We start from the raw sequence: 53,132 nt of genomic DNA, 5'->3' as shown, positions 1-53,132 counted from the left end.
GCCCGCGGCATGGCGCTGCTCGGCAAATACACGCTGATCGGCGAGGGCGTGCGCGGCTCGCTCGCCAAGCAGCTGATTTCGAAGTTCGATCTGTCGAAAGACCGCGACGTCCAGAAGTTCGGCATCGGCCTGAAAGAGCTCTGGCAGGTTAAGCCCGAGAACCACCGTCCGGGCCTGGTGCAGCACTCGTTCGGCTGGCCGCTCGGCATGAAGACCGGTGGTGGTTCGTTCCTGTACCATCTGGAAGACAACCTCGTCGCGGTCGGCTTCGTCGTGCACCTCAACTACAAGAACCCATACCTCTTCCCTTTCGAGGAGTTCCAGCGGTTCAAGACCCATCCGGCCATCCGCGGCACCTTTGAAGGCGGCAAGCGGCTGTCCTATGGTGCTCGCGCCATCACCGAGGGCGGCTACCAGTCGGTACCGAAGCTGTCGTTCCCCGGTGGCGCGCTGATCGGCTGTTCGGCCGGCCTCGTGAACGTGCCGCGCATCAAGGGCAGCCACAATGCGGTGCTGTCTGGCATGCTGGCGGCTGACAAACTGGCAGAAGCGATCGCGTCGGGCAGGGCCAATGACGAGCCGGTCGAGATCGAGAACGAATGGCGCCAGACCGATATCGGCAAGGACCTGAAGCGGGTCAGGAACGTCAAGCCGCTGTGGTCGAAATTCGGCACGGCGATCGGCGTGGCACTCGGCGGTCTCGACATGTGGACCAACCAGTTGTTCGGTCTGTCGCTGTTCGGCACGCTGAAGCACGGCAAGAGCGATGCGCAGAGCCTCGAGCCGGCAGCAAAGCACACGAAGATCGATTACCCGAAACCCGATGGCGTGTTGACCTTCGATCGTCTGTCCTCGGTGTTCCTGTCGAACACCAACCACGAGGAGGATCAGCCGGTGCATCTGCAGGTCAAGGACATGAGCCTGCAGAAGCGCTCCGAGCACGACATCTATGCCGGCCCGTCGACGCGCTACTGTCCGGCTGGCGTCTACGAGTGGGTGGAGAAGGACGGCAAGCCGGTCTTCGTCATCAACGCGCAGAACTGCGTGCACTGCAAGACCTGCGACATCAAGGACCCGAACCAGAACATCAACTGGGTGCCGCCGCAGGGCGGCGAAGGCCCGGTCTATCCGAACATGTGAATTTTGCACAGCATCGGCTTATAAAATAGATGATGTCTTCTCCGGCAACCGTTTCGTATGTTGCCTTTAGGCAGTGCACCTCATTCTGGTGCCTCGAAAATGGAGCCCACCAGTTGCCGGCGAGCCTTTCTCCGCAGCGCGCTCCAAGCCAGCCCCTTGCCCAGATAGTCAAAAGGGGTCGGCGGCCATTTCCGCGGCGTCCGGTTGACGATCCAGAAATCGGTGAGGTCGCTGCTGACGTCGTTGAGCATGTGCGAGACGGTCTGGCCGTGCAGATGGTTGATCGCCAGCCCATGGCCCCAGCACCCGCCAACATAGATCACGCGCCGGTCGCCGAGCGTCGTCAGGTGCGGCACCAGGTCCATCGTCCCGGACATGTGCCCGCCCCAAGTATGGGCGATGCGAATATCGCTCAACTGCGGGAAAATCCGCTTTAGATGCTGCAGTGAAACTTCTCCGCCCTCCGCGCTGGCCGTCGGCTCCATTTCGCCGAACATCGAGTGCCCGCCGTAATAGATCCAGTAGAACTGGATACGACCGTCGGCGGTGGGCGCCATGTAGTGGAACAGGTCGAGCGTACTTTCGATCGCATTGCCGCGCTGCCAACCGATCGCCTGCCATTGTGCGGGCGTCAGGCGCTCCGTCACCGCGCCTCGTGCGAAGACCGGGGATTGAAACCGGCGTAACTCGCGTCCGACAGGGCCTTCAAGCATGTGGGTGAAAGCGTTGGTCGCGATCACCACCGTGCTTGCAAGAATCTCCCCGCGCGGAGTGACGATCCGGACGCCCGATGCCAGGCGCTCGATGTGAATGGCGGGGCTGTTTTCGTAGACACGCGCGCCGGCGGCCTCCGCGAGGCGTTTCAGTTCGCGCACCTGCTTGCAGGGGTTAAGCAGGCCAAGATTGGGATCGAACAATGCCGCCTTGAAATTCGGATTGCCGGCAAATTCCGCCTGCAAGCTAGGCCCGTCCATCCACTGCAGCCCCTGCATGCCGAACTCGGAGTACATCGCCTGCAGGGCGCGGGCGTCGTCTACCCAGCGTTCGTCGAAGGCCACCCGCATCAAACCCGGATGCCGGTAGTCACACTGGAGCCCGTTGCTCTCGATGATCTCGCGTGTATAGACCATCGCGCGCAGACAGTAATCGAACGCCGCCTTCGAGCGCTCGAGGCCGTATTTTCGGCGGATAGTGAACTGATCCATACCGAACTGCGGCATGATCCAGCCAGCGGCGCGGCCGCTGGCCCCGAAACCAACGATCTCGCCTTCGATCAGCACGATGCGGCCGGTACCGTCCTTCGCCGCATGCCAGGCAGTGGACATACCGGCGATCCCACCGCCAATGATGGCGACATCGCAATCGATCCGCCCATCCACGGCATGGTTCGGGGCATACATGCCGTAGTCATGCAGCCAGAAGGATTTTCCCGAATGGGGCGCTGATCCGTGAGCCTGCATGATCACAGTGCCTCGTGTCAGTTTGACTGGGGGAGATAGGCGACGGCCGTCGTCTCGACGCGGATCGCCGGGCTGGTAAAGCCGACTACTTCCATGCCCGCGACCGAGGGCCCCTCCTCGCCGTAGAAGGCCTGGCGATGCGGGAACAGCGTCTCGTTGAACTCGTCCACACTGACATTGTAGTAGATGGTTTCGCTGACCACATCGCGCGGCGCGCCGCCGGACTTTGGCAGGATGCTGCCGAGGATCTCGTAGATCCGCTTCATCTGCGCGGCCGGGTCGTCGGCATGGATTTCGTTGCCTTCGTCATCTGTGGACGTCAGGCCACCGATGAAAAGATAATCGCCGGCACGAACGGCCATTGACATACAATAGTGCTTCTCCATCTCAGGAAGCATGTGGAAAAATAGCGGTTTCTTTGGCATGTCAGTTCCTGGTCGAAAATTAAGATATGATCAAGGCAGTGTGGCTTCACTCGATGCGGCGTTAGCCAGTGAGACCGGGCGGCGCCTTAAAGCGACGTGAGGACGTTGGGTTTGAGGCAGAGCGCATTTCAGTTTCCACCTTGTCCGCAGTTAGCAGGCCGGACTCGATTGCGCCGTCCATAAAGCCTACCCAATTTCGCCCGAGATAGTCGCCGGCGAAATGGACATGGCCGTCCGGCGTCTTGAAGGCCTTTGCGATCCGCACGTTCTGTGTCGGCCGCGCCATGTGCCAGGTGCCAAGTGAGAACTCGTCGTTTGCCCAGTCGTGCCCGGTGGTCGAAACGGCCTTCAATTCGGGGTGAAGGCTGGCAAGCACCGCGTTGACTTCGTCGAGGTTCTTCGGGTCGAAAGCCGCGCCATCCGTGCCGAAGCCGACGTAGATGCGGGTTTCGCCCTCTACACGGATGGGGTTGAGGAGGCTAAGTGGTGTGCCGGGCGGAGCGATGACGGCATGGCCGGTGGCTTCGCCTTCCGTGCGGAACAGTACTTTCATGCCCTTTGCGGCATGTTCCTCGTGCGAAAGGACTAGTTTGTCCTGCGCAAGCGCCGGCGTGAACCGGATGTTTTTCAGACAGTTCATCGGGACGGCGCAGACTAGTTTCTTCGCCGTGAAGCGACGGCCGTCACGGGTCGTTGCTGTGACGCCGCGCTCGTCCTGCACCACGTCGGCGACGGGGGAGTTGAGGCGGATGTCGAGATTGGCGCGTTCCGCCATATAGGTGATGAGGGATGTAACGCCACTGTCGACCTTGTAGCGGGCGAGGCAATCGATCATCAGCCCAATATCCCAGCCGGAAATGGACCACCAGCGCAGCTGGGACAGGTATCCGGACTGGTCCAGCGGCGCGTTCGTCTGGGCACTCACCTCAGCGGCGAAGGCTGCTTTCTCGAGCGGCGATAGGCCCATCCGGTCGAGTACGTCCTGAACGCTCAGCGTGTCGAGTTCCTCAGCCTCTGCGATCGCTTCGAGACTGTAGGGCCTGTCCATGCGCGGACCATCCGGCGTATCGCCGGCGAATTTCTTCCAGGCACTTTGAAGGATCGCCCGGAACTCACGGAACTCGATGTCCTGCGGCTTGCCGTCTACCCAGATGGTGAGCGGCGGCAACCAGGGATCTTCATGCAGCTTCAGGCCGGAGCGAACGAATTCTGCCCAGACATAGGGCTGGAACCAGTGGATCCACGTACAGCCCAACTCAACCTTATGGCCGTCGAGGTCCGACGTCCAGGCGCGCCCGCCGATGCGATCTCGCGCCTCAAGCACGGCGACCTTGCGGCCGTTGTTCTTCAATTCGCGGGCCGCCGTGACGCCGGCGAAGCCGGCACCAAGCACGATGACGTCGAAATCGGTTTCTTGTTCCATGCAAATTCCCCCTCAATGACGGCATGCCGTGATCGGTGACGGGCTCGCCGATGCGGCAGTCGCGATCTTGTGAAGCCCGTAAGATCGCCTCCTCAAGCGCCCGAATTTATTATTCAAAGTTATATTACGACTGGGTATACGGCAAGCACCGTTCAATCTCTGCGCGCCATTTAGATGTCGCCGTTTCTAATAAAAGGTTAGCGCGGAAGGCGGGCGATGAGGCTGGGAAACTTGAGAAAATAACTTTTCAATCAATCTGTTGACGCAAATCGCTTTGAGGGCCACCCAAAACTCTCTCTGGCCGGATGGAATAATGAAAGCATTTGGCGTTTGGGGGCTTACCTTGTCTTGATATTTCACGGTATGAATAATTAATGTGGTGAAACCTACTCGAAACAAGGGTCCAGCAAATGAAGCGCTTTCGTATTGGTCAGATCGTTCCGAGCTCCAACATCACGATGGAAACGAAAATACCGGCACTATTGCGGGCTCGCGAACTCGTGTCGCCAGAGCGGTTCACTTTTCACTCCTCCCGCATGCGGATGAAGCATGTAACCGCCGAGGAATTGAAGGCCACAGGGACAGCGACCATTGCCCCTCGAACTTTCGGACGCGCGCGTCGATGTTATGGGTTATGCCTGTCTGGTAGCAATCATGGCAATGGGGCATGGCTACCATCGCCAGTCACGGGAGCGCCTGCACAAGGCGACGGTCGACAACGGCAATCCGGCACCAGTGGTGACGTCGGCCGGTGCGCTGGTCGAGGGCATCCAGGCGATGGGCGCGAAGAAAATCGCGCTCGTCGCGCCTTACATGAAGCCGCTCACTGAGCTCGTCGTGGACTACATCCGCAACGAAGGCATCGAGGTCAGCGTCTGGCGGGCGCTGGAGATCTCTGACAACCTCGCGGTGGCCGCCCACGATCCGATGAAGCTGCCCGGCATCGTCCGTTCGATGGACACAAGCGATGTCGATGCCATCGTGCTGTCCGCCTGCGTTCAGATGCCCTCGCTGGCGGTTGAGCGCGCCATGGATCGTCAATGCGCCGATGAACTGCCGCATCTTCGAAACATGGGTCGACACCCAGCTTGCCCCGACGTTGTCAAAAGGCGATGTCGTCATCCTCGACAATGTCGGTTTCCATAAAAGCGAGCGTGCCGAACAGTTGGTCAAGGCGAAAGGGGCGTGGCTTCTCTTCCTGCCGCCTTATTCGCCGGACCTGAACCCCATCGAAATGGCATTCTCAAAACTCAAAGCGCTTCTGCGAAAGCGAGCCGCTCGAAGCTTCGATACGATTACGCAGGCGCTCGGCGACATCATGGGCCTCTTCTCAGTCGCAGAATTCCTCCGTGAGAAGGCCGAAGGTTACATCGAACTGCGCCACTCGCTCGGCTACTCTTTTCAGCAAACACGCCGGCACGTTGCAGGCTTTCGCCCGCTGCGTTGAACGCGCTCAGTTCGATCCGCCCGCCACCCGGATGATGGCGAGGTCGCCCCACAGCAATCTTGGCTCTCTACTCACGAGGGGATGCTGCAGCGCCAATGCGATGCAAGCTATGCGTGTTTTCATGATATTTTCAAGCAGCCCCATCAGCAAAGCGGACACCACAAACGCCAGATGTATACCGGTCAATACCATGAGCTGGGAGCTCTCGTATTGGCCCGCGTTCAGAAAAATTTGAAGCAGATGTATCGACGAGATAGCAACGATGGATGAAGCGACCTTGATCTTCAAGCTCCCGGAATCAAGCTTACCCATGAACGAGACCTCGCGGTCGTAGTGTTTCTCCGCTTCATCAAATCGACTTACGAAGTTCTCGTAGCCAGAAATCATCACCATAACGATCAGCCCGCCGACCAATGCGCCATCAATCAGCCATAATATAGACAGGATCATGTCTTCTGCGCTGTCATCCAAAACAGAACCCGCTAGCTTGATGAATTTCCATCCGAATGAAACGCTATAGAGCGCCAGCGCTGCAGCTAATCCAAAGTAAAAAATAACGAGTATCCAGCGTCTATACAGAATGACGCGCTCGATGAGCATTTCCAATGACTTCATAACTATACATATCTACTCGGTTTCTGGAGAGGATGCATCGTCGATTTTATATTTGCTTCAGGAGATTAAAGGTTCGGCGCCCGTTCTCTGATTGCAAAGGGAGGCGGGAGTGCCGGTGATTCAGACACTCCCTAAAAGCTCAGCTAGGCTCTCTTTCAGGCATGGCAGAAGAATGATGCGACGAAATCAGCCATTTGCCGTTCTTGAATTCGTAGGTGAAGGTATAACGCGCAGGGACCTCGGTGCCGTCCTTCAACGTAAAGGTGTAGATGCCCGTGTCGATGGCATCGTTGCAGCCGAGTTTGATCGTCCGGCTGTCGATTTCCCCCTTGGGATGCTTTTGCAGGAATTCAGCGAAGTATTCGGCGCGTTCCTTCTGGGTCAGGCGTGGTTTGTTCGAAAGCGTAGGCAGAAGAAGGGCATCAGCTGCATAATTTTCTACGACCTTTTCGGGATCAAGCGTCGATAGAGAGGCGTTCCATCGATCAAACAGATGCTCGACCTGTGTTTTAGTGATCGGCGTGCATTCGGTGGCAAGGGCCGGCGTCGCCAGCAGAGCCGCGAAGGAAGCGGCGAGTAAGTGTCTTTTCATCTCAGTCTCCATCAACGTTTGTTTTCTATCCGCAATGCGGAGGCGCGACGTAGTTATCCCAGCCTATGCAGTCCAGATCGTTCCGAATGATTTGTGGTCGCCGGGCGCGAACAGTGCGCGATATGGATAAGTTGAGCGCAATTGGGAGCTCTTCGGCGGCGGAAGTCGGCTCGGCGGAGCGATATCCGGTTGCTTAGTCTTACTGAGTCACAAATCCTGGGATTCTCGCTGAGCAATGCTGTGCTAGCGTAAGCGATTCGTAGTCAGCAGGAGAACGCTGAGATGAATGGCCTGAGCATGGGAAGTGAAGCAGCCTTTGCGGCTTATGTCCATAAGCCGGTCGATGTGATCGGGCACGCCGATCGGGCGGAGCCGCTCAACGATTATTGCCTCGGACTAATGCTACCGGTGGACCGCAAGAGTGTCGAGGCTCTGGCGGCGGCGACGGCGCCAGCGCGGGCATCGGCCAACCGTGTCTGACGAGGCTCTCCTGGCGCGGGTTCGTGACTTGGTGCTGCCGCTGATCGAGCAGAATGGGCGTATTGAGGCTTAGATCGTGGATGACACCGGGTTCCCCAAGAAGGGCAAGCATTCGGTCGGGGTTGCGCGGCAATATTGCGGCCAGCTCGGCAAGCAGGACAACTGCCAGGTCGCGGGCAGCCTCTCGATCGCCAACGTCGCGGCGAGCTCGCCGATTGCCTATCGGCTGTATTTGTCCGAGATCTGGGCCGATGATCCCGCGCGGCGGCGCAAGGCGAAGATCCCTGACAGCGTCGCGTTCCAGACGAAGCCCGTAATCGCGCTCGACCAGATCCGCGCCGCTCAAGCGGACGGAGTTGCGCCCGGCGTGGTTTTGGCCGACGCCGGCTATGGCGCGGACGGCGCATTCCGCACCGGCCTGTCGGCGCTCGGCCTCGACTATGCCGTGGCAACCGACACTTATTAGTGTCTGGCGACCCAGCGAGGAACCATTGCAGCCCAAGCCCTGGCGTGGAAAGGGTCGGCCAACCCCGCTGATGCGTCGCAGTCCTGAACACAGCCCGATATCGGTGAAAGCGATGGCACAGGAGCTGCCGCACGAAGCCTGGCAGACCATTGGCTGGCGGGAAGGAACGAACACTGATCTCAGTTCCCGCTTTGCCGCCGTGCGCGTCAGGCCCGCCTCCAGGGGTTACAATTTGACTGCCCCCGTGCCGAGGAATGGCTGCTGATCGAATGGCCCGAGGGCGACACCGAGCCGCTCAAGTACTGGCTCTCCACTCTCGCCGCCGACGCTTCGCTCGCAACGCTCGTCAGCACCGCCAAGCTACGCTGGCGTATCGAGCGCGACTATCAGGAACTCAAAGCAGGAACTCGGGCTCGGCCATTACGAGGGGGCGCGGCTGGCGCGGCTTCCATCATCATGCAAGCCTTTGCATTGCCGCTAACGGATTCCTCATCTCCCAAAGGGAGAAGATTCCCCCCTCAGCGCCGAACAAAACCAAAAACCGCCCGGAACCTAACGTTCCCGAAGGTTACCGACCCCGCGGATCCCCCGATCCGACCCGAACGACACACGCCAAATTCGATCGCAACCGTCCGTAGGCACTTGACCGTCGCACTCAGTCGCAACCTTCAGAGATGTCCATGCTGCACCAGGATCAATGCCGCTAAAATCTACAAACTTGTGACGCAGTAAGATTAGCAGGCTGTTTAAAAAGAAGCTGGCCTGGAGGCTTTCGCCGTGATTTCACTCACGTCGAGTTTTGGAGTCATGCATGCGCGGCGGCGATGTGAGGGCGGGTGAACTCTTCAGCTATGTCGATCTGGAGGATCGAGTTCGTCGTGATCATCCACTGCGCAGAGCACCGCCCGCCTCATGTCCGTGCCCGGCGTGGGACCGCTATGGCAGTCGAGGCTTTCGCGCCCACCATGGTGACCTTCAATGACGACCAAGAACGAAGATTACAAGGATTCCGCTCTGGCTGCAGCGTAGCAGGTGATGAGCTAAAGTCAGGACGGATCGTCGGCGTGTGAGGAGGTCAGCGAACGGTAAGGACGAAAATCGGTGAGAGTAGGGCTCGTCGAGCTGACTTTGCACGAGGTCCGCGTAGCTCCATACCGGCCAGCGGTCGTATCCGTGGCACCCCTGGTCACGGTGGCTCGTTCAAGTCCGTGAGATGCTGTCCAAAGGGCGCTGATTTTCTGCAGTTATTCTGGTGCTTCCTCTAATCGACTTCTAGAAATCCCTCGAGGATCGATCTGCGAGTCATTGTTGGCGCAGCCTACCGGTCCCGCACGTCGATCTTGCAAGCCTGAAGGCTTTGGCAGGATTGTCGAAAGATGCTCTTGCGTGATCACAATCTGCGTTAATGGGCGCAGCATTGGTCTCTCACGGAACGAGTCGGAGAGATATCCAGCCCCGCCAGTCCATGACATATCAGTTCGATCTGTTTTCGGCCCGGGAAGACAGCGGGGACCCTGCATTGGCCGGAGGAAACACACCAGGCGCTGACGGCGCTCATGGTGTGCGCGTTCTTCGATCACGCAAACTGCGTGGGGGTGCCTCACACCAGAAGGAAGCCGGTCATGATGCATGAGAAGATCGGCCCGCATGAGCGGAAGGCCGTCCTATAAGTTCGGTTGTCCACGGCTCACCAGGTTCTCCACAATCGCGAAAGCGGCGCCCTCCAATATTCCACGCGCGACCGGCTGGCAGCGCCTGGATAGTCGCACATCGACACTACCAACGGGGCGGGCGTCAACCAAGTGCTCATCTGCTGCTTTTTCGGCAGCAGGGAAGAACCGTTTCATGACGCCTTCCGTCCAGTGGAGGAGTGTTACTTGCCGGGGCGGCAGCAAGTTCTTTGGACGTACGCCCGGCGGCTTCGGTTATACTGCCTCCGGCCATTAACCTCTGCTGGTGTCCAAATATGGCGGACCTCGGATTAATTATTCAATAGTATAAAAGATTTCCGCTACGAATCCCCATGTACGTGGACAATTCTTGATGAGGTTGACAATTTCAGCATTGTTAATTATTCAAGAATGGAATAAACATGGGACATGGTACGATAGAGATGTGCTTTTTATCTATTGAACAACCATGCCACCCCGACGCTGGCTCGGTTGGGCGCTCGCAGCAATCGGTGGTCCGCGCGGCAAGGCGATCGTGCCACTAGAAAGTCCAAACCTTGATCATCCGCTTGGCCGTGTTTCCGATGGCTTGAATGCCGCGCCGATTGCGGGGTCGCACGACCCCTTTCGACAGGTCAACTTCGGTCGTCACCGGCGAAGCGGCCTGGATGCGCCCGACGAATTCGGAGGCCGTGCATTACCTCGCAAGCCTCGCTGCCAAAGTTGATAATACACCTCTGGAAGAATTAGGATTTATGGGAATACCCACTTGATGATGTGTGAGATGAAATTCCGACGCCATCCCCGACACGATAGTGGCTTGGATGGACTTTCAAGATTAACAAAGAAACCTCTTACCACGCGATAAACCGATAATTTCGAGAGGTATAATAAGTATGTCAAACAAGGTTGGGGCACCTCGGGAGATCAATACGGGCGAGTCGCGTGTGGCGCTGACACCTGACAGCGCCGTGCAACTTGCGAAACTTGGCTATAGCAGCATCATCGAAACGGGTGCTGGCGTTGCGGCTGGTTTCTCCGATGATGCCTATCGCGCCGCAGGCGTTGAGGTGGCCCCGTCGGCAGAGGCGCTGTGGGCTTCGGCAGATGTGGTCGTCAAGGTACGGCCGCCCGAACCGAGCGAGGTCGCGTATCTGTCTGCGGACAAGACGCTGATCTCGTTCTTTTATCCCGGCCAGAATACCGAGCTGCTGGAGCTTGCCAAGGCGAAGGGCGCCAACGTCATCGCCATGGACATGGTTCCGCGCATTAGTCGCGCCCAGAAGATGGATGCGCTGTCGTCGATGGCCAATATCGCCGGCTATCGCGCGGTGATCGAGGCCGGCAACAATTTCGGCCGGTTCTTCACCGGCCAGGTGACGGCGGCCGGCAAGGTGCCGCCGGCAAAGGTCCTGGTGATCGGTGCGGGCGTTGCCGGTCTTGCCGCGATCGGTGTCGCCACCTCGCTTGGTGCACAGACCTATGCCTTTGACGTGCGTCCCGAGGTTGCGGAACAGATCGAGAGCATGGGAGCCGAGTTCGTCTATCTCGATTTCGCCAATGGTGAGGGGGGAGGTCAGCAGGATGGCGCTGCCACCGGCGGCTATGCGGCCCCGTCTTCGCCGGAGTTCCGCGAGAAGCAGCTTGCCAAGTTCCGCGAGCTTGCGCCTCAGATCGATATCGTCATCACCACGGCGCTGATCCCCGGTCGCGACGCGCCGAAACTCTGGCTTGCCGACATGGTGGCTGCGATGAAGCCGGGATCGGTGGTGGTCGACCTTGCCGCCGAGCGCGGCGGCAACTGCGACCTGACCGTTGCCGACCAGCGCATCGTTTCCGACAACGGCGTCGTCGTCATCGGCTACACCGATTTCCCGAGCCGGATGGCCGCGCAAGCGTCCACACTCTATGCCACCAATATCCGCCATATGCTGACCGACTTGACGCCGGGCAAGGATGGCAAGCTCGTCCACAACATGGAAGACGACGTTATCCGTGGCGCGACCGTCACCTTCGAGGGGGCGATCACCTATCCACCGCCACCGCCGAAGATCGCGGCGATCGCGGCGCAGAAGCCGAAGGAGAAGGTGAAGGAACCGACGCCGGAGGAAAAGCGCGCCGCTGAGGCCGCAGCCTTCAAGGCGCAGACGAAGAGCCAGCTGGCGCTTCTCGCCGTCGGCACTGCCCTGCTGCTCATCGTCGGCGCCTATGCGCCGTCCGCCTTCATGAGCCACTTCATCGTCTTCGTGCTGGCCTGCTTCGTCGGTTTCCAGGTCATCTGGAACGTCTCGCACTCGCTGCACACGCCGCTGATGGCCGTCACCAACGCCGTCTCCGGCATCGTCATCCTCGGCGCGCTCCTGCAGATCGGCTCGGGGAGCTGGCTGGTGGTGGTGCTGGCAGCGCTCTCGGTGCTGATCTCAACGATCAACATCGTCGGCGGCTTCCTCGTCACCCGGCGCATGCTCGCCATGTTCCAGAAGTCGTGAGCGGGAGGAAACTGTCATGACCATCGGTATCGTTTCGGCCGCTTACATCGCGGCAGCAGTTCTCTTCATCCTTTCGCTCGGCGGTCTCTCGGGCCAGGAAAGCGCCAAGCGCGCCGTCTGGTACGGCATCGTCGGCATGGCGCTCGCCGTCATTGCCACGGTGTTCGGGCCTGACGTCGGCCACTGGTTCATCGTCGTGCTGATGATCGCCGGCGGCGCGGTGCTCGGCGCCTATGTCGCCGCCCGCGTACAGATGACGGAGATGCCGCAGCTCGTCGCGGCGCTCCACTCCTTCGTGGGACTTGCCGCCGTCTTCATCGGTTTCAACGCCCATATCGAGGCGGCTCATGTCGCCGGTCTCGACGAGGCCGCCCGCTCCGCGCTGACTGGTTTTGCGGCGATCCTCGCTCACAAGGAGCCGGTCGAATTGTCGATCATGAAGGTCGAGGTCTTCCTCGGCGTCTTCATCGGCGCCGTCACCTTCACCGGGTCGATTGTCGCCTTCGGCAAGCTCGCCGGCAAGGTCGACGGCAAGGCAAAGAAATTGCCGGGCGGGCATCTGCTCAACGCCGGGGCGGCCCTTCTTTCGCTCGTGCTGCTGGTGCTCTACGTCAATGGCGCCGGAACCTGGACGCTGCTGGTCATGACGCTCGCCGCCTTCTTCATCGGCTACCACCTGATCATGGGCATCGGCGGCGCCGACATGCCGGTGGTCGTGTCGATGCTCAACTCCTACTCCGGCTGGGCGGCCGCCGCCATCGGCTTCACGCTCGGAAACGACCTGTTGATCGTCACCGGTGCGCTCGTCGGCTCCTCGGGTGCGATCCTCTCCTACATCATGTGCAAGGCGATGAACCGCTCTTTCGTGTCGGTCATTCTCGGCGGCTTCGGCGCAACCACGGGTCCGGCCATGGAAATCACCGGCGAGCAGATCGCCATCGATGCCGATGGCGTGGCCGCAGCCCTCAACGACGCCGACAGCGTCATCATCGTGCCGGGCTACGGCATGGCGGTGGCGCAGGCCCAACAGTCGGTCTCGGAACTGACCCGCAAGCTGCGGGCTGCCGGCAAGAATGTGCGTTTCGCCATTCACCCGGTTGCCGGTCGTCTGCCGGGCCACATGAACGTGCTGCTTGCCGAGGCCAAGGTTCCCTACGACATCGTGCTGGAGATGGACGAGATCAACGAGGACTTCCACGAAACGGATGTCGTCATCGTCATCGGCTCCAACGACATCGTCAATCCGGCGGCCCTGGAGGATCCGAACTCGCCGATATCAGGCATGCCGGTGCTCGAAGTCTGGAAGGCCAAGCAGGTGTTCGTCTCCAAACGCGGGCAAGGCACCGGTTACTCCGGCATCGAGAACCCGCTGTTCTACAAGGACAACACTCGCATGTTCTATGGCGACGCCAAGAAGAGTATCGACCAGCTGCTGCCGGCGCTGGCATGAGCGGGGAATTCGCGATGAAAAAAGGGATCCCCGAAAAGTTGGAGCTCGATACGACCGCCTTGTGGCAGGAAAGGCCCGCGCCAAACAATGCAAGCGCGGCACGCACCTCCAACGGGATCGCTCCCGCCACCTAGGCCATCTCGCTCGCGTCGTAGCCGCCCGCTACGGGCAGAGTCGAATATGAAGTTCAGAGGTTTTGGCAGTGAAACTTGGTGAGTGACTGAAAACTGCGCTTTGAAAGACGATGCTTCGACGAACTAGTTCGTTTGATTGGCCGTTGCAATTCCGAAAATGGGCTGTGTGTTACATTTTTGCTTTTGTGAGATCAGTTGTAGGCAAAGCAACACTGCTCAAATCACCGTCCAGTTCCATAAACTACGTTATGCGATATGATATAACATAACATGTGGATGATTGATGAAAGCAAGTATGCTTCCCCCTTTTGAAAAGGCCTGCCTTCGGTGGGTGGCTCAAGGAAAGACACTCGCCGAAATCGCCTTGCTTGAGGGCAAGAGCATCTCTGAGATCGAGCTTTCCCTTGAGCGCGCCCTCGTGTCGCTTGAGGCAAAATCAATTGCGGAAGCCCTTAGGAAAGCAAACCTTTCTGAGTCCGATTGATTTGACAGGATCGCGATGTGGGTACCGCGTGAATGTGGGGATTGCCTCAGGTCTGTAAGCGCGAAAGCCGTGCGGCGAAGGTTGGGTCCCAAACGGAAGCAAGCCAATCCCGCTCCCTTTTGATGGCGTCCTGGCCCGGTTCCGGATCTTCCACGATCAACCCACGAGGGGTCCGCTAGCAAGCTGCGGCCGCTTCCGCTTCGCGTCGCGGTGATCGCGCCCGGACCCCGTGCCTTTTGAGGAGCCATCGAGCGGGAATTGGCCCGCTCCCGAAGGAGCCTCTCACATGTCGCACGATCTCTCTCTCGCCCAGTCCCACGCCTTCCAGCTCTCCCGTGACCTGATGGTCCCGGTGACCCTCTTCGAGGTCGACGGCGAATACGGCGTCCTTCCGTCCGACGAGATCGACGCCGACGACGACCTGGCGGTCGTGCATGAGTACATGCCCTGGCCGGCCCATTGAGCCGGCTTTACGCCCTTGGCGTGCCGCTTGCGAGCGGCAGGCCGCAAGGGAAGCTCCGCCGCGGCCGAGCGCTGGCTTGCATGATCCGACAATTGCATGCCCGCGCCCTTGCGGTCTTTGCTCTTCGCGGCCTGCCGAAAGGCGTCGGTGAACCAACGGGCAGGCAAGGATTATGGAGGCCGATCGCTGGGCGATCGGAAGAAAGATGAAGAGAAGAGAGATTGAAGCGCTGCGCGAGCAGGTCAGTTGTGCGGCGGTGCTTGAGCATGCCGGGTTTGCAATAGACGCGAAGGAGAGCACGCGGCGGGCGGTCAAGTTCCGGCGCGGCGGCGAGATCATTATCGTCACCTATGAAGGGCGCGGATGGTTCGACCCTCTGTCCGAAGCGAAGGGCGATGTGTTCCGGCTCGTCGAACACCTCGATCATGTCGGTTTTCTCGAAGGCGCCGGGCGGGTTGCAGATCTCGTCGGGTTTCAGATCACGGAGCCGGAGTGGCAGCCCGGAAGGGATGGCGAAAGATGTGACCTCTCGCTTCCCGATCGTTGGCAAGCTCGCCGCCGTCCCTGGCCGGATTCATCGACATGGCGCTACCTCAACGCTGAGCGTTACCTTCCAACCTTTTTGCTCAAAGCGGCGATCAAAGCGAACCTGCTGCGGGAAGGTCCACAAGGCAGCATGTGGGCGGCGCACAGAGACCATGCCGGGGTTCTGACCGGCTGGGAGTCGCGCGGTCGGCAATACCGGGGTTTTGCCTCCGGAGGAATGAAGGTCCTTTTCCGTCTCGGTTCAGACAGCGCATTACGCCTGGCTGTCACGGAAGCCGCAATCGACGCCATGAGCCTCGCGGCGATCGAAGGTTTGCGGGAGGGCACACTTTATCTCAGCACTGGTGGCGGCTGGTCGCCGACCACGGAGGCGGCGATGCGGGAGTTGGCTGCAAGGCCTGGCGTCCAGATGGTTGCGGCGACCGACGCCAATCCTCAGGGCGACATGTTTGCCGAGCGACTGCGGGCGCTCGCCGAGGATGCAGGCTGCGACTGGGCGCGGCTTCGGCCGCCCGAGGAGGATTGGAATGAAACCCTGAAGATCAGGGAGGAGGAAAAGAGGGAAAGGAAAGAAGGAGAAGGCGTGCCGGATTCGCGCCGCCCGCGTCAAGGGAGGCTGCGCCCGGCTTAAGCCGGCCCTTGACCCCGGCAGCTGCGATGCCGGCGGCCCGGAAGTGGTCATGAAGGACTGAAGAGGATGGCAAGGTCGTAAGGACAGTGCTGCGCTTCGGTCCGCCTCCGAAGGAGCCGCAGATGAACCCCTCTCCCGCAGTCCGAAAAGTCTTCCAGGGCACCGCAAATCGTTCGCAGATGTTCCGCATGTTCGACCGTCATCACCAACGGCCCAACCGCTGGGACGACGACGCCACGCCGCTCTATGCCGGCGAGTGGTTGGAGATCGGCGAGGCCGAGCACGACTATATGTTCGAAATCCTGCCGCCGCTCTGGATCCGCGGTTCGATGTTCGCGATGCGCGAGTTCCTCACCGGCTCGGTCACGAGTGTCTTCTTTGCACTCCGGATTGACGAAGCGATCCGCTATTTCCACGGCTATTGCGACCTTGCCGATCAAGCCTCCGTCGAGGCCATGCGCGTTGCGATTATCGAGCGCGAGAGCCGCCCGGTCCGGGCCATGACGCGCGAGGAACGGCTCGAGCATATCTGGAGCAGCACGGCGGACGACTATCGCGGCTATGCCGGCGAGCGCTGGCCGGAGGCCTCGCGCGGCAAACGCACGGTGATGCTCTACGGCGGGAAAGGCGGCACGTTTCTGAAGCTGCTGGAAGACCTCAGCGACGACGAGATCGCCGCGAAGCTGCCGGTGCAACTGCGCCACCTCCCCGCGCCGATCGCGGCTTGAGAGGAGCAACCATGCTCACCTTTCCGGTTGCATCCGTGCGCGAGGTGATCGCGCGTGGCCGCGCCGATGCCGAAGCCAATGGCGGCTTTCGCAACCCCTATTATGGACTGAAGCCTGGCAAGGACGAACAGCCGGGCGTCTTTCTGGTCGGAGATCAGGGGGTCTATCTCCTCTCGAACGGCAAGCTTGCCGGCGGCCAGAAGCCCTTCGTCGTCTATGCCGAGGAATGCAATCCTGCCACCAACGACGACTGGTTCGAGGTCAAGCGCCGGACGTTCGGTGGCGACGACGGTGTCGATTTCCTCGACGCCGGCCAGCTAGAGGCGATGATTGCGGCAAGCCCCAATGCCACGCATCTCCGCATCGCTTTCGTGGCCGACACCATGCAGCTGTTCTTGATCGGGCGCGACTAGCACTCGGTCGACCATAGCCGCGCCGCCCATGCAGGCGGCGGCACCTTCCACCTCTTCGCGTTCCCTCGACCGTCCCTTGCGGCGGCTCGATGACGCTCGCTCACAAGGAGCTTTCGATGAGCAACGATCCCTTCGGTCTCGATATATCAGGCAGCAGCGCATTGTCATCAGGCCTTGGTCTTGGCGTCACCGCGTTCGGCGGTTTTGCCGCCAATGACGACGAGCCCGATCCGACGCCGCCCTCTCCTACGCCTGCGCGGGCTCTGCCGGCGGCCAACCGGCCGCTCCCGCGAAAGCAGGGCCAGCGCGCCAACTTCTATCTCGACGACGGTGATCGCAAACTTGCCGCGACCTGGAAGGAAAGGGCGCGCATCAACGTTGCCGCGATCCTCACGGCACACGAACTCGAGAACCTGGACTTGCCCGCAACTCCGGAAGCCCAAGTGAGGCTGATCCGGTTCACCGGCTTCGGCGCCGGCGAACTGGCAAACGGCATGTTCCGGCGGCCGGGGGAAACCGACTTCCGTGACGGTTGGGACGATCTTGGTACATCGCTAGAATCGGCCGTCAGCGAGGGCGAATACGCGTCGCTTGCCCGATGCACGCAATATGCCCACTTCACGCCCGAGTTCATCATTCGCGCGATCTGGGCGGGCTTGCAGCGGCTAGGCTGGCGTGGCGGCCGCGTACTGGAACCGGGGATCGGAACAGGCCTGTTTCCGGCGCTGATGCCGAAAGAGTACCGCGGGTTGAGCTACGTCACCGGTGTCGAGCTCGATCCCGTCACCGCGCGCATCGTCAAACTGCTGCAGCCGAAGGCGCGCATCATCAATGGCGATTTCGCGCGTACCGACCTCAATGCGATTTACGATCTTGCCATCGGCAATCCGCCTTTCTCCGATCGGACGGTTCGCTCCGACCGGCACTATCGTTCGCTCGGTCTACGCCTCCACGACTACTTCATCGCTCGGTCGATCGATCTCCTGAAACCGGGAGCCCTGGCCGCCTTCGTCACCAGCGCCGGCACGCTGGACAAGGTGGATAGCACCGCACGCGAGCACATCGTCAAGTCCGCTGACCTGGTCGCCGCGATCCGACTGCCCGAAGGCAGTTTTCGGCGTGAGGCCGGTACGGATGTCGTGGTCGACATCCTCTTCTTCCGCAAGCGAAAGGCAGGCGAGCCGGAAGGTGACCTCTCCTGGCTCGACCTGCAGGAGGTCCGGCCAGCGATCGAGGACGAGGATGCAATCCGCGTAAACCGATGGTTCGCCCAGCATCCGGAGTTGGTGCTCGGCGATCACGCCCTGACCTCCGGCCCATTCGGCGAGACCTATACGTGCCGGCCACGCTCCGGCGAGGTGCTCGACGCGGCGCTGACGGCAGCGATCGCTCTTCTCCCGGAAGACCTCTATGACGGCGAGCCGACCGCCATCGACATCGATCTGGAGGACGAGCTTGCCGAGATCGTCGATCTGCGCCCCGACAATGCCAAGGTGCGCGAAGGCAGCTATTTCGTCGATGTCAGGCATGGCCTCATGCAGGTCGTTGACGGCGCACCGGTCGCGACGCATGTGCGCAAGGCTCGAAGCGCCGAGGGACTTTCGGAAAAGCACGTCCGCATCATTCGCAAGCTCATCCCGATCCGCGATGCGGTGCGCGAGGTCCTGAAAGCCCAGGAACTGGATCGCCCATGGCGCGACTGCCAAGTGCGGCTGCGGATCGCCTGGTCGAACTTTGTCCGCGACTTCGGGCCGATCAACCACACGACCGTTTCGGTGACCGAGGATCCTGAAACCGGAGAGGTGCGCGAAACGCATCGCCAGCCGAACCTGCAGCCATTTCGCGATGATCCCGATTGCTGGCTGGTCGCCTCCATCGAGGACTATGACCTCGAATGCGCAGCTCCGGCTCAAGGCGTTGCATCATCTCGATGTCCCATGGCTGCCCTCTCACATCGAGCAGCGCGAGGGCCGGATCGTGCGCCAGGGCAATCAGCACGATGAAGTCGATATCTTCGCCTATGCCACGCAAGGCTCGCTCGACGCTTCGATGTGGCAAAACAACGAACGCAAGGCCCGCTTCATTGCGGCAGCACTTTCCGGCGACACCTCGATCCGGCGGCTTGAGGATCTCGGCGAAGGGGCGGCCAATCAATTCGCGATGGCCAAGGCGATTGCCTCCGGCGACGAGCGGTTGATGCTGAAGGCAGGTCTCGAGGCGGACATTGCCCGGCTCGAACGACTGCGCGCCGCCCATGACGACGATCAATATGCGGTTCGCCGGCAGATCCGTGACGCCGAACGCGATATCGAGATCTCGGAGCGACGGATTGCGGAAGTCGGCAAGGACATCGATCGCCTTGTTCCGACGGCGGCCGACGCCTTTGCCATGACTGTCATCGGTGGGCTCTTCGACGAGCGGAAGGCCGCCGGTCGCGCCTTGATGAAGGAAATCCTCACGCTGGTCCAACTTCAGCAGGAGGGCGAAATCGCCATAGCCGCGATCGGCGGCTTCGATCTGGTCTATTCCGGCGAACGCTTCGGTAAGGGCGATGGCTATCGCTACACGACCTTGCTTCAGCGGACGGGCGCCGATTACGAGATCGATCTGGCAGTCACGGTGACGCCGCTTGGCGCGATCTCCCGCCTCGAACACGCGCTCGACGGATTTGAGGAAGAGCGGCAGCGTTATCGTCATCGACTGGACGAAGCCCACAGGCGGCTGGCTTCCTATCGCTCCCGCGAGGGCGGCGTGTTCGCCTTCGCCGAAGAACTTGCCGAGAAGCGCCGGCAGCTTCGGGAGGTCGAGGCCGCGCTTGCCGCGGAAGCGCGCAGTAGCGCCGAGCAAGACGCGCAGGCTGCGTGAGGGCAACGCGACCACCAAGAAGATCGGGGATCTGGGTGCAGTGCAGCATGTGCATGGCTGCATTGCACAATAAATGTTTCCCCTCTGATCAATAATAAGGCATTGTGCATATAGCTGATGCACATGGCGGTTTTCCTCCCAGTGCCGCCGCACCAGCTGTTCCCCTCTGGAGGTTTATTGACCTTCACACTTCATGGGCCGCGGTTTCCGCTGGCCCATTTTTTTTGTCCTATCCATCCAGCGCTGACGCGCTCATTTCCGTTCGCGACGCGAGAGGAAGGGAGAAAAGAAGGGGAGGAACCCGGTCGCAGATCGGTCCACCGGTCGCCGCTTCCGCTCAACCGCCGTCTCCGCATCCCGGCCACTCGTCCTTCGCAAGGCGCTTCGCACCCCGCTTGTCCTTCGCAGCCGGGATGCTCGACCGCAGTTGCACCCGGCCGCCCGCTCCGCGGTCCGGAAGGTGTCTTCAGGAAAGAATGAAGACTGGAAGGACCGGCAGGAGCCGCGTCCCAAATCCCGGAAAAAGGAGCATCCCATGTATCTCATGAAGGTCGATCCGCGTGCGCTGAAGGACAATCCCGACAACACGCGCCAGTCGAAGTCGACGCCGCAGGCGGACGCCCTGCTGCTGGCGACGATCAGGGCCGTCGGCATCATCCAGCCGCCCGTCGTCTTCCCGGAGCGCGACGGCGGCAATGGTTTCATCATCGAGGCGGGGCATCGCCGCCGGCGTCAGGCGGTTGCCGCGGGCATCGACGAGATCGAGGTCCTGGTGGTCGAGGCCGCCAACGACAACGGCGCCATGCGTTCGATGGTCGAGAATATCGCCCGCGAGCCGCTCAACCCGGTCGACCAATGGCGGGGGATCGAGCGTCTCGTCGCGCTCGACTGGACCGAGGAGGCCATTGCGGTCGCCCTGACCCTGCCGGTGCGTCAGATCCGCAAGCTCCGGCTCCTCGCCAACGTCCTGCCGGCCATGCTGGATCATATGGCGAAGGGCGATATGCCGTCGGAACCGCAGTTGCGCACCATCGCCGCTGCCGCGCTCGATGAGCAGAAGGAAGTGTGGAAGGCGCACAAGCCGAAGAAGGGCGATACGGCGTCGTGGTGGTCGGTTGCCAACGCGCTTTCGAAGAAGCGGATGTACGCCAGGGATGCCAGCTTCGGTGACGACCTGCGAGAAGCCTACGGCATTGAGTGGGTGGAAGACCTCTTCGCCCCGGCCGACGAGGACAGCCGCTACACCACCAATGTCGAGGCTTTCCTCGGCGCGCAGCAGGAGTGGATGACGATCAATCTGCCGAAGAAGGGCGCGATTGTCGAGGTCAACAACTATGGCCAGCCCGACCTGCCCAAGAAGGCCGAACGCGTCTATGGCAAACCCGGCAAGGGCGACAGCACCGCCATGTATCTCGATCGCGAGGGCAAGGTTCAGTCGGTGCACTACCGGATGCCGGAAGCCCGGAAGCCGAATGGGCAGACCGGCTCGTCTGCCGACGGTTCGACAGGGGCCGATGATGAGGAAATCTCGGTCTTGAAGACGCGTCCTGACGTCACGCAGAAGGGCTAGGACATGATCGGCGATTTCCGCACCGATGCGCTTCACGAAGCACTCGGCCGCGCGCCGATCGAGGACGACATGCTGATGGCCTTGCTCGTGCTCGCCTTCTCCGGCCAAAACGTTCGTGTCGATTCCGGCGCCAACGATACTGTGTTCGGGGCCAAGCGCATGCAGCGCCACGCTGCCCGGCTCTTCTCCGAAGACGGCAGGCTCTCGTTCGACATGGAGACGGTTCGCGTCGCTGCCCGGTCCATCCTGGTCGAGGTCCTGTCGTGCCGGCGCAACATTTCGAACAGCGGCGTGGTCTCGCGCATCGCCGGCGAGGCGATCGGCGCCGATGGCTTCCTGCCGAACATGGGCACAGAGGATTTTCTCGTGTGCCTGTCGCGGCAGGCGCTCGAGGCGGCGGCAAAGGAGGCGAATGTGTATCCCCGTCCGCGGGTGCGCGAAACCCGTGCGGCCCTTGTCGATCATTTCAAGGACGTCCAGTTCGTGCATCCGGCGGCTCTCTTTTCGCCCGATGCGAAGGACGTTGCCGAATTGGTCAAGCATGCCGACCATCTCGACGATGATCGCGATGGTGATCCCGCGGGTGGCTCAGACACCGATGACGGTATCTCCTCGTCCAACGTTGCTGATCCGGATGCCGAGCAGTTCGAAGAGCCGGCAGACGGGTCCGAGAACACAGACGCGGACGAAACCGCCTATGGCATCGCGGCGGAATAGCCGCATTTCCACATCCAGCTTCACCGATCCCGCCGCCGGCCATCACCGGCGGCGCTTTCGTTTTCACAATCCGCAAAACCTGAAGGAGAAAGCGCATGTCTGCGTCCTTGATCTATGATCTCGCCCCAATTGGCTCCATCGTCGCCTGGTCGGACGGCACGCCGCGCCCGCCGGAACGCCACAAGAAAAAGCTGGCAGCCTGGGAGAACCGTAACAGCAAGGGTCGCTTGATCCGCAAGCAGGGCAAGCGCGGCATCGGCAATGTCAGCCTGTCGCCGGATTTTACCCTTCATGAAGGCGGCTTTGGCGCGGGCGGCGTGATTGCCATCCGCATTCACCGGACCTTCTCGCTCGACAGCGATCTCGCCTTCAAGGTGATCGAGCGGCCCGCGCTGGGATCCGTCCGTGTGTTCGACCGCGCTGGTGCAAACGCGGAACTCGTCCATCTGGCGGACAATCGGCAGGCAGCCGAGGCATGGCTGAGCCGGCATGGCTATCCCAATGCCGTGCTCGAGGAGGTGACCGCCGACGAGGTTGCCGCCGATCATGTCGAAGGGAGGGCCGCGGCATGAATACGCTCGTCTCCCAATCCTCCGAACTCTCCACCCCTGAACCTTCAGGGGTGGAGTTTGGTCGAAGTGCCGATGGCTTGCCTGTTGCGCGCATCGGCGATCTCGTCTTCGCGATGGTGCCGGCGCGTGACGGCCACTATTTCCTCGCCAGCGCCTGGCGCATGACGCGGCCTCTCTCCGACCTAAAGCGCGACGACTTCCATTCGCACCACGGCTCAGTCGAGGATGAAACCGCCTTCCGAGACCGCATGGTTGAGCAGGCGGAACATTGCCGTGAGTTTCGGGCGCTTGCTCGCCAGTCCGTCCGAATGAATTGCAGCACGCCCTGGGGCTCTTCCCAAGGGGCCACTATCTATGCCGACGGGATTGTCTCCCACACCACGGCCGGACATGGCGGCTTCAAGTTGTCCGCCCCCCACAACGCCTCGGTCCACCCGACGCTGCGGGCGGATGATGGCTGGTACGAGGAAGACGCCGCATGGGCGATCGTGGCGCTGACCTTTCCGGATTTGTTCACGCGCTATGAGCGGAAGTGCGCTGACAAGACGGTCCGGGACACCTGGCCGGACGCTTGGGAAGCGATCCATGGTCGCTCGCTCCTGCCTGGCGAATCTCACGAGAAAGACGGCCAGGCATTCGTGCAGGTGCATGCCGGGGACTGGATCGTTATCTCGGCACTTCGTTCCGACCATCATCCCGGCATGACCGAGGTAATTGCCACCATTGGCGGTAAGCGCGACGAACGGGCGGAAGAAGGCCGTTTCCTGGTGCCGAGCGACGATTACGCTGTCGGCCGGTTTGGTTTCGTCATCGATGAGACGAAGCATGCTGCCTATGATGGCCCATCCAGCTTCGCCAGCTGGCGTGGGAGGGCCGCGTAATGTTCGGTTTCGCAAAACACGCCTCACAGCTCACCCGCATGGAAGCGGCGCGGCGGCAGACGCAGCATCAACTGGAACTGATCGATCGCCAGATCACGCGCCGAATGACCGCGCTCCTTCCGCTGCTTGGCCGGCGTCACGCGGGCTACCGTCGAGGCAAGCCGCCAGAGCCAGCTGCTTTCCTCGAACGCTACCGGTCGAACCTGGCGGCGCTGACCGCCGAGCGTCAACCGGAGGTCGATGCGCTCACGCGCAAACTTGTCCGGCAGGACGCCGCCATCGCGGCCATGCGGGCGCGCCGTCGGCTGCCCTTGCATCGGGTACGGGGTGGGAGTGTCCCAAGAGGAGGTGACCGCCCATGAGCACGATTGGCGAACTCGAGCGAAGGGCCGGTATCGGCTCCTCGCCTGAAGATCGGACAGCGTTCTGGATCCGCTTCCATCATCTCGAAGGGGCTGAATGCCTGAGGGCCGGTGTGGCGGAGCTCAACAGGCTGATTGCCGAGAAGGAGGCAACGCCGGTCGCGGCAAGCAATGGCACTGCGACGCGACACAAGAGGGAGAGGCTTCCGCCCTTGACCGAAGGGGAGGAGGAGGCGCTTCAGGCTTATGCCGCCAAGCACGGCCGGCGATGGAAGAGCGTTCTCAACCATGTCTGGATGGGTGGCGCTCCATATGACGACGGGGGCACGTTGCGCCGCCTGCGCAATTCGCACGGTCCGTCCTGGCTTCACTCCTATCGTCTGCCGAAGCCGCGCCCCGGCGAAAAGGCGGGTTCAGAGCCCCAGCCGGACGTGCCGGAAACATGATTCGCCGGTCAGTGTGCAGGGCTCCGGCGTCCAGCCCAGCCCCTGCAATACTCAATGCCGCGACCGCCTCTCTGGCAGTTGTGAGCCGGGTCCGCGGGGTGGCACTCCTCGAGCGGCTGCCTGCTTCAGGTGGGATCCGAGGGCTGCGGCTCGCTGAGGGCTTCCTGTTCAACGACGTCCATCGCCGGACCAGTTCCTTGCCGGCCTCCCTTCGGTTTTGTTGCGGTCTGAACCGGCGGCCGTCCGTTTCAAGGCCGCTATCGCGCCGCGGGGCGGCCGGACCACGCCGTCTTCTTCAAAGCAGGGCCGCGCGCCGCGCGAGGTCAATTTGACCTGCTTGCGCGCAGCCCGGCTCTGCTCGTCCTGGCGGGTCCGGACCCTGAAACGCCCGTCTTCTGCCGGCTCCTTTTGACCGCACCGAAGGGCAGACCGGCAAGGGCCGGAACCGCTTCGGAGGACAGCATGAAAGGAACAGCCCATGGCAAAGCCCGCAACCCAATCCCGCCACTCCGCCCGCGTCGTGCCGCTTCGAAAGGGCGCCACACTCGAAATGGTCCGGCTCACCTGCCCTGACGCCGCCCAGGCGATGGCGATCGCCGAAAGCTTCGGCACGGCCGTGATCGACGGCGACGGGATCCGCGACCTGCACGAACGCCTGATCATCGAAACTGCCGAGAGCCTCTCGGAAGGCCTTGGCGAACGGGCGATGCAGATCCACCTCCAGCGCATCGTCGGCGCCTATGTCGGATCCGCCCATGGCGCCGGACAATTCTATTCCCGTGCCGTCAGCGAGGCACGCGACGCCACCGCCAAGGCAGCTAATGACGCACGCGACGAGGATCTCGATGGTCCGGTTGGCTACGACAGCGCCGCCCAGCGCAAGCGCGAATTCGCAGCCGACATGGGCGTCCAGGCCCATTCCCTTCGGATGGCCGCGGAAGGTGCCGTTGCCGCCTACGAGCAGATCGTTGGAGAGGTCTGGAAGCCCTTCGATCGCCCGGTTGAAAATCCCGGCGCATCGCTCGACCGCAAGGCGGCATCCGCACAGTTGGCGGCCTTCGACTGACCGCAACGGCGGGGCTTTGGCCCCGCCTCCTCTTCTCTTTCCGATCGACAGCTGGTCCGCCCGGGCCAGCCTTTCGCATGTCGAAGGCAAAGAAAGAAGATGATCAGCTTGCCCGCCATCACGGACCCGTCCGGCTTCGGTCCTGCCGGGGTCGGGGGATTGAGCCGCAAGGGCTTCGCCCTCCTCCACATACGTTCCGGCGCGTTCGCGTGCGCCCTCCCCTCGGCCCCGGCCCTTGGACCGCCGTAACGGGGCCGCGATCGGCGCGGCCCGGAAAATGGAGGTATGGAAAAATGAGCAGGGTACCAGACGCGCAACGTGTGGACATCTATGGCCGGATCACCGACCGGATTGTCGAGGACCTGGCCCATGGCGTCAAGCCGTGGATGAAGCCATGGCACGACCGCAACATGAGAGAGCGGATCACCCGTCCGCTCCGGCACAACGGGCAGCCCTACTCGGGCATGAATGTACTGCTGCTGTGGTCGGAAGGCATGGCGCGCGGCTTCTCGTCGCCGATGTGGATGACGTTCAAGCAGGCGCTTGAGCTCGGCGCGGCCGTCCGCAAAGGCGAGACCGGGTCGACCGTCGTTTTCGCCAGCCGCTTTACCAAGACCGAAGCCGATGGCAGCGGCGGTGAGATCGACCGGGAAATCCCGTTCTTGAAAGCGTACACGGTCTTCAATGTCGAACAAATCGATGGTCTGCCCGACCATTATCACCATCGACCGGCGCCTGTTGCCGATCCTGTCCAACGGATCGAAAATGCAGATCGCTTCTTTCGCAACACGGGTGCCGTTATCCGCCACGGCGGCACACAGGCATATTATTCACCGGTTACGGATCACATCCAGATGCCGCCATTCGAGAGCTTTCGGGACGCGGAATCATACGTTGCCACGGTCAGCCATGAAAGTTGCCATTGGACTGCGCATCCCGATCGTGTCGGCCGCGATCTCAGCCGTTATGCTAAGGACAAAACGGAGCGCGCCCGAGAGGAGCTGATCGCCGAGCTCGGCAGCTGCTTCCTAAGCGCCGACCTCGGCATTGTACCGGAGCTCGAGCCACGGCCCGATCACGCGTCTTACCTCGCCTCGTGGTTGACCGTGCTTTCCGAAGACAGGCGAGCGATTTTTCAGGCGGCCGCTCATGCGCAGCGGGCAGTCAACTTCCTGCACGGTCTGCAGCCGGATGCTGCCGAGGAGAAAGTCGCGGCCTAGAAATCAGAGTCGGTCGTTGTCGCCGCCAACGGCCGACATCTCTCTCGGCTCTCTATCCGTTGGCGTTCCCTGTTCTGGTGTCAGGTCCAGCTTGCCCCAGATCGAGGTTTTGCGGTCAGTCGATTTGAGCTTTCGCGATTGCTTGATTTCGATGGTAAACGGCTTTGTCTGCTGATGCATATATCCTCCAGGCGACGAATCGCGCGCACACGATACCGGGTTGTTTATTGGAGGCAACTCCCAGGCCGGCCGGTCCGTCGTCGCCGAACTAACGGCCCGGACATTGGGAGAGAGCAACGGTCTCACCACAGCAATGGTCCGCTTGGGTGGGGCGGTGGCACGTTGCCATCGCCGCGTTCCTCGGATCCATCGGCATAGGCCACGTCCTCCGCGGGCTCGATGAGGCATGTCTGATCGGAGAGCGGCTTCGCCTCGATCGTCTTACCGCAACGGCCATCCAAAACTTTCTTCCCCTGCCGGAACCCACCCCACTCGACAAATCGAGTGGGGACCCCAGGTCGCCGCCATTCCTCGCGCGGCAACAAAGTTTCTCCCGGCCGCCCTCCATTCCATTCCGGCCCTGCGGGTGCGGTCCGATCGTCCCCGATCCTTGCGACAGCCATCGAGGCCGCGAAGGGCGCGGCCCGAAACCAACGAAAGGAACACCACAATGGCAACCATCGGCACCTTCACCTCCACCGAAACCGGCTTCAACGGCTCGATCCGCACGCTCGCCCTCAACGTCAAGGCTCGCATCGCCCGCGTCGAAAACCCCTCCGACAAGGGTCCGCACTTCCGCATCTACGCCGGCAATGTCGAGCTCGGCGCGGCATGGCAGAAGCGCTCCACCGAGACGGATCGCGATTACCTCTCGGTCAAGCTGGACGATCCGAGCTTCCCCGCTCCGATCTACGCAACCCTCACCGAAGTCGAAGGCGAGGACGGCTACCAGCTGATCTGGTCCCGCCCCAACCGGGACTGAGATCCGGAACGGCCCCGCCCGCGAGGCGGGGCCAATCGGCCGAATTGAGAAACCGGAAGCGGGCGTCGAGCCCGCTTCCGGTTTTCCTGGTGCCATACGGGACCGGAAATGTCTGTTCAGATCGCTTCAGTGTGCCGTGCCGGCATGGCGGCCTCAAGGACGAGTGGTCAACCCCCAATTTTGCCTCCGCTGCGGTTCCCGCCGCTCCAACAAAATCGGCTCCCCCACCCGCCGCCGCTGGCGGTCGCGTACGCGATCCCTGACCCCGCCATCCCGTCCCGCCCCGCATCGTCGTCTTTCACGAACTCAAGGAGATGAGACGATGACGATCGAACAGCACATCGAGGAGCTGCGGCTGGAATTGAAGAACGCATGGGACGTGGCCGAGCGGCGCCAGATCGAGACGGAGCTGCGACTCGCCGAGGCTGATCTCGCCGTCATGCTTGCGGAACAGGAGGGTGCCGTCGACGTCGAGCCGCCATTCTGAGGCGGCTCATTTGTCCTCTTATCTGAGCCGGTCCGCCGGATCGACCGGCCTCCCGGCTGTCAGGGATTTCACCCCTCAACGCTCCCCTCCGGCTCCCGCCGGATACGGTCGCGGCCCCTGCGGGTCCGCGGGTCTGTTCTCTTTCTTCCGTCCTAATTTACTCCAGCAAATCCGGCGTCAAGGACGGCGCGGTCTCCCCCAATTTTTCCGCCGCTCCCGTTGCACTTCTCTTCAGAAAAATCGGCTCCCCCGCTTGCTAGTCGCGTACCACGATCCTTGACCCCTCTTTGCTACAGAGTGGCCGATCTCCGTCATCAACGAAGGAGATCACATTATGACAACCGATCAGAACCTCATGCTCTACACCAAGCTTGCCGGTTTCCGGCTCGTCGTCCTCGCAAACCGGTTCGGCTGCGACAGCGAGTTCTCGCGAGACCTTAATGACCGCCTGGTTGAAGGGCTGGAGGCAGCAATTGGCCGCGTGCGGATCATCATGTCGTTGGAGCGGAGCGTTCTCGCCGGAGAGGACGAGTTCGCCGAGTATCAGTTGGATGGGGAGACCGAAATATTCGGGCGCTTTCGCATCAGCTTGCTGGACGATCTCGAAATCGATTTCGACACGTACGAATACCGCATCAACGGCGGCGATTGGGCGATCGCTTTGACGGCGGACTATACCGGCGTCGACATCGACTATCCGGAGCTGATCGCACTCACCGACGACGAACTCGGCTCACTTGCGCCGATCATCGAGGGTATCACGTCGGAAACCGGGATCGCGGTGAATGCGTCCCGTGCCAGCTACATCAGGTGCGGGGGATCCTGATCGGTCCTTCGGTGCGGTCTCGATAATCCGAGGAGCGCGAGGGCAGCGTCTCAGTTGAGACTCTTCCTTTCGACTCGGCTGTCATCTCTCATCGGGGATGTTGCAGCCCGTCCGTCACGACGCAACCTGCCGCCGCCAGAATTTTCCCCGCCGCGGCGCGGCTCCTCGCGAAACAAAATTCAGTCGACGCCACGTCCTCCACTTCGTTGCGGCCCCTCGGGGTGCGTCCCTCCTTTCCGGTCTGCCGGCTATCCCCGCGATGACCGCAATTCGAAAGGAGAAATACCATGCAACAGCTCGCCCAATTCCTCGCCGCCACCGGCCGCCGGCTCCGCACCCTCGGCAAGGTGCTCAGCCACTTCTTCCGCAAGGGAAAGCTCGGCCTCAAGCTCGCGATCAAGATCCCGTTCCTCGTCGAGATTGAAGTATCGTTCGAGACTGACTGGAACCGGCGCCGCTGAGGCGCTTTCGAAGCCCGCTTCGGCGGGCTTCTCTCATTTCGACATCGAAGCGCGCGGACGATAGCCGCGTTTTCGCTTTTGTCGGAGCAGGTCGAGAAACAGTCGGACTGCTTCTTCTTCCCGACCGAAATGGTGGACCATCATCTGTCCCTTGGTGCCAATGCGGCCCCACTTGCGCAGCAGGCAGACGTCTCCGAAGAGGTTGGGTTCGATTGACATGGCGTAGTAGCGGGCCATGTTCTTCGAGGCGTCCGAGCGTTCGACATAGAGATGATAAGGCTGCGAGATCATGGGCGAAGAATCGCTGATCGCGGAAAGCCCGTCCAACGACACTTATGAATCAATCGCCATGGATCGATTCACATCGGTGATGATACCGGAAAAGCCGTAACAGGCTTGGGCGAGTCGCCTTCGCGCACGGCTCTACTCGCTCACGCTCCCCGAACCCGCCGGGCGGTTTCGGCCATTCGGTGACGATCCTCTCGCTGTTCTCAGCCGCACCATCCGTGTCTGGCACCGTCCCAGCGCCTGGCGAGGCCCTCGTCGACGAGACTGGCTCCGAGCGAACGCCCTGCTCGCATCACCGTGCGAAGCTTGCGGCCGTACTTATCCCCGTCACGCAGGCCGGCCGACAGCGAGAACTTGCCGTCATTGAGCAGCGCCAGCAGGCGTGCTTTCGCTGCCTCGCCTTTGATCCTTTCTGCCTCGCACCGCGGTGGGCTGAGCTCCGGCGTGTCGATATCCGCGATGCGGATTTTCTCGCCGTCAAACCAGAAGGTATCGCCGTCGACGATGCAATCCACCCGGCGATCGGCGCCACAGAACGAAAACGCGGCCGACAGGGAATCTGATGTCGTTGTCCTGGCCGCAGCCAGGAGTCCGGACAGGTTGCCGCCGCCATTGAAGGCAAGCCAGCCGCCCGCAGCAATGAGCACGACGCAGAGGATTGCAGCCAGTGGTTTGCGCGGGCGACTCGGTCCCGATCGGGGTGACCTTCCCTGCCAGCGATGTCGATCGTTCTTGCTGCCGGGCTTGCCCGGCTTTCTGAACGGAACCACGTTCGATTTCGCCACCCTCGGTCCTCTCCTGTTCGCCTCAAACTATCTCGCCGTCGGTTTCATCTGCGTTTACGGGCGGGGATTTCAGTGGGAGTGCGAGATGCGAGGCGCAGTCGATCCCGCCTCCCCTGGCGGGCCGCTATGCTGAGGCTCCTGCGGCTGCGCTTTCACCCGCTCCTCGCACGACGAGAATTCCCGAAATCCCGCCCTTTCGTGCGGCCGCTATGCTGATTTCTCCGATGCTCTTCATTGTCCCCGATCGCCCTTGCTTGCTGCGCTGCGCGCCGGCTCGACCAGGGCGTTCAGTTGTGCTTCTCGACTTGTGAACCTATTCTCTCCTACACACGCCTTCCCAGATGAGGCACAAACAGGGAGCCGCGTGGGTCGTCACGCGGCTCATTTGCATTTATGCCTGATCGAAGAATTCGACGGCGCCGGTGTCGAGATGGTAGTACGCGCCGACGATCTTGATGCGGCCTTCCGCCAGCGGTTTGAGCAGGAGGGGATCGCTCTCCTCGCGCAGATTGCGCACGACGCGGCGAACATTCTGTTTGACGGCGTTTTCGAGTGCATCACCCTGCTGGCCACGTGCCTCCAGGACCGCTGGAATGATAGGCTCGATCATATTGTCGATCTGGCCGGGGAAGCGCGCATTCGTTTCGACCACTAACATGGCGGCCTTTACCGCGCCGCAGCTTTCATGCCCCATGACGACGATCAGCGGTACGCCGAGTTCTGCCACGGCATATTCGATCGAACCCATCGCCACCGTATCAACGGTATTGCCCGCGTTGCGAATGATGAACAATTCACCGAGGCCACGCCCGAACAGCAGTTCCGGCGGGACCCGGCTGTCTGAGCAAGAGACGTAGGCGCAGAACGGCGCCTGACCCTTGGCCAGCTCAAGACGGCGCGCCTCGCTTCTATCGGGCAGGACGATCTCGTCACGCAGGAAGGCTTCGTTGCCACGCTTGAGGAGGTCGAGTGCTCCATCAGGCGTCAAGGCTGACTTGCCGTCCTTGACGGGCGCGGGTTCAAGGGGCGTTGTTTTGCCGCTCGTCGTTTGAGCGTGCGCGGCGGCAGGCAGCACAGCGACGGCGGAAGCGGCAGTCGCTGTCATAAACAGGCGGCGGGATACATTACACATCGATAGATACTCTCCGTTAGACGGCGCAGTCGCCGTCAGGGTTGAAAAATCAACGAGCATGTTCGGAGAGACGGAAGTTTAACCCCAAGACTGCACCGAGCACGCTCGATGCGGTCCGACATCAAAAAGGCAAGCCTTGATCAGAGGGGCCCGGTCCGCAACCACGATGTAGGGAGTGGGAATAGCGTTTCAATAGCCGTCAGCCGAAACGGAGCTTCCAAAAAACCGACGTCGGGCGGCATTTTAAAAAGCGGAAAATTTTGGATGCAAGGCTCTTGAAGGGGCAGGGCGGCGTTCCCAATTGTCGATCAACCCGCTGGTCCGGGCCCCTCTGGTGAGAGCCGTCGGCGCTTTCATGATGTCGGACCCTTCCGACATCATGCGCCGACAGAGGTTCTGTTTCTTGGAAACATCGTTGTTCTTCGTGGAGTGGCTGGGCAAGCCGCTCTGGATGTGGGCTGGCTTTCTCGGCCTCGTGATCGCAATTCTGTCGTTCGATCTCGGCGTGCTCCATAAGGAAAATAAGGAAATTGGTGTCGGCGAAAGCATCAAGCTTTCCGTGCTCTACATCTCGCTCGGCCTCGCCTTCGGCGGCTGGGTATGGTGGTATCTTGGAGCGGAATCCGGCCTTGCCTACATGACGGGCTTCGTCGTCGAAAAGACCTTGGCCCTCGACAACGTCTTCGTCATTGCCCTCATCTTCTCCTTCTTCGCCGTGCCGCGCCTGTATCAGCACCGCGTGCTCTTTTGGGGCATTCTGGGTGTCATTCTCTTGCGCGCCATCATGATCGGCGTCGGCGCGACGCTGGTCGCCGAGTTCTCCTGGCTGCTTTACGTCTTTGCCGCGTTCCTGATCGCGACCGGCATCAAGATGCTTGTCATGAAGGATGCCGAACCGGACGTGTCGAAAAACCCGCTCGTTCGCTTCATGCGCAGTCGCTTCAACGTCAGCGACAGCCATCACGGAGAACGATTTTTCGTGAAGCAGGCGCATCCGCAAACCGGCAAAATGGTCTGGTTCATCACGCCCCTGTTCATGGCCCTGGTCCTGATTGAAGTCGCCGACGTCATCTTCGCCGTGGACTCGGTTCCCGCGATCTTTGCGATCACGACCGACCCGTTCATCGTCTACACGTCGAATATCTTTGCGATCCTCGGTTTGCGCGCCCTCTACTTCGCGTTGGCAGCAATGATCCACCGCTTCAAATATCTGAAGCCGGCCCTTGCGATCGTCCTCGTGTTCATCGGCTCGAAGATCTTCGTCGCTGACATGCTGGGTCTGGAAAAATTCCCGGCCGCTCTCTCCCTCGGCGTCACCTTTGCGATCATCGCGAGCGGTGTCGTCTGGAGCCTGCTCAAAACCCGCGCCAAGCCACAGCCTTCCCGCTGATCTGCCCGGCACACCGCTCGGCCACCTCACAACTCAACGAACCTGAAGGAGCACATCCATGTTCTCAGAAATTGTCGCTGCGATTTTTTCAATGTTTTTCATCGAACCGCTGCAAGCCGAAATAGCGGAGCGTGTGGCGGCGGCCAAGGCGCCCACCGAGATCGTGCGCGCCTCGCAAGATTGCCTGGCGGCAGAGGCGCCCCGCCTTCTCGATCGCGCAACGAGGGACATGGGTTGGGCGGTTTCCAATGCCGTCAGCGTTTCGCTTGGCTGGAGTGATCCATTCGATCTCTTGGACAGGAGCGCGCCGGGTTGCGCAGCATTGGTGACGACTCTGAAACAGAAGGCGGAAGATAGCGCAGTATGACGGGACGGAGCGAACAGCGGCCGCAGAGCGAAGGGATTGCATCCACCCGCCTCCGCGAATTGGCCGCTATTGGCCAAGCTGAAGGCAGCATTGAAATCGGAAAGGCTTTGTCCCTCATGGGGCAAGCCGGCACTGCCCTCATCATCCTGCTTCTGACGCTGCCGGCGCTGTCGCCCATTCCAGGACCGTTCGGGATGATCTTTGGAACGGCGCTTGCGCTGGTGGCGCTTCAGATTGCTTCCGGATGCGAGACCATCTGGCTACCGATAAGCCTTAAAAGACGCCGACTGTCATCAAGCACGATCGATGTCACCCTTCGCTACGCGGGTCCTTTGATCGCTTGGGCGGAGAAAATCATGCGCCGCGACCGGCTTGCTGTTCTGACCAGCAAACCAGTCCAGATGTTGTTGGGCTTCCCCATTTTCCTGCTGGCAATCGCCATCGCCCTGCCCATACCCTTTGGAAATTTCCTGCCGGCCTTCGCCTTGATCGTCATTGCCGTTGCCCTCTTGGAACGCGATGGGCTCGTCACGCTGATCGGGCTGATCTTGTCTGTCGCAGCTTTGGCGGCAACGGCGGCTTTGGCATATGGCGTCCTTGCCGTACTTCCTTGAAGGGGAGACCTGAAACCCTGAACTGAAGACGCCAAAAAAACGAAAGTCACAAGTTTTGCTGCAACACGATCACAGCACTGGGAAGGTACTCGGAGAAAGTTCACTGTTGTTCGAGCTTATGAAACCTGTTCGTTCCGACACAGGCCTTCATGTCGTCACGCCGAAACCAGATCGCTCGCCCGCATCTGAGCGGCGCGTTCCCCGCTGTGAAGACGATCTGCTCATCGGCGCGCATGCGAAGCACCTCGTGTGGCTGGATCAACGGTCGTGCGGCCAACTGCTTCGATCGCGTCCGCGACGATCCTTTCATTTGCGAACTACGGCTGACCTGGTCGATCTCGACTGTCGTCATGCCGCAGCGGCGGGAAATGTAGTCCGCCGTTTCCGGGTCGTTGATCGCCGCGAAACTGATCCAGCTCGCGCTCTCGAACCATTTGCTTGAGGCGTCCCGCCCCCCATAGGTTTCGCGCATCTGGCCGATCGACTGATAGATCATGGTCAGCGTGATGCCATACTTCCGGCCGGCGTCGCGCGCAGTTTCCAGGATCCGCATATAGCCAAGCCGCGCGACCTCATCGAGAAGAAACAGTGCTCGGCCGGGCATCACCCCATTTCGGTTGTAGATTGCGTTGAGGAACGAGCCGATAATGACGCGCGCGAGGCCCGCATGTGTCTCCAGAGTCTTCAGATCGATGTTGATGAAGACGTCGGTGTTTCCCTCGGCAAGATCCCCCGTCGAAAACGTCTTTCCGGAAACCAGCGCGGCATAGTTCGGATAGGACAGCCAATGGGTTTCCTTGATCGCATTGGCGTAGACGCCGGAGAAGGTTTCGGGCGTCATGTTCACGAAGGCCGCGACGTTCTCCTTGACGAAATCCGAGTCCGAATTGTCGTAGATTTCCTGCAGACGTTGGCGCAACTGCGGCTCGGGCTCGGAGAGATTGGCGCGAACCTGGCGAAGCGTCTGGTTCTGTTTCTCCGTATGGCCGGACAGGCAAACGTCAGCGATCATCGCCGTCAGCAACTGCAAGGCGGAAGCACGGAAGAAGTCGTCGCGAACACCGCGCGTGCCGCCGCTATCGCTCATGATCCATGAGGCGACGGAGGCGATATCCTCTTCCTTGGTGCCGCCGAATTGTCCGATCCAATCAAGCGCATTGAAGCCAGTCTCCGGCTTCTTCGGGTCAAGGACGAACAGATCCCGGTTCGCGCTGCCTCGGTGCACTGACACCATAGGGGCAACTTCGTTCGACGGGTCCAGGACGATTAGCGAGCCGCCCCATTTCAACGCCGTCGGGATCGTCACCGACGTTGTTTTAAAGCCGCCCGAACCCGCAAACACGATGCCGTGCGACGAACCGAACGAGCCGTCGAAGCACAGCAGCGGCGACTGGCCACCGATACCCCATGTGTCGGGATCGTCAGCGCGAAACGCGCGCGTTCCTACGCTGTCTTTGTCGACGCGATATCGTTCGCCGATGACTATGCCGCCGGCGTCCGAAAACAGGTTCGCCGCCTCCTGCATGTTCATCCAGTCGGCCTCGCCGTGCAGCGCCCGTTTGCCGCGTATGCGTTTGGGTTCAGCACTGGCGAAGGCCGCGTTGCCGGCGAGCGCGACACGTAGGGCGAAGCAGGCGGACATCGCTACCGCCGCCGCGCCGATCAGCATCGCGGGATCGACATAGGAGAGGATCGACTTGCCGACCGGAACATGGCTCCCGAATGCCGACAGCCTGATCGCCTCGCGAGCGATGGCGACAATGATTGTCGCTACACCGCCGGCAACGACGCCCCATCCTGCTGTCTTGATCCTGATCGCGCCGGCGCTCGCAAAGAGGAAGACAATGCCGATTGAGGCCGCGGCGACATACGGCAGGGCAATGCCCGCGCGACCGAGCGTCTGCCGAGCAGCCTCCGTCTTGCCAAAGCCGGACAGCCAGTGTTCGACCCCGGTCAATCCGATCGTGACCAGGAACATCAGCGCGACAGGCGCGATGAAAAGAATGATCCTATTCATCGCTGTTGCCAAAGGCCTCCGCGCCGATCGCCATTAGGCGCGAGCGTTCGGTGTTGTCGGATTTGAGCCGTTGGCTCAGCTCGATCAGCGCGCCGAGCAGAAGCGCTCGCTTCTCGTAGCGAAGACCGGCTTTGACGATCAAACCGCCGAGCTCGATCTTTTCCCGCGTATCTTGTCTGCGGGCGTCGGATGTGGTCGTGCGCGCCATCCGCTCAAGCCTCAGCAGACCCGCCCGCAGCCGCGCCAAACGCGTCCTGCGTGGACGATGCGCTGCTTTCGCCGGCGTTACCTCCCCTTTTCCCTCCGGTCGTGGCGGCCTTTCCTCCACGAAACCGTTTGGCCAAATCCTCGAAGGCCGCCTGCAACACTGCCTCGTCGACCTCGATCTCGCCAAGACCGGCCTTAAGGGCGATCCGGCCGATACGCTCGGCCTCACGGGTCTCGGCGGCCTTGAGCTGCTCCTGGAGTTTGGCGATTTCGTCGCGGATTCTTGAGGACGGCTTCTTCATTTCCTGATGTCTCCTTGATGAGAATTCGCGTGATACGGAGCTCAGTCTTTCCGATCGGCGTGCGGAACGCACTAGGTGGATCATGCAATCGCCAGCGGCGATGCTTTCGTGAATGATCCCGGCCGTTCCGAAGGAGCGGATCCGAAGGGCGCAATTATACGTCGCTGATGCGACGCTCTGCTTTGGCCTTGGGCCGAGGCCTTCCGCTTCTGACGAACCTGTTGATTTCGTTCGCAACCGGGAAAGAACTCGCCGTGGCCGTCCCTCACTTCTCCGTCAGCGTTGTCGCCCGTGGCTCCGGCCGCAGCGCCGTCCTGTCGGCGGCCTATCGGCACTGCGCCAAGATGGACTACGAGCGCGAGGCCCGCACGATCGACTACACCCGCAAGCAGGGATTGCTCCACGAAGAGTTCGTTATTCCCACCGACGCTCCCGAATGGCTGCGGACGATGATCGCGGATCGTTCAGTCGCCGGCGCCTCCGAAGCCTTCTGGAACAAGGTCGAAGATTTCGAGAAGCGCTCCGATGCGCAGCTTGCCAAGGACGTCACCATTGCTCTGCCGCTCGAACTGACGGCCGAGCAGAATATCGCGCTCGTGCGGGATTTCGTCGACCAGCACATTACCTCGAAGGGCATAGTTGCCGACTGGGTCTATCATGATGCGCCGGGCAATCCGCATGTCCATCTCATGACCACCTTGCGGCCGCTGACCGAGGACGGTTTCGGCGCCAAGAAGGTCGCGGTGACAGGACCGGACGGCAATCCGATCCGCAACGATTCCGGCAAAATCGTCTATGAGCTCTGGGCCGGCAGCATCGACGATTTCAACGCGTTTCGCGACGGATGGTTTGCTTGTCAGAACCGGCATCTGATGCTGGCCGGTCTTGACCTTCGCGTCGATGGACGGTCCTTCGAAAAGCAGGGGATCGATCTCGAACCGACTATCCACCTTGGCGTCGGGACCAAAGCGATCGAACGGAAATCGGACGGGGCCTCGAAGCCGATCGAGCTTGAGCGCATCGACCTGCAGGACGCGCGGAGAGCCGAGAACGCGAAACGGATCGACCGGAGTCCGAAACTCGTCATCGACATGATCATGCGCGAGAAGAGCGTCTTCGACGAGCGTGACGTCGCCAAGATCCTCCACCGCTACATCGACGACCCGGACCTGTTCCAAAGCCTCATGGTCCGGATCATCCTGCACCCGGAGACCTTGCGTCTTGAACGCGAGCGGATCGACCTCGCCACCGGCTCCAGGCTGCCCGCCAAATACACGACACGCGAAATGATCCGGCTCGAAGCGGAGATGTCCAATCGCGCGATCTGGCTCTCTCAGCGTTCGTCGCATGGCGTTCGCGACGCAGTGCTCGCCGCGACTTTTGCCCGTCATGACCGCCTGTCGGAAGAGCAGAAAACCGCGATCGAGCATGTGGCAGGACCCGAGCGGATTGCGGCCGTGATCGGCCGCGCCGGCGCCGGCAAGACGACGATGATGAAGGCCGCGCGCGAAGCCTGGGAAGCTGCCGGCTATCGCGTTGTCGGCGGCGCACTTGCCGGCAAGGCGGCCGAGGGACTGGAGAAGGAAGCCGGGATCATCTCTCGGACACTTGCGTCGTGGGAGCTTCGCTGGAACCAAGGCCGTGATCAGCTCGATGGTAAGACGGTGTTCGTTCTCGACGAGGCCGGCATGGTGTCATCGCGGCAGATGTCGCTGTTCGTCGAAGCGGTGACGAAAACCGGCGCCAAGATCATTCTCGTCGGCGATCCCGAGCAGCTTCAACCGATCGAGGCAGGAGCCGCCTTCCGCGCCATCGCCGATCGTATCGGCTATGCCGAACTCGAAACCATCTACCGCCAGCGCCAGCAATGGATGCGGGATGCCTCGCTTGATCTTGCCCGTGGCAAGGTCGGCAAGGCGGTCGAAGCCTACCGCGCCAATGGCAGGATAATCGGGTCGGACCTGAAGGCCTACGCGGTCGACAACCTCATCGCCGCCTGGGACCGCGATTACGATCCAGCGAAGACTTCGCTGATCCTCGCTCATCTGCGCCGGGACGTGCGCATGCTCAACCAGATGGCGCGCATCAAACTCATCGAACGCGGGATTCTCGATCAGGGGTCCACGTTCAAGACCACCGACGGCGAACGTAACTTCGCCGTCAGCGACCAGATCGTGTTCCTGAAGAACGAGGGATCACTGGGCGTTAAGAACGGCATGCTGGCCAAGGTCGTCGAGGTGGGACCAGGACGGATCACCGCGCGGATCGGCGATGGGGAGAATGCCCGCCATGTGCTGGTCGAACAGCGCTTCTACAACAACCTCGATTATGGCTATGCCACGACGGTCCACAAGAGCCAGGGTGCGACAGTTGATCGGGTCAAGGTGCTGGCGTCATTGTCGCTCGATCGACATCTCACCTATGTCGCCATGACGCGTCATCGCGAGGACCTGGCCGTCTATTACGGCCGCCGATCCTTCGCCAAGGCCGGCGGCCTGATCCCGATCCTGTCGCGCAGGAACGCCAAGGAAACAACGCTCGATTACGAGAAAGGCAGCTTTTACCGGCAAGCCCTACGCTTCGCCGAGGCTCGGGGCCTCAATCTCGTCAACGTGGCCCGCACGCTCCTTCGCGATCGGCTGGAATGGACGATCGGGCAAAAGCAAAAGCTCATCGATCTTGGTGCGCGCTTGGCCGCGGTTGCCGGCAAGCTCGGGCTGATCATCGGCTCTGTGAAATCTCCACTCCAGGACACTGTCAGGAAGGCAAAACCCATGGTTTCCGGCATCACCACCTTCGCAAAATCAGTCGACCAGGCGGTCGAGGACAAGGTCGCGGCCGATCCCGGCTTGAAGAAACAGTGGGAGGAGGTTTCGACCCGTTTCCACCTCGTCTATGCGCAGCCGGAAAGCGCGTTCAAGGCTATCAACGTCGACGCGATGTTGAGGGACGAGGGCGTTGCGAAATCCACCGTTACAAACATCGCATCGAACCCTGAACACTTCGGCGCGCTGAAAGGCAAGACCGGGATCCTCGCCAGCCGCGCCGAGAAGCAGGAGCGAGAGAAGGCTGAGACCAACGCGCCGGCACTGGCCCGCAATCTCGAGCGCTATCTGCGTCAGCGTGCCGAAGCCGAGCGCAAGTTCGAGGTCGAGGAGCGGGCGATCCGCCTCAAGATCTCGATCGACATTCCGGCGCTCTCGGCAAACGCAAAGCACACCCTCGAACGAGTGCGCGATGCGATCGACCGGAACGACCTGCCGGCCGGTCTCGAATATGCGCTTGCCGACAAGATGGTGAAGGCCGAGCTCGAAGGTTTCGCCAAGGCTGTATCGGAGCGTTTCGGCGAGCGGACCTTCCTGCCTCTGGCCGCCAAGGACTCCAACGGACAGACCTTCAATGCGGTTACGTCAGGGATGACGGCCGGACAAAAGGCCGAAGTGCAATCGGCATGGAATTCGATGCGGACGGTGCAGCAGCTGGCCGCGCATGAGCGCACGACGGAGGCGTTGAAACAGGCCGAAACCCTGCGTCAGACGAAGAGCCAGGGGCTCTCTCTTAAATGACGGCGCAACTGTCTGTACGTCGGATGGGACCTGCGCAAAGATCGAATGCCATCCTGCTCTTGCTGGTGGCGACAACCATCCTCGGGGGCGGTGTTGCTGCGGCCATCATCGGCGGCTACCGCATCAACCTGACACCGAGCGAACCCCTCGGGCTCTGGCGCATCGCCGCGCTTGATCGAGTGGTGTCCGCAGGCGACCTCGTCTTCATTTGCCCGCCGCAAACGCTCGTCATGCGAGAGGCGAGACGGCGGGGCTATCTTCGCTTCGGAACCTGCCCGGGCGGGGTCGCGCCGCTCATCAAGACGGTCATCGCGCTTCCCGGGCAACACGTCGCAATCGGTGCAAGCGTAACGATCGACGGGCGCCCGATAGCATTCTCCGACCTGGCTCAGCGCGACGGCAAGGGTCGGCCGATGATGCCTCATTCCGGCGGCGTCTTGCCGGCACAAAGCGTCTTCCTCCATTCACCGTTCAGGAGCTCCTATGACTCCCGCTACTTCGGACCCCTTCCCGTCTCGGGCATCCTCGGCCTGGCGCAACCGGTGCTCACCTATGCACCGTGAGCACATTCGGCCGATCCTGTTGATTACCGATTCAATAATTGCCGGAACGGTTGCTTGGAGCGGTCAAGTCCTTCTCCTTCCGCTCGCATTCACGTTTCCGACCCTCTGGGCGCTTGCGCGAACGAGACGGACGGCTGCGTGTGTCTCAGCCGGCTACTTTCTCGCTGCATCACGGGGTCTGCCGCAGGGCGTTGCGACTTTCTATTCCTCGGACCTCTGGCCTGGATTATTGCTTTGGCTATGTGCGTCCACCGGCTTCGTCATCGTGCACACCGTCCTTTGGACCAAGAGGGAGGGTGCTCGTCCGCGTCGCTATCTCCTGGCAGCGGTTCTCATGGCCATTCCGCCATTGGGCATTACCGGCTGGGCGCATCCGATCACTGCCGCGGGCGTGCTGTTTCCAGGATGGGAATGGTGGGGCCTGGCTGCCGCGACAGCCGGCCTTATGGGCCTCGTATCCCGCATGTGGCCAGCTGTCGCGATTGTCCTGGCAGGCTTTTGGATCTGGTCCGCCGCAACCTGGGACGAGCCGACGCTACCCCAACGCTGGCAAGGCGTCGACCTTGAAATGGGCGGATCACTGGGGCGCGACGCCAGCATGCAGCGCCACCGTGATCTGATTGCCACTGTGACAGATCGGGCATCGGGCGGCGCTGGCATGATTGTTCTTCCCGAAAGCTCTCTGGGCTTCTGGACGCCGACCGTCGAACGGCTCTGGGTGCGAGTTATGCGGGGGACTGACATTTCCGTTATCGCCGGCGCGGCAGTTGTCGATGCGGAGGGATACGACAATGTTCTGATCGCCATCTCCGGCGACGGCGCTCGGCTACTTTATCGCGAGCGCATGCCGGTGCCGGGCTCGATGTGGCAACCTTGGCGTCCCTTGCTCGGTGAGAGCGGCGGCGCGCGGGCGCACTTCTTCGCGAATCCGGTCGTGACCGTTGCCGGCGATCGGGTCGCACCGCTGATCTGCTACGAGCAGCTGATCGTCTGGCCCGTCCTGCAGTCCATGCTCCACGATCCGGACGTCGTCGTTGCTGTCGGCAACGGCTGGTGGACCAAGGGCACATCCATCGTGGCAATCCAGCGCACCAGCACGCAAGCCTGGGCGCGCCTGTTCGACAGGCCCGTCGTTTTCTCCTTCAACATCTGATTTCCCAGGAGCCCAACATGCTCGATGCCGCCCTGATTCAACAATGCGCCGACCCTTCACTGAAGCCCGCGATCGTTGAGCAGTTCGTGACCGCTGCGGGCGCGAATGATCCACTTGCTGTCACTGTCAAATCGGGTGGTCGATTGATCCTTGTTCCGAAGGCGACGTCGCCGGACGAGGCAATGGCGATCATCCGGCAGTATGTCGGCCAGGCGGTGGTGCGTGTCGGCCTGACGCAGTTTCCGGCTGGCGTCGGTGTGAAGGACGCGGCTGATTTGAAGCCCGATCTCGTCGATCCTTGCGAAAGCCTCCGCAAGGGAACGGCGATGTTCGCAAAAGTCTTGCGAATTGTGGCCAAGTGGTACGGCAATCCGAAGAGCGCAGATGTCTTCCCCCAGATCTTCGAGGATGCCGTCTATGCCTGGAAGACTGGCGAGTTCGAGGGCGTGAGCGTGTTCCAGGCAGAAGATCCAGGTGGCCCAGTCGTCAATCAGCGCGAGCCGATCGACAGCGAGACTGATGCAGCGCCTGAAGACGCGTCCCCGCCAGCCGATGCCGAACGTCAAGATGAGAGGGAAGTTGGCACAGCGGGAATGCGGATCGATCTGTCGCGGATCGGTGGAAAATGACCAATTTGAGCCAAGGCCATACCCTCGGAAGTAAATATGGGTGAGGCCGCCAATTCGACAACGCTTTGGCCTACCTGCAGTCCACACGTAAATCGTTCGCGGCCAACGGTTTTGGACACTACCGCGAGGCCTCTCAGGATGGCAAATTAAACTGACTGAAAGAGCGTTCCAGGTCTTCGCCGACCTCTTGTCTCGTGTCGGGTTTTTGCATATATTGCGTGTCGGGTGTTTGTAGAAAGATGAGTGCCATGCACCAGCCGAAGACATTGAAACAGAAAATCCAGAACCGAGTCGCCAGAACAAAGAAGACCGACGTCTTTCTTCCGCGAGATTTCGCTGACCTCAGTGGCGAGGATCAGGTTTTGCGCGCTCTCAGGTCCCTGGTTCACGATGGGGCTCTGATGCGGCTGGGTTACGGTGTCTACGCCCGCGCGGTACGATCGCGCATTTCAGGCCGGCTGATGGTCTCTAGTTCCAACGGCTTTCACAGCGCGGCACTGCAGGCGCTTAACAAGCTTGGTGTGCCTTGGGAGCAAACCGAAAGCACCAAAGCCTATAATGAAGGCCGTTCCACTCAGATCCCGGTAAACCCGACAGTCAAAGTCAAGGCGCGGTTCAACCGACGGCTTTCCGATGGCCGCACGGAGCTTCGCGTTGAACGATAAGCCAGACCAGAAAACTCTTCTGGAAGTACAGGAATATTTTGGCCTTCCTTCACCAGCTCTGGTCGAGAAGGACTGGTTTGTCGTTCGCGCCTTGGCTGCGATACACGATGCGCAGGTCGATGGGCTGTCTCTGGCGTTCGGCGGCGGAACAGCACTGGGGCGCGCCTATCGCCTGCTCGAACGGATGTCCGAGGACATCGATCTGCGTATTATTGGCGAAAAGGCCAACTCACGCAGCGCGCTCAAGCGTCTGCGCGGCGAGGTGAATGATCGGCTTCAGGCGGCCGGTTTTGCGGTAGAAGGCCACTACGCCGTTAAGCAAAACGACCGATATGTCCGCTACGATCTGCCCTATGAACCCATAGCAAAAGGAGAGGGCGTCTTGCGCCCGGAGATCAAGATTGAGATCTCCGCTTTTCCCATTTGTACATCCCCCGAACCGCGTTCGGTCTCATCCTTTGTGACGGAAGCGAAAGGCGCTGATGCCGAGGCAACAGACGTCGCGTGCGTGAGACTGGTAGAAACAGCGGCGGACAAGTTCGTTGCGCTCGGGCGCCGAGCCGGTTTTGCTTTAACGGGGCTCGGAGACTTGGACCCCACCCTTGTTCGCCATGTCTATGATTTGTCACGCATGGACGGACACTATGATGCGGATGAGGCTGCCGCGATCGCTCTCCAAACGATGGTGGCTGAAGCGGAAGGGCGTGCTGACGACTATCCTGCCTACAAGGCGGACCCGAGGGGCGAAACCCTTCGCACGTTTGAAGTGATGGGCAAGGATGAGAAGTTCGCTCAGGGCTACGCAAAATTGCTCGGTGACATGGTTTACGGCCAAAAACCTGAATTTGCAGCAGCCTTCGAAGCGGTGCAACGCTTCGCTGATCGGGTCCGGGATGCCTAGAATTCCTTCAGGCGGGTGAAGATGTCGCCCCGGCCTTGGTTAAGGCCGTTATCGAGAAATACGCACCTGATCTTGATGACGCGGAAGTCATTGAGATTGGGCGCGACCGTTCCTGATTGCTTACGCAATGGCGCATCTGCTGAGCGGACCGTCGTGACGGTCGAAGCGTCAAAGCTCACCGCGAGGCAAGCATCGCCGCATCCCGGACGTCTGATCTCGATGTTAGGTGGTGCAATAGCTCCGAAATGACGACGGCCCTGAATTTCACGACGGGTTACCGATCCGGAATCTGATACGCGTCGACACCGTCAGGTCGGGCTTGTTTTCGCCAGGAACTCCCTTGGATCAACATCCAGCGCTTCAGAAATCTGGCCAAGGACCGTGAGGGTTGCCGACATCTCGGCACGCTCGATGGCACCGATATGGCGTGTGCTCAGGCCCGTGCGATGCGCCAGTTCCTCCTGCGTCAGTTTCTTGCCATGACGTATTCGACGCAAATTACTCGCCATGACCTCGTTGAGATCCATGACGCCAGCGGAACCAGAATCGGAACTATTGTTCTAGGAACTATAGTTCCGATTCGTCCAAGCCTGTGATATTGCCGGATGATCAGATGTTTACTCTTCAGAGGATCGTCTGACATAGGAGACAAGAGACGCGAACGCGAATATCAAACGGTCGTGCCAATCTATCGTTCTGGGAAGGACAAGAAATGGAAGATGCGGGCTCCTCGCAAACCGAAGGAGATCAGAGGAAACCTCGGTACGATCTGATGGATAAGGCGGAATTGGAGACGCTCACTGTGTCCGCCATTCGCGAACATCGCCGTCTCCTCGCCGCCGACCAGGCCGTGTACGACGAATGGACACGCGCAAGCGAGGATCCTTCAATCGCCAATTCGGTCGTGGAGACCCTTCAGGAAGAGCATTTCGCGCGCCAAAAAAGGGCGGCAGCTCAGCAGGACGAGCTTTCGGATATGCTAGACGTACTCGGTTTCGTGCCGGAAGTACCGGTCGACGATGAGGCTAGCTAGGAGGCAGCAAACCACGATCCTTGGCGATCGCTACCAGTTGTGGCACCGACTCGGCGCCGAGTTTCCCACGGGCCTTATCGAGATGATGCTGCACGGTTCGGAAAGCGATGCCGACCAGATTGGCGGTTGTGAGTGTACTCTTCCCCTTGGCAGCCCAGATCAAGCAGTCCATTTCACGAGGCGACAACGCCTGCTTCGGATTGAGTGCGGTTTTGCCGCCGATCATCATTAGCCGGTAATGGATCATCATCACCAATTGCACTGCTCTCTTCGGGTCGAAGGCGACCGGTAGGTCCACTTTCCTTTCGGAGGATGCGAAGGTCAGCATCATCGATGTGCCGTAGCTGCCTTCAACTGGAATAGTCATGCCGCAACGGATCCCATGCTCGATGGACCCATGGCGGAACCTTCTGAGCTCAGACGAGCCGCGCGCCCTCCAATCGTCCGCCGTCCAAAAAAATATGTCGCCTTTCCGTTTCGCCTGCGTCACCACTGGATCGATATTGGAGTAGTCGGCCGAGAGATAAATGCGTTCCCATGGCTTTGGATAGGTGTTGAAGGTCTTGATCTGAGCGCCTTCCTTTTGAAGATAGGCAAACCGCTCGTACCCGCAGGACCGCGCGAAGCGCTTCATGGCACCTTTGATCGTGAGCTCGTCCTGCGCCGCTTCCAACATGTCCACGAGTGAGCGAAATTCTCCATCCAACAGCGTTTCTCCTGTCTTATCGACCTGTAGGTCGGCCATGATCTTGCACGTCGAGACACTCAAACCGCCTTGCCGCCTGGCGGCCAAGCCATGGCAGTGTCAGCCACAGGCGTCTCGACGCAACCCACGCTACGGGAGCAACAAGCAGCAGTCCCTCTAGCCGTGTACGTCTAGCACTACCTGCGAAAAGCCAAGTTGCAAGTCTCCCTGAACTAAAAAGATGACAAACTCAGAAAAGTTATTGCGGGGGATAGCAATGTTGCACCGGNGGGCCGGTGAACTGATATGCGGCAAAAGCCGGGCGCTGTTCGTCAGTTTCTGCCGTAGGTCGACGGGAATATAATATCCTGGTCAACGAGCACATTGAACTTGTAGCCGGGGCGGATCTGGATGGTCGGCTGCACATTCAGGTTCTTGGAAATGGTTTGCTCGGCGACTCTGCCGAAGGATTCCGCGAAGTTGCGCCGAGCCGCATCCGAGGCGGTTTCCTGTGTTGCGAGCGTCGAGCTTTGCGGCATCGACATGTCGATCCCGGCCCCGATCAGTGCGATGAGTGCCGCAGAACTCCACGTGTGCCAGAGATGGCGATCGACCTTATCCTTGAAACCGCCATAGCCTTCGGCATCGGTACCGGCCATGCCGCCAATCTGCAGGGTTGATCCATTCGGGAAGATAAGGTCGGTCCAGACAACGAGGACACGCTCCTGCCCGAACGAGACTTTGGAATCGTAGCGGCCAAAGAGCTTGGCCCCCTGCGGGATCAGGAGCCGGTAACCGGTGGCGCTGTCATAGACGTTCTGACTGACCTGCGCAGTGATCCGTCCGGGAAGGTCGGAGTTGAGACCGGTGATCAGGGTGGCGGGAATGACGGAGCCACGCTTGAGTTCGTAGGCAGACATCTGCGGCACGACCCGGTTCGGCAGGTAGCCAAGGTCCTTGATGTCCTGATTGAAGAAATCTTCCTTCGAGGTTTGAGCGTTTGGATCAACGTTCTGGCCCATCAGACCGGACTTCATGGCGGCGGCATAGAGGTCCGAGGTGCTGTTGGCAGTCGTCGTCTGCCGGTCCATGTCTGCAGAGTTATTGACGGCCTTGTCGACGTCGGAAATATCCACCTTCAACGGCGAGTCCAAAGCCGTCGCCCGCGCCTGTAGCCGAGCCATGCGCTGCCGTTGCACTTCACGGATATACTGTTCGTCCTGCTCCCGTTTCAGGCGCGCTTTCCATTCCGCTTCAGATTCAAGCCTCGAGCGCGGCTCCTCTCGCTGTTCGGGCGTCCGATCGACAACGGCGGTTTCCTTCGTGACCTTCTGTTCGACGGCGGGCGTCGGCTGGAACACTTCGCGTTGTTCCGGATCACCAATAATGCCATCGGTGACACCACGCTTGAGCTGGTCGCCGAAGTTCGTCGCGGGAGCATTTGATGTGCTGTCGAGATCGTTGTTTCGATTGAAAGGGAGCCCGCGCCATGAAAGTCCGATGACGACCACGCCGACAAAGATCGCGACGATTACGATGGCAATGATCATCGGCAGCCGGTTCAGACGGCGCATGCCCTTCTGATCGTCGACCTGGCTGGCGGTGCCCAGTTGCAGAGATTGGACCATGCTCGCCTCCCCTCAATTGCGCTGCATGATCGAGAGCGGGCTTGCGGGCACAGCACCCGCAGCCGTCGCCGTGTAGGCCCGGCCAAGCGCGATGGATGGCGTCGAGAGCCTCGCGAGTACCTGGCCGTCGACGCCGTCGATCGAATAGGCGAGCTCGACGGGTTTCACGTCCTTTCCGGCTTTGCCGTCGGTGATGACCGTATAGCCCCATCCTTTCAGCGCCGCCTCGAGTGCCGCCGCATAGTCCGATGAGTCCTTCTCCATCTTGATGGTTGTCGTGCCTGAAGGACCGATCTGCTCGGCAAGCCGGCTTGCCATGTCGCCCGCAATCGCGCTTGCGGCCGGACCTGTGACGGTGGTGGGAGTCGAATTGGTGATTAGCCCGTCCTCGGCTGTCTGGCAACCGGAAAGCATGGCGGTGGCGATGATGATGGCAATACGCTTGCGCATGATTCAGCCTCCCCGCCGGATTGTGATTTTCTGCTGGCGCCAGCCGACGCCGGAGACGAGGATCGCTTTTTCGACAGCATAGTCGACGATCATCATGTCGTTCTTCATCCGATAATTTACGATGCGGTTCTGGCCGCCGCTGACGACGAAAAGAACCGGCGCATCCTGGCTCGAGACCGATTTCGAGAACTGGATGTAGGTCTTGGCGCCATCCGAATAGACCCTCTTCGGCTTCCAGGGCGCGCTGCCGCTTATCAAATAGGAAAAGTTCAGCTTGTCGGGCGCGGCGCCAGGAATGCCTGCGGTCTCCAGTCGCGAGTTGATATCGGCCAGCTTGGTTGACACGTCCTCGGGATACTCGAAACCAATGCGGGCCATGTATTGGCTCGGATGCGATTTCAGCTGGATGTGATAGGTGCGCCGCGAAGTCGTGACGACCATGGAAGTGACGAGCCCCGGTTCCGATGGCTTGACGATCAGGTGGATGGCCTGCCCGCCCGTAGCGCCGGAGGTTGCCGGCTCCACCTTCCAGCGAACGGTATCGCCAACTAGAACATCGCGAACGATTTCGCCACCCTGGAGCTCGATATCGCAGACTTGCAGCGGTGAGCAGACGACCGACGGCTGCGTCTCGCCGAAGAGGAAGATGACCTTGCCGTCCGGGCCGGTCGTGACCAGGCCAGGTGTACCGCGCCACTTCCTCGAAATGTTGGTACCCTTCACCTCGTTGTTCGTCATGCTCTGCGCCGCAGCGCCGCTGACAAAGGCGAGTCCGGCCAGGCAGCCCGCGGCTGCGATCAATCCTATTCTTTTCATGTAGGTGAATTCCCTGCCCTTAAAGCTGTGCTGTCCAGTCGAAGTCCCGGACATAGAGACCGATGGGGTTGAGACGGATGGTTGCCTCGTCCTGCGGTGCGGTGAGCGTGACTGTCGCGATCCCGCGGAACCGGCGCGTGCCGATTTCCTTGCCCTTCCGGTCGCGTTCGTACTCTGTCCAGTCGATCTGATAGGTCTGGTTCGAGAGCGCCACGATGTTGTTGACCTCGATGGCAACCGTCGACGATTTCGCTTTCTCGAACGGCGAGTTGCTCCGGAACCAGTCGTTGATCTTCTGCGTCGACGGATCGGAGGTCCGAAGCAGCGCGTAGGTCCGGTCGATGTATTGCTTCTGCACCACCGCGTCCGGCGTGATCGAACGGAAGCTGGTGACGAAATTGCCGAGCGTGGCGCGCACAACTCGGACGTCGGCATATTCGATCTGTTCGGGGAAACCGGCGGTTACTGCGGTACCGAGTTTATCGACCTGGACAATATAGGGCACCAGCTTGACCTGGGTGCTGAGATACATCGCATATGCGAAGCCAATCACTGCCATAGTCAAACCAAGGATGCCGACGAGCCGCCACGCGGCGGCGGACTGCACATACGAACCATATCGCTCGTTCCATTCCTGACGCGCGGCAAGGTAGGGGTTTTCGGGGGCGCGGTTCGCTGCCATCGATCGATCACTTTCTGATTGCTGTTAGTCTTTGCGTTCGGGAGGTGATTTTGGTCCGCTGTTCCCACTGCGCGCCTGATCGAGCTTGGAATTGGCGAGACCCAGGATAGACCCGGCATAGGCGCCGGGAGAGCCGATGGCCTTCTCCTTGGCAGCTGAGCCGGCAGCTTTTCCCGCCGACCCGATCCCTGCACCGAAGCCACGAAGAGCGGCACCTGCGACGGATGAACCCGCCGCTCGCGCGGCCTGGGCAGCCGCAAAGCCTGCACCCGCTGCACCCGCTGCGAGAAAGCCGGCACCCGTGGCGAAAGATGCCGCTTGGCCGCCATGCCGGATCGCTTCCATGCCGCCTGAGACGGATGCGCCCTGGACGACCCCTTGCATGATGTTCGGGACGTAGATCGCGATGATGAAGACGACCACAGCAATGCCGGCGATCGCGAGTGCCGTTTGGAACTGGTCGCCAATGTCGGGCTGGTTTGCCAGTCCGATCAGAACTTCCGATCCGATCCGCGAGATCATGACGAGTGCCATGAGCTTCATTCCGACCGAGAAGGCATAGACCAAATATCGGACCGCAAAGTCCTTGGTGTAGGACGAACCGCCCAGGCCAAGCATGATCATACCGGCGAGCAGGCCAATATACATTTCCACCATGACCGAAACGAAGATTGCGGCGACGAGCGAGAAGGAAATAACCACCACGACCATGGCAAAAGCGGCCGAGATCGCCAGCGCGTTGTCCTCAAACAGACCGAACTGAATCTTCTCCGACATTTTCGTTGCAACAGCGAGCCCAGCATTAAAGACGTCGGCCGGCGAGGCCGTGCCGCCGCCAGCGCCAATCTGGAACAGGCTATCGACCACGGCCTTCGCGAAGGTCGGTCCCTGCGCCAGCACAAAAGCGAAGAAGCCGACGAACATGATCCGCCGTACGAGTTCGGCGAACCAACTGTCGAGCGATGCGGCCTGGATCGCGAGCCAGACTGCAGCAATGCCGATCTCGATCGTCGCCAGGATCCAGAACAGCGATTTCGCCGCATCCATTACCGTGGTCTCCCAACCCTTTGCGGCCGTGGTGATCTGGCTTTGCAGTGAGGTGAGCACCGAACCTTCCTGCGCGAGGACCGGCTGCGCCACCAGCACGCCCAAGGCAGTAAGCAGCATGGCGGATCGAAGTCGGTGAAGAGATATCGCTGTCATGCCGCTACCACTCGACTTTCATCTTTTCGCCGCCGGAGGTCGGGTACTTCTGCGACGAGCCGAAGAACGTTTCACGGCGCTGCTGCGCAGCCTGCTTCTCAGAAATGAGAAGCCAAATACCAGCACTGCCGGCCGCCATGAACGCTGCAGTCGCGAGGAGGATCAATTTCGTGCTCACCATTCCACCTTCATTTTCTCGCCGCCGGACGTGGACGGCGCTGTCGCGCCGAAGAACTTCTCGCGCCGCGCCTGGGCAAGGTCCTTGTCGGTTTGTTCGGTCTGAAGCCAGGTTCCCATCATCGTCATCTGCTGGGAGACGAGGCCGCGAAGCTTTTGCATTTGCGCGACCTGCTGCGCTGCAATCTCGTGACCCACCTGCAGGGCCTTCATTTGGCCGTCGGCGGTCTCAGACATCGACCGCAGAGAGGACATTGTGCCCTCTTCACTATCGAACTGGTCGGCGGTCAGACTCGCCGCTTTCAACGTGCTGGCGATCGTATCCCTGTTCGTATCGGACCACGTTTGGTAGCTCGAAGAAAAGCTTGTCGCGTCCGGCAGGTTGGTCTTGAGGCGCGAATAGCTTTGGAAGCGCTGCTGCAACACGTCGTCAGCATTGCCCATCGAAAACGAGATGCTTTGACCCTGATCGACGATCCTGCGCAGCTCATTGAGGTCGCTTTCGACCTGACCCCACATATGCGACGGGAGCGTCGCGGTGTTCTGCAGCAAGTTTTGATAGATGTTCAGCTGCGTTTCGATCTGTTGCGCCAACTGGCTGATCTGGGTGAGCTGGTTCTGGACTTGCTCGCCGGACTTCCCGACCAAAGCGACCAACTCACCGTTGTTCAGGACCTGCGTCCACTCCGTTGCGGCGCCAGTTGCGGTGCCCGCTGATGCTGGCGACATAGTGCCGGTCATCAATGCAACTGCCGCCAGACCAGCGAGCAATCTATTCGAAGTTGAGCAGGGCTTCGGCATCGTGAACTCCTCTCGTTTGAAGCCAGTGGATTGGCCAGTCGCGGCCATGTTCGGAATTGAGCGCGCGGATACGCTTCAAGTGTTCCTTGCCCGATGCGCCGACGAAGCTGAGCGCCACAGGGCCGAGCGACATGTCGAACAGCCGCCGGCCCTCTGGGGTAACGACGTAACATTCGCACTTGGGGATCGCGTTCGAAACGATCTCGATCTGCCGCTCGTTAAAGCCGATCCGCTCGTAGAATTCGCGCGTCCCTGGTTCCCGCGCGGCGCCGTTCGGAAGGCAGATCTTGGTCGGGCAGGATTCCTTCAGGACATCGATAATTCCGGAACGCTCGGCGTCCGAGATCGATTGAGTGGCGAGGACGACCGCGCAGTTCGCCTTGCGTAAAACCTTCAGCCATTCTCTGATCTTGTTGCGGAAGACTGGATGGCCGAGCATCAACCAGGCCTCGTCGAGGATGATCAGGCTGGGCGAGCCGACAAGGCGCTTCTCGATCCGGCGGAACAGATAGGTGAGTACGGGCACGAGATTGCGCTCGCCCATATTCATCAAATGTTCGACCTCGAACGTCTGAAACGCACCGAGGGTCAAACCGTCCTGTTCGGCGTCGAGCAGTTGACCCATTGGTCCGTCGACCGTGTAGTGGTGCAGCGCGTCCTTGATCTCGCGCATCTGCACTCCACTGACAAAGTCTGACAACGATCGACCGGATGCGCTCGCCATCAGCCCCACCTGGCGAGAGATAGCATTGCGATGATCAGGGGTAATTGTGACACCCTGCAGCGCCACGAGCATTTCGATCCATTCCGTCGCCCATGCGCGATCACTATCGCTCGCGAGGTCCGAGAGTGGGCAGAAGGCCAGAACCCTCCCTTTGTCTCCAGCGTCACCGCCGATCTCATAATGATCGCCACCCGCCGCGAGCGTCAGCGGCAAGAGCGAGCTTCCCTTGTCGAAGGCGAAGATCTGCGCCTCGCGATAGCGCCGGAACTGCGCCGCAATCAGTGCAAGCAGTGTGGACTTGCCCGAGCCGGTCGGCCCGAAGATCAGGGTGTGGCCAACATCGTCAACATGCAGGTTCAGCCGGAACGGCGTGGAGCCGCTTGCTACCTGCATCAGCGGAGGCGAACTCGGTGGATAAAATGGGCACGGGGCGACGGGGTTGCCCGACCAGACAGAGTTGAGCGGGATGAGATCGGCAAGATTGCTGGTGTTGATCAGGGGCTCCCGGATATTGCAATACCAATTGCCCGGCAGGCTACCGAGAAAAGCGTCGGTGGCGTTGAGCGTTTCGATCCGCGCGCCGAAACCCTCTGCCTGGATCAGCCGGCGGATCGCCTCTGCCATTTCCTGCAGCGCCTCGCGATCGTGATCGAAGAGAACGATGACGGGCGTGTAATAGCCGTATGCCACCAGTTGCGAGGACGCCTGGGCGATGGCGTCTTCCGTCTCGGCCACCATGGTCATGGCATCCTGGTCGACCGAACGGCTCTGCGTCTGAAAGAGCTGGTCGAAGAATGGCCGCACCTTCTGCTGCCATTTCTTGCGGGTCCGCTCCAGTTTCTG

The 53,132-nt window shown here is 60.7% G+C and carries 51 protein-coding genes and 5 pseudogenes (1 of these 56 cut by a window edge); 33 read left to right on the top strand and 23 right to left on the bottom strand.

What is annotated here, in order from left to right; genetic code table 11:
- Nucleotides 1–1,140 (top strand): electron transfer flavoprotein-ubiquinone oxidoreductase (locus ACTJKM_RS20570; protein ID WP_427143636.1); only part of this gene is annotated, 1,140 nt, incomplete at its 5' end.
- Between the two features lie 80 nt (nt 1,141–1,220).
- Here the strand turns inward: ACTJKM_RS20570 and ACTJKM_RS20565 are convergent.
- The 3 genes from ACTJKM_RS20565 to ACTJKM_RS20555 form a co-directional block, all read right to left on the bottom strand.
- Nucleotides 1,221–2,600 carry an NAD(P)/FAD-dependent oxidoreductase gene (locus ACTJKM_RS20565; RefSeq protein WP_427143581.1) on the bottom strand — a complete coding sequence of 460 codons (1,380 nt, stop codon included), beginning with the start codon at nt 2,598–2,600 and terminating at the stop codon, nt 1,221–1,223.
- Between the two features lie 17 nt (nt 2,601–2,617).
- Complete coding sequence (locus tag ACTJKM_RS20560; protein WP_440637129.1) at nt 2,618–2,968, bottom strand: RidA family protein; 351 nt, start codon at nt 2,966–2,968, stop codon at nt 2,618–2,620.
- Between the two features lie 118 nt (nt 2,969–3,086).
- Nucleotides 3,087–4,448 carry a flavin monoamine oxidase family protein gene (locus tag ACTJKM_RS20555; protein ID WP_064334242.1) on the bottom strand — a complete coding sequence of 454 codons (1,362 nt, stop codon included), beginning with the start codon at nt 4,446–4,448 and terminating at the stop codon, nt 3,087–3,089.
- Nucleotides 4,449–4,906: 458 nt separating this feature from the next.
- On the opposite strand from ACTJKM_RS20555, the pseudogene ACTJKM_RS20550 reads away from it, so the two are divergent.
- Nucleotides 4,907–5,489 (top strand): annotated as a pseudogene (locus ACTJKM_RS20550) (maleate cis-trans isomerase family protein); the annotation flags it as partial.
- 7 nt (nt 5,490–5,496) lie between these two features.
- Nucleotides 5,497–5,895 (top strand): transposase, encoded by a 399-nt coding sequence (locus ACTJKM_RS20545; RefSeq protein ID WP_440637126.1) that lies wholly within the window; start codon nt 5,497–5,499, stop codon nt 5,893–5,895.
- A gap of 6 nt (nt 5,896–5,901) precedes the next feature.
- On the opposite strand, the gene ACTJKM_RS20540 is transcribed toward ACTJKM_RS20545, so the two are convergent.
- Both ACTJKM_RS20540 and ACTJKM_RS20535 read right to left on the bottom strand, forming a co-directional pair.
- Nucleotides 5,902–6,510 carry a YqhA family protein gene (locus tag ACTJKM_RS20540; protein ID WP_427143578.1) on the bottom strand — a complete coding sequence of 203 codons (609 nt, stop codon included), beginning with the start codon at nt 6,508–6,510 and terminating at the stop codon, nt 5,902–5,904.
- 139 nt (nt 6,511–6,649) lie between these two features.
- Nucleotides 6,650–7,102, bottom strand: coding sequence for an SgcJ/EcaC family oxidoreductase (locus ACTJKM_RS20535; protein ID WP_064334239.1), 453 nt, complete (start codon nt 7,100–7,102; stop codon nt 6,650–6,652).
- 297 nt (nt 7,103–7,399) lie between these two features.
- On the opposite strand from ACTJKM_RS20535, the pseudogene ACTJKM_RS20530 reads away from it, so the two are divergent.
- The 13 genes and pseudogenes from ACTJKM_RS20530 to ACTJKM_RS20470 all read left to right on the top strand — a co-directional run bounded on the left by ACTJKM_RS20530 (nt 7,400) and on the right by ACTJKM_RS20470 (nt 23,661).
- Nucleotides 7,400–8,686: pseudogene (locus ACTJKM_RS20530) on the top strand (IS701 family transposase).
- Nucleotides 8,687–10,614: 1,928 nt separating this feature from the next.
- Nucleotides 10,615–12,207 (top strand): Re/Si-specific NAD(P)(+) transhydrogenase subunit alpha, encoded by a 1,593-nt coding sequence (locus ACTJKM_RS20525; RefSeq protein ID WP_440637124.1) that lies wholly within the window; start codon nt 10,615–10,617, stop codon nt 12,205–12,207.
- Between the two features lie 16 nt (nt 12,208–12,223).
- Nucleotides 12,224–13,657, top strand: a complete 1,434-nt coding sequence (locus ACTJKM_RS20520; RefSeq protein ID WP_440637122.1) for an NAD(P)(+) transhydrogenase (Re/Si-specific) subunit beta — start codon at nt 12,224–12,226, stop codon at nt 13,655–13,657.
- 417 nt (nt 13,658–14,074) lie between these two features.
- Entirely contained in the window at nt 14,075–14,275 is a 201-nt protein-coding gene (locus tag ACTJKM_RS20515) for a LuxR C-terminal-related transcriptional regulator (RefSeq protein ID WP_427143198.1), read from the top strand.
- A gap of 286 nt (nt 14,276–14,561) precedes the next feature.
- Nucleotides 14,562–14,738, top strand: coding sequence for a hypothetical protein (locus ACTJKM_RS20510; protein WP_183940258.1), 177 nt, complete (start codon nt 14,562–14,564; stop codon nt 14,736–14,738).
- A gap of 172 nt (nt 14,739–14,910) precedes the next feature.
- A complete protein-coding gene (locus tag ACTJKM_RS20505; RefSeq protein WP_440637119.1) occupies nt 14,911–15,915 on the top strand; it encodes a DUF3991 and toprim domain-containing protein in 1,005 nt (334 codons plus the stop codon).
- Between the two features lie 122 nt (nt 15,916–16,037).
- Nucleotides 16,038–16,643, top strand: coding sequence for a DUF1419 domain-containing protein (locus ACTJKM_RS20500; RefSeq protein ID WP_440637117.1), 606 nt, complete (start codon nt 16,038–16,040; stop codon nt 16,641–16,643).
- Nucleotides 16,644–16,654: 11 nt separating this feature from the next.
- Nucleotides 16,655–17,056: a DUF3085 domain-containing protein gene (locus tag ACTJKM_RS20495; protein WP_427143201.1), complete on the top strand. Its 402-nt coding sequence runs from the start codon at nt 16,655–16,657 to the stop codon at nt 17,054–17,056.
- A gap of 116 nt (nt 17,057–17,172) precedes the next feature.
- A pseudogene (locus tag ACTJKM_RS20490) lies at nt 17,173–18,951 on the top strand (lactate dehydrogenase); the annotation flags it as partial.
- Nucleotides 18,950–19,921 (top strand): annotated as a pseudogene (locus tag ACTJKM_RS20485) (lactate dehydrogenase); the annotation flags it as partial. The pseudogenes ACTJKM_RS20490 and ACTJKM_RS20485, both read left to right, overlap by 2 nt.
- Nucleotides 19,922–20,456: 535 nt before the next feature.
- Nucleotides 20,457–22,208: pseudogene (locus tag ACTJKM_RS20480) on the top strand (ParB N-terminal domain-containing protein).
- 95 nt (nt 22,209–22,303) lie between these two features.
- Nucleotides 22,304–22,780, top strand: coding sequence for a hypothetical protein (locus ACTJKM_RS20475; RefSeq protein WP_427143203.1), 477 nt, complete (start codon nt 22,304–22,306; stop codon nt 22,778–22,780).
- The gene (locus ACTJKM_RS20470; protein ID WP_427143204.1) at nt 22,777–23,661 is read left to right on the top strand and encodes a DUF7007 domain-containing protein; all 885 of its coding nucleotides are present in this window, start codon (nt 22,777–22,779) and stop codon (nt 23,659–23,661) included. The genes ACTJKM_RS20475 and ACTJKM_RS20470 overlap by 4 nt, the downstream gene beginning before the upstream one ends.
- Nucleotides 23,662–23,684: 23 nt before the next feature.
- Here the strand turns inward: ACTJKM_RS20470 and ACTJKM_RS20465 are convergent, their stop codons facing one another.
- The gene (locus ACTJKM_RS20465; protein ID WP_440637115.1) at nt 23,685–23,978 is read right to left on the bottom strand and encodes a hypothetical protein; all 294 of its coding nucleotides are present in this window, start codon (nt 23,976–23,978) and stop codon (nt 23,685–23,687) included.
- Between the two features lie 41 nt (nt 23,979–24,019).
- On the opposite strand from ACTJKM_RS20465, the gene ACTJKM_RS20460 reads away from it, so the two are divergent.
- The 3 genes from ACTJKM_RS20460 to ACTJKM_RS20450 all read left to right on the top strand — a co-directional run bounded on the left by ACTJKM_RS20460 (nt 24,020) and on the right by ACTJKM_RS20450 (nt 26,755).
- Nucleotides 24,020–24,469 (top strand): hypothetical protein, encoded by a 450-nt coding sequence (locus ACTJKM_RS20460; protein ID WP_427143206.1) that lies wholly within the window; start codon nt 24,020–24,022, stop codon nt 24,467–24,469.
- A 478-nt stretch (nt 24,470–24,947) separates the two neighbouring features.
- Nucleotides 24,948–25,535 carry a hypothetical protein gene (locus tag ACTJKM_RS20455; protein ID WP_427143207.1) on the top strand — a complete coding sequence of 196 codons (588 nt, stop codon included), beginning with the start codon at nt 24,948–24,950 and terminating at the stop codon, nt 25,533–25,535.
- A gap of 293 nt (nt 25,536–25,828) precedes the next feature.
- The gene (locus tag ACTJKM_RS20450) at nt 25,829–26,755 is read left to right on the top strand and encodes an ArdC family protein (RefSeq protein WP_440637134.1); all 927 of its coding nucleotides are present in this window, start codon (nt 25,829–25,831) and stop codon (nt 26,753–26,755) included.
- Nucleotides 26,756–26,758: 3 nt separating this feature from the next.
- Here the strand turns inward: ACTJKM_RS20450 and ACTJKM_RS20445 are convergent, their stop codons facing one another.
- A complete protein-coding gene (locus ACTJKM_RS20445) occupies nt 26,759–26,935 on the bottom strand; it encodes a hypothetical protein (protein WP_427143209.1) in 177 nt (58 codons plus the stop codon).
- Between the two features lie 490 nt (nt 26,936–27,425).
- Here ACTJKM_RS20445 and ACTJKM_RS20440 point away from each other — a divergent pair, with 490 nt between their 5' ends.
- The 4 genes from ACTJKM_RS20440 to ACTJKM_RS20425 all read left to right on the top strand — a co-directional run bounded on the left by ACTJKM_RS20440 (nt 27,426) and on the right by ACTJKM_RS20425 (nt 29,511).
- Nucleotides 27,426–27,737 carry a DUF736 domain-containing protein gene (locus ACTJKM_RS20440; protein ID WP_440637112.1) on the top strand — a complete coding sequence of 104 codons (312 nt, stop codon included), beginning with the start codon at nt 27,426–27,428 and terminating at the stop codon, nt 27,735–27,737.
- Nucleotides 27,738–28,059: 322 nt separating this feature from the next.
- A complete protein-coding gene (locus tag ACTJKM_RS20435) occupies nt 28,060–28,224 on the top strand; it encodes a hypothetical protein (RefSeq protein WP_440637110.1) in 165 nt (54 codons plus the stop codon).
- Between the two features lie 334 nt (nt 28,225–28,558).
- Nucleotides 28,559–29,050 (top strand): hypothetical protein, encoded by a 492-nt coding sequence (locus ACTJKM_RS20430; protein WP_427143211.1) that lies wholly within the window; start codon nt 28,559–28,561, stop codon nt 29,048–29,050.
- Nucleotides 29,051–29,337: 287 nt separating this feature from the next.
- Nucleotides 29,338–29,511 (top strand): hypothetical protein, encoded by a 174-nt coding sequence (locus ACTJKM_RS20425; RefSeq protein ID WP_427143212.1) that lies wholly within the window; start codon nt 29,338–29,340, stop codon nt 29,509–29,511.
- Nucleotides 29,512–29,544: 33 nt separating this feature from the next.
- Here the strand turns inward: ACTJKM_RS20425 and ACTJKM_RS20420 are convergent, their stop codons facing one another.
- From ACTJKM_RS20420 to ACTJKM_RS20410, 3 genes are all read right to left on the bottom strand, one after another.
- The gene (locus tag ACTJKM_RS20420) at nt 29,545–29,802 is read right to left on the bottom strand and encodes a WGR domain-containing protein (RefSeq protein ID WP_427143242.1); all 258 of its coding nucleotides are present in this window, start codon (nt 29,800–29,802) and stop codon (nt 29,545–29,547) included.
- 200 nt (nt 29,803–30,002) lie between these two features.
- Nucleotides 30,003–30,584, bottom strand: coding sequence for a thermonuclease family protein (locus ACTJKM_RS20415; RefSeq protein WP_427143213.1), 582 nt, complete (start codon nt 30,582–30,584; stop codon nt 30,003–30,005).
- A 391-nt stretch (nt 30,585–30,975) separates the two neighbouring features.
- Nucleotides 30,976–31,776: a carbonic anhydrase gene (locus tag ACTJKM_RS20410; protein ID WP_440637107.1), complete on the bottom strand. Its 801-nt coding sequence runs from the start codon at nt 31,774–31,776 to the stop codon at nt 30,976–30,978.
- Nucleotides 31,777–32,095: 319 nt separating this feature from the next.
- Here ACTJKM_RS20410 and ACTJKM_RS20405 point away from each other — a divergent pair, with 319 nt between their 5' ends.
- The 3 genes from ACTJKM_RS20405 to ACTJKM_RS20395 are packed head-to-tail and all read left to right on the top strand — an operon-like array spanning nt 32,096 to nt 34,087.
- On the top strand, nt 32,096–33,106 hold the full coding sequence (locus ACTJKM_RS20405) for a TerC family protein (protein WP_427143243.1): 1,011 nt from the start codon (nt 32,096–32,098) through the stop codon (nt 33,104–33,106).
- Nucleotides 33,107–33,164: 58 nt separating this feature from the next.
- Entirely contained in the window at nt 33,165–33,473 is a 309-nt protein-coding gene (locus tag ACTJKM_RS20400; protein WP_427143215.1) for a hypothetical protein, read from the top strand.
- The gene (locus ACTJKM_RS20395; RefSeq protein ID WP_427143216.1) at nt 33,470–34,087 is read left to right on the top strand and encodes an exopolysaccharide biosynthesis protein; all 618 of its coding nucleotides are present in this window, start codon (nt 33,470–33,472) and stop codon (nt 34,085–34,087) included. The genes ACTJKM_RS20400 and ACTJKM_RS20395 overlap by 4 nt, the downstream gene beginning before the upstream one ends.
- 100 nt (nt 34,088–34,187) lie before the next feature.
- On the opposite strand, the gene traG is transcribed toward ACTJKM_RS20395, so the two are convergent.
- The 3 genes from traG to traC are packed head-to-tail and all read right to left on the bottom strand — an operon-like array spanning nt 34,188 to nt 36,613.
- On the bottom strand, nt 34,188–36,104 hold the full coding sequence (gene traG / locus ACTJKM_RS20390) for a Ti-type conjugative transfer system protein TraG (protein ID WP_427143217.1): 1,917 nt from the start codon (nt 36,102–36,104) through the stop codon (nt 34,188–34,190).
- Nucleotides 36,097–36,312: a type IV conjugative transfer system coupling protein TraD gene (traD, locus tag ACTJKM_RS20385; RefSeq protein ID WP_427143218.1), complete on the bottom strand. Its 216-nt coding sequence runs from the start codon at nt 36,310–36,312 to the stop codon at nt 36,097–36,099. The genes traG and traD overlap by 8 nt, the downstream gene beginning before the upstream one ends.
- 4 nt (nt 36,313–36,316) lie before the next feature.
- Complete coding sequence (gene traC, locus ACTJKM_RS20380) at nt 36,317–36,613, bottom strand: conjugal transfer protein TraC (protein WP_427143219.1); 297 nt, start codon at nt 36,611–36,613, stop codon at nt 36,317–36,319.
- Between the two features lie 254 nt (nt 36,614–36,867).
- On the opposite strand from traC, the gene traA reads away from it, so the two are divergent.
- From traA to ACTJKM_RS20350, 6 genes are all read left to right on the top strand, one after another.
- Nucleotides 36,868–40,179 carry a Ti-type conjugative transfer relaxase TraA gene (gene traA / locus ACTJKM_RS20375; protein ID WP_440660743.1) on the top strand — a complete coding sequence of 1,104 codons (3,312 nt, stop codon included), beginning with the start codon at nt 36,868–36,870 and terminating at the stop codon, nt 40,177–40,179.
- Between the two features lie 23 nt (nt 40,180–40,202).
- Complete coding sequence (traF, locus tag ACTJKM_RS20370; protein WP_427143245.1) at nt 40,203–40,742, top strand: conjugative transfer signal peptidase TraF; 540 nt, start codon at nt 40,203–40,205, stop codon at nt 40,740–40,742.
- A complete protein-coding gene (locus ACTJKM_RS20365) occupies nt 40,732–41,895 on the top strand; it encodes a conjugal transfer protein TraB (RefSeq protein ID WP_427143220.1) in 1,164 nt (387 codons plus the stop codon). The genes traF and ACTJKM_RS20365 overlap by 11 nt, the downstream gene beginning before the upstream one ends.
- A gap of 17 nt (nt 41,896–41,912) precedes the next feature.
- Nucleotides 41,913–42,524, top strand: a complete 612-nt coding sequence (locus ACTJKM_RS20360; RefSeq protein ID WP_427143221.1) for a TraH family protein — start codon at nt 41,913–41,915, stop codon at nt 42,522–42,524.
- 248 nt (nt 42,525–42,772) lie between these two features.
- Nucleotides 42,773–43,189 (top strand): DUF6088 family protein, encoded by a 417-nt coding sequence (locus ACTJKM_RS20355; RefSeq protein WP_427143222.1) that lies wholly within the window; start codon nt 42,773–42,775, stop codon nt 43,187–43,189.
- Complete coding sequence (locus ACTJKM_RS20350; RefSeq protein WP_427143223.1) at nt 43,179–44,090, top strand: nucleotidyl transferase AbiEii/AbiGii toxin family protein; 912 nt, start codon at nt 43,179–43,181, stop codon at nt 44,088–44,090. Before ACTJKM_RS20355 ends, ACTJKM_RS20350 begins: the two co-directional genes overlap by 11 nt.
- 308 nt (nt 44,091–44,398) lie before the next feature.
- Here ACTJKM_RS20350 and ACTJKM_RS20345 read toward each other — a convergent pair whose 3' ends face one another.
- Nucleotides 44,399–44,617 carry a helix-turn-helix domain-containing protein gene (locus tag ACTJKM_RS20345; RefSeq protein ID WP_025582042.1) on the bottom strand — a complete coding sequence of 73 codons (219 nt, stop codon included), beginning with the start codon at nt 44,615–44,617 and terminating at the stop codon, nt 44,399–44,401.
- Nucleotides 44,618–44,802: 185 nt separating this feature from the next.
- On the opposite strand from ACTJKM_RS20345, the gene ACTJKM_RS20340 reads away from it, so the two are divergent.
- Nucleotides 44,803–45,123, top strand: a complete 321-nt coding sequence (locus ACTJKM_RS20340) for a transcriptional repressor TraM (protein WP_427143224.1) — start codon at nt 44,803–44,805, stop codon at nt 45,121–45,123.
- Here the strand turns inward: ACTJKM_RS20340 and ACTJKM_RS20335 are convergent.
- From ACTJKM_RS20335 to ACTJKM_RS20295, 9 genes are all read right to left on the bottom strand, one after another.
- A complete protein-coding gene (locus ACTJKM_RS20335; protein WP_427143246.1) occupies nt 45,116–45,829 on the bottom strand; it encodes an autoinducer binding domain-containing protein in 714 nt (237 codons plus the stop codon). The genes ACTJKM_RS20340 and ACTJKM_RS20335 overlap by 8 nt on opposite strands.
- 311 nt (nt 45,830–46,140) lie before the next feature.
- Nucleotides 46,141–47,436, bottom strand: a complete 1,296-nt coding sequence (trbI, locus tag ACTJKM_RS20330) for an IncP-type conjugal transfer protein TrbI (RefSeq protein ID WP_427143225.1) — start codon at nt 47,434–47,436, stop codon at nt 46,141–46,143.
- A 12-nt stretch (nt 47,437–47,448) separates the two neighbouring features.
- Nucleotides 47,449–47,886 carry a conjugal transfer protein TrbH gene (trbH, locus tag ACTJKM_RS20325; protein WP_427143226.1) on the bottom strand — a complete coding sequence of 146 codons (438 nt, stop codon included), beginning with the start codon at nt 47,884–47,886 and terminating at the stop codon, nt 47,449–47,451.
- A gap of 3 nt (nt 47,887–47,889) precedes the next feature.
- Nucleotides 47,890–48,702 carry a P-type conjugative transfer protein TrbG gene (gene trbG / locus ACTJKM_RS20320; RefSeq protein WP_427143227.1) on the bottom strand — a complete coding sequence of 271 codons (813 nt, stop codon included), beginning with the start codon at nt 48,700–48,702 and terminating at the stop codon, nt 47,890–47,892.
- A 19-nt stretch (nt 48,703–48,721) separates the two neighbouring features.
- Nucleotides 48,722–49,384: a conjugal transfer protein TrbF gene (locus tag ACTJKM_RS20315; protein ID WP_427143228.1), complete on the bottom strand. Its 663-nt coding sequence runs from the start codon at nt 49,382–49,384 to the stop codon at nt 48,722–48,724.
- A 24-nt stretch (nt 49,385–49,408) separates the two neighbouring features.
- Entirely contained in the window at nt 49,409–50,587 is a 1,179-nt protein-coding gene (gene trbL, locus ACTJKM_RS20310) for a P-type conjugative transfer protein TrbL (RefSeq protein ID WP_427143229.1), read from the bottom strand.
- 4 nt (nt 50,588–50,591) lie between these two features.
- The gene (gene trbK / locus ACTJKM_RS20305; RefSeq protein WP_427143230.1) at nt 50,592–50,768 is read right to left on the bottom strand and encodes an entry exclusion protein TrbK; all 177 of its coding nucleotides are present in this window, start codon (nt 50,766–50,768) and stop codon (nt 50,592–50,594) included.
- Nucleotides 50,762–51,565, bottom strand: a complete 804-nt coding sequence (trbJ, locus tag ACTJKM_RS20300; RefSeq protein ID WP_427143231.1) for a P-type conjugative transfer protein TrbJ — start codon at nt 51,563–51,565, stop codon at nt 50,762–50,764. Before trbJ ends, trbK begins: the two co-directional genes overlap by 7 nt.
- On the bottom strand, nt 51,537–53,132 hold the 3' portion of the coding sequence (locus ACTJKM_RS20295; protein ID WP_440637099.1) for a conjugal transfer protein TrbE. It continues 861 nt past the right edge of the window; only the last 1,596 of its 2,457 coding nucleotides appear in the window; its start codon lies off the right edge, out of view; it ends in the stop codon at nt 51,537–51,539. The genes trbJ and ACTJKM_RS20295 overlap by 29 nt, the downstream gene beginning before the upstream one ends.

Origin of the sequence: Ensifer sp. 22460, assembly GCF_052044935.1 — a bacterium.
Classification (GTDB): domain Bacteria; phylum Pseudomonadota; class Alphaproteobacteria; order Rhizobiales; family Rhizobiaceae; genus Ensifer.
Note: the sequence above shows the minus strand (reverse complement) of the source record. Positions and strands in the feature narration are given on the sequence as shown.

Excerpts from the sequence above, each read along its gene's own strand:
- ACTJKM_RS20345 (WP_025582042.1), bottom strand. The coding sequence starts at position 44,617 with ATGGATCTCAACGAGGTCATGGCGAGTAATTTGCGTCGAATACGTCAT.
- traC (WP_427143219.1), bottom strand. The coding sequence starts at position 36,613 with ATGAAGAAGCCGTCCTCAAGAATCCGCGACGAAATCGCCAAACTCCAG.
- ACTJKM_RS20540 (WP_427143578.1), bottom strand. The coding sequence starts at position 6,510 with ATGAAGTCATTGGAAATGCTCATCGAGCGCGTCATTCTGTATAGACGC.
- ACTJKM_RS20445 (WP_427143209.1), bottom strand. The coding sequence starts at position 26,935 with ATGCATCAGCAGACAAAGCCGTTTACCATCGAAATCAAGCAATCGCGA.
- ACTJKM_RS20430 (WP_427143211.1), top strand. The coding sequence starts at position 28,559 with ATGACAACCGATCAGAACCTCATGCTCTACACCAAGCTTGCCGGTTTC.
- traD (WP_427143218.1), bottom strand. The coding sequence starts at position 36,312 with ATGGCGCGCACGACCACATCCGACGCCCGCAGACAAGATACGCGGGAA.
- ACTJKM_RS20425 (WP_427143212.1), top strand. The coding sequence starts at position 29,338 with ATGCAACAGCTCGCCCAATTCCTCGCCGCCACCGGCCGCCGGCTCCGC.
- ACTJKM_RS20410 (WP_440637107.1), bottom strand. The coding sequence starts at position 31,776 with ATGCTCGTTGATTTTTCAACCCTGACGGCGACTGCGCCGTCTAACGGA.
- trbI (WP_427143225.1), bottom strand. The coding sequence starts at position 47,436 with ATGGTCCAATCTCTGCAACTGGGCACCGCCAGCCAGGTCGACGATCAG.
- trbJ (WP_427143231.1), bottom strand. The coding sequence starts at position 51,565 with ATGCCGAAGCCCTGCTCAACTTCGAATAGATTGCTCGCTGGTCTGGCG.
- ACTJKM_RS20525 (WP_440637124.1), top strand. The coding sequence starts at position 10,615 with ATGTCAAACAAGGTTGGGGCACCTCGGGAGATCAATACGGGCGAGTCG.
- ACTJKM_RS20470 (WP_427143204.1), top strand. The coding sequence starts at position 22,777 with ATGAATACGCTCGTCTCCCAATCCTCCGAACTCTCCACCCCTGAACCT.
- ACTJKM_RS20395 (WP_427143216.1), top strand. The coding sequence starts at position 33,470 with ATGACGGGACGGAGCGAACAGCGGCCGCAGAGCGAAGGGATTGCATCC.
- ACTJKM_RS20515 (WP_427143198.1), top strand. The coding sequence starts at position 14,075 with ATGAAAGCAAGTATGCTTCCCCCTTTTGAAAAGGCCTGCCTTCGGTGG.
- ACTJKM_RS20555 (WP_064334242.1), bottom strand. The coding sequence starts at position 4,448 with ATGGAACAAGAAACCGATTTCGACGTCATCGTGCTTGGTGCCGGCTTC.
- ACTJKM_RS20455 (WP_427143207.1), top strand. The coding sequence starts at position 24,948 with ATGGCAAAGCCCGCAACCCAATCCCGCCACTCCGCCCGCGTCGTGCCG.
- ACTJKM_RS20465 (WP_440637115.1), bottom strand. The coding sequence starts at position 23,978 with ATGCAAGGGCAGCCGACGGCGCGCCCGCATGGCCGCGATGGCGGCGTC.
- ACTJKM_RS20475 (WP_427143203.1), top strand. The coding sequence starts at position 22,304 with ATGTCTGCGTCCTTGATCTATGATCTCGCCCCAATTGGCTCCATCGTC.
- ACTJKM_RS20565 (WP_427143581.1), bottom strand. The coding sequence starts at position 2,600 with ATGCAGGCTCACGGATCAGCGCCCCATTCGGGAAAATCCTTCTGGCTG.
- traF (WP_427143245.1), top strand. The coding sequence starts at position 40,203 with ATGGGACCTGCGCAAAGATCGAATGCCATCCTGCTCTTGCTGGTGGCG.
- ACTJKM_RS20560 (WP_440637129.1), bottom strand. The coding sequence starts at position 2,968 with ATGTCAATGGCCGTTCGTGCCGGCGATTATCTTTTCATCGGTGGCCTG.
- ACTJKM_RS20495 (WP_427143201.1), top strand. The coding sequence starts at position 16,655 with ATGCTCACCTTTCCGGTTGCATCCGTGCGCGAGGTGATCGCGCGTGGC.
- ACTJKM_RS20545 (WP_440637126.1), top strand. The coding sequence starts at position 5,497 with ATGAACTGCCGCATCTTCGAAACATGGGTCGACACCCAGCTTGCCCCG.
- ACTJKM_RS20340 (WP_427143224.1), top strand. The coding sequence starts at position 44,803 with ATGGAAGATGCGGGCTCCTCGCAAACCGAAGGAGATCAGAGGAAACCT.
- ACTJKM_RS20405 (WP_427143243.1), top strand. The coding sequence starts at position 32,096 with ATGCGCCGACAGAGGTTCTGTTTCTTGGAAACATCGTTGTTCTTCGTG.
- ACTJKM_RS20400 (WP_427143215.1), top strand. The coding sequence starts at position 33,165 with ATGTTCTCAGAAATTGTCGCTGCGATTTTTTCAATGTTTTTCATCGAA.
- trbH (WP_427143226.1), bottom strand. The coding sequence starts at position 47,886 with ATGCGCAAGCGTATTGCCATCATCATCGCCACCGCCATGCTTTCCGGT.
- ACTJKM_RS20420 (WP_427143242.1), bottom strand. The coding sequence starts at position 29,802 with ATGATCTCGCAGCCTTATCATCTCTATGTCGAACGCTCGGACGCCTCG.
- ACTJKM_RS20505 (WP_440637119.1), top strand. The coding sequence starts at position 14,911 with ATGGAGGCCGATCGCTGGGCGATCGGAAGAAAGATGAAGAGAAGAGAG.
- trbK (WP_427143230.1), bottom strand. The coding sequence starts at position 50,768 with ATGGTGAGCACGAAATTGATCCTCCTCGCGACTGCAGCGTTCATGGCG.
- ACTJKM_RS20450 (WP_440637134.1), top strand. The coding sequence starts at position 25,829 with ATGAGCAGGGTACCAGACGCGCAACGTGTGGACATCTATGGCCGGATC.
- trbG (WP_427143227.1), bottom strand. The coding sequence starts at position 48,702 with ATGAAAAGAATAGGATTGATCGCAGCCGCGGGCTGCCTGGCCGGACTC.
- ACTJKM_RS20315 (WP_427143228.1), bottom strand. The coding sequence starts at position 49,384 with ATGGCAGCGAACCGCGCCCCCGAAAACCCCTACCTTGCCGCGCGTCAG.
- ACTJKM_RS20535 (WP_064334239.1), bottom strand. The coding sequence starts at position 7,102 with ATGAAAAGACACTTACTCGCCGCTTCCTTCGCGGCTCTGCTGGCGACG.
- ACTJKM_RS20440 (WP_440637112.1), top strand. The coding sequence starts at position 27,426 with ATGGCAACCATCGGCACCTTCACCTCCACCGAAACCGGCTTCAACGGC.
- ACTJKM_RS20360 (WP_427143221.1), top strand. The coding sequence starts at position 41,913 with ATGCTCGATGCCGCCCTGATTCAACAATGCGCCGACCCTTCACTGAAG.
- ACTJKM_RS20520 (WP_440637122.1), top strand. The coding sequence starts at position 12,224 with ATGACCATCGGTATCGTTTCGGCCGCTTACATCGCGGCAGCAGTTCTC.
- ACTJKM_RS20435 (WP_440637110.1), top strand. The coding sequence starts at position 28,060 with ATGACGATCGAACAGCACATCGAGGAGCTGCGGCTGGAATTGAAGAAC.
- ACTJKM_RS20460 (WP_427143206.1), top strand. The coding sequence starts at position 24,020 with ATGAGCACGATTGGCGAACTCGAGCGAAGGGCCGGTATCGGCTCCTCG.
- ACTJKM_RS20510 (WP_183940258.1), top strand. The coding sequence starts at position 14,562 with ATGTCGCACGATCTCTCTCTCGCCCAGTCCCACGCCTTCCAGCTCTCC.
- trbL (WP_427143229.1), bottom strand. The coding sequence starts at position 50,587 with ATGACAGCGATATCTCTTCACCGACTTCGATCCGCCATGCTGCTTACT.
- ACTJKM_RS20355 (WP_427143222.1), top strand. The coding sequence starts at position 42,773 with ATGCACCAGCCGAAGACATTGAAACAGAAAATCCAGAACCGAGTCGCC.
- ACTJKM_RS20365 (WP_427143220.1), top strand. The coding sequence starts at position 40,732 with ATGCACCGTGAGCACATTCGGCCGATCCTGTTGATTACCGATTCAATA.
- traG (WP_427143217.1), bottom strand. The coding sequence starts at position 36,104 with ATGAATAGGATCATTCTTTTCATCGCGCCTGTCGCGCTGATGTTCCTG.
- ACTJKM_RS20500 (WP_440637117.1), top strand. The coding sequence starts at position 16,038 with ATGAACCCCTCTCCCGCAGTCCGAAAAGTCTTCCAGGGCACCGCAAAT.